The sequence below is a fragment of the Anoxybacillus suryakundensis genome, assembly GCF_001418025.1.
GTDB lineage: Bacteria > Bacillota > Bacilli > Bacillales > Anoxybacillaceae > Anoxybacillus > Anoxybacillus tengchongensis.
The window spans coordinates 171633-217518 of sequence record NZ_LIOK01000003.1 but is presented as its reverse complement, the minus strand read 5'-3'; the positions used below and the strand labels follow the sequence as shown (position 1 = coordinate 217518).

Here is a 45886-nt window from a genome sequence, read left to right as displayed (position 1 = left end):
CATGGGCTGCCTGGAAGCTGCTCCTTCCAGCATGGGAAACCAACGGGAACAGCCTGCGGGTTAGAAGTCCGAACAGGAGCCGGGGAGACAGACTTTTCAAGTAGTCAAGGCTACAGGAGAGAGAAGAGTGTCCCCGATGATCCTAAGACCATTATCCAAGAACATCGCGAAAAGTCCAACCCCGATGTTTGTGAAATAGGTTTGCGACCCACGAGGGAGGGGCGCCCCTCCCCCGTGGGCAAGTCACCCAAGAATATACGATTGTCAAGGAGCGTATCGAACTGGAAGTTCGATTTAAAAATCTTTCTAAACATACTATACGAGGAGAGGATGATATGAAATGACGAAAAAAATATGGGTCGTATTTTTCATTTGTTCGATGTTTATCGTTCCACCAAGTCATATGACTCCAAATGGTTGGCAAGGATGTCCAGAATGCTTATAGGGGGGAGGAGATGAACAACCAACATATTCAACTGCAACAAAAAATTATTCATTATCGCTCGGAAGTGGCAAAATATAAGCAACTATTACAACTGATGGAAACAGAACTGAAACGCGAGCAACTGCGCAACGAATACGTACAAAAACAGCTTGAACGAATGGACGAATACGAACGAACGATTGAGCATCTGAAACAACAACTTCTTTTTTACGAAGTGGCACTTGAAGAAGAAAAAAAACGAAAAAAAGAAATAAAAAAAGAAGACATCGTGCGCGCCAACGCCTATTTTGCATATGCGGTCATGATCCCAGAAGAAAAAGAAGAACATGTGACGATTATTGGCGATTTCGTCATTGACAATGCCGGCAATATGCCGCTCCATGACCCGATCATTTGCGTTCGTCTCCGCCCTGCCGATCACGCTCAATTCAGCGGAAAATTTTCATTTCGCCAACTGCAAGAAGAAGGTGGATGGACGTTTGCAGTCGAAGATTGGCGTCAAAAAATAAAAGACGGGGAATATTGGCTAAAACCGATCGATGAAACGACGCTTTTACCAAATGAACAACTGCGCTTTCCGTCATTTGAATTGCGCGTCATACAAACGGTTGTCGTAGAAGGGTTCGTTTATTTCCGCCAACTGAAACAAGGGGTATCATCTGTGAATCATATCGTTATGAATAAATAAGCAGGCATTCGCCCGCTTTTTTTATTGGCTCCATTTTTGAATCATAACTTCAATAAACGCCGCACACCCTGCAATGGCTAACACGGAAACAATCGGCATGACGATCGGCTTCATATATATCGCTCCGACATACAGTGCTGTTGCACACCATATGCCTGTGCACCAATGGCAGCTTAACAACTCCCCGATCCACTTTTTTAGCCCCGTCCCTTTCACGACAATATACGTCTCTCCATCTTGTTCGAACTCATCATGAAACGGCGCACGCAAAAACGATGTAATGCGGTCATATACGAGTAAGCGCGTCAAACGAAATGAAGCGATACATAAAAGAAAAAAGTGAAAAGCATCCATTCTCTCGCCTCCTCGCTTCACTTTATGTTGCTTATGCAAAAAACATGCAGTACTTTCGCCTATTCCGTTTTTTATTGTTTCACATATAATGCAATGAGTGATTTCACAAAAAAGGATGTGAAACTGTGTATAACATTTTTTTCAGCAAAGATTTTTTAGCTCGCCAACGTCACGTACAACATATATGCGCTACGCTTACGACATTAAGCGAAGGAACAGAGCTGCACGTGCATACGAACAAAGAAACATACTATAACGCTCAATTCGTTCAACTAGACACAACATCGAAAACATTAACCATTATCGTCGACCCATTTTATGAACACGGCGGAAAATCAATGATCATCAACTGCCGTGACATCGTCGCAGTGGAGTTTCCAACCGAAGCGCTCGTTGCCGCGGGAGAAGAACAAACAACAACAATTGGAACGAAAAAAACAGAAGACGAAGACGAATAAAGGAAGTGAACTTATGAACGTTTGTATGATTGGTGCCGGTTATGTCGGATTAACAACAGCAGCTGTTCTTGCTAAACTTGGGCATACTGTTCATTGCATCGATGAAAATGAACAAAAAATAGCCGCCTTGCAGCGTGGCGATATTCCGATTTACGAGCCAGGTTTAGCTGAACTGTTAACCGACTACAAAAGTCGGCTTTTTTTTCATCACAACGAACAACATATAAAAGAAGCAGATGTTATATTTATTTGCGTCGGCACACCGCCTGACTTAAAAGGAAAACCAGATGTCTCGTACGTCCATCGCGCCATGGATACGCTTATTCCATATATAGGCGATCATCAAACACTTGTCATGAAAAGTACCGTCCCGATCGGAACGAACGAACGCATATATAAACGCTTAAAAAATGAAGGAAAACATGTGCGCATCGTCTCGAACCCTGAATTTTTGCGCGAAGGCTCTGCCATTTACGATTCGTTACATCCCGACCGCATCGTCATCGGCTTACGTGACGATGATGATCGTTCTCTTTCCGTTATGCAAACATTATATGCTGGCATTCATGCGCCATATGTCGTTACTAGTTTAAACGGCGCGGAAATGATTAAATATGCTGCCAACGCCTTTCTAGCAACGAAAATTTCCTTTATTAACGAAATGGCACGTCTTTGTGACGCATATGACGTGGACGTCACCGATGTCGCCAAAGGCATCGGGCTTGACGAACGCATCGGGCGACATTTTTTACAAGCTGGCATTGGGTACGGTGGCTCTTGTTTTCCGAAAGATGTGACAGCGCTCATACAAATGGCATATGAACAAATGGTGCGCCCGTATATGTTAGAAGCGACAAAAACGATTAACGACACGCAAATCTATTGGTACATTCAAAAAATGAAACGAACGTTAGGAGCACTTGCCGGCAAACGCATTGCCGTCCTTGGCATCGCCTTTAAACCGAACACAGACGACATTCGTGAATCGCCTGCTTTGTCGTTTATAAAAAAATTACACGCCCTCGGTGCCGATGTCATCGCCCATGATCCGAAAGTTGTTGTTCCAAACGACGTCAATGTAAAGCAAGCGAAAACAATACATGAAGCGCTTCAAAAAGCGGATGCGCTCATTGTTGCGACCGATTGGGATGCGTACAAACAACTAAACTGGGAAGAAGTAAAAGGAATGATGAACGGAAACGTCGTGATCGACGGGCGAAATAGCTTGCCTCGTGAGGCGATCATGAACGCAGGACTAAACTATATAGGGGTGGGACGCGGATGAATATACTTGTTACCGGAGCAGCTGGCTTTATCGGCTCGCACGTATGCGAAGCGTTATTGCAGCACCATCATGTCATCGGCATCGATTGTTTCATCGGGCCTACGCCCAAAAAATGGAAAGAAAAAACGATAGACACGTTAAAAAAACATGACCGTTTTACATGGCTCGAAGGCGATCTTTTGTCGCTGCCGCTTGACGACATCATCAAACGAGTCGACGTCATTTATCATTTGGCTGGCATGCCGGGCGTGCGCACGAGCTGGGGAACGTCATTTGATTCATATACGACAAATAACATATTAGCAACGCAACGATTGCTTGAAGCGTGTAAACAACATCGCCCGAAACAGTTTATTTATACGTCAACGTCATCCGTTTATGGCGAAAAACATGGGCGCGTGCATGAAAACATGACTCCGACTCCGCTTTCACCGTACGGCATAACGAAGCTTGCTGGTGAACATTTATGCCACGTATATGGCTCGGAATTTGGCGTGCCGACGACCATTTTACGTTATTTTACCGTCTACGGTCCACGCCAGCGACCTGATATGGCGTTTCATCGCTTTATTCGCCAAATGCTGTTTGATGAGCCGATCACCATTTTTGGCGACGGCACACAAACGCGCGACTTTACGTACATTTCCGATTGCGTCAATGGTACGCTCGCTGTGCTTGGCAATGAACAAACAATTGGCGAAACGTTCAATATTGGCGGAAAAGAGCGCGCATCTGTTAACGACGTCATCGCTATACTTGAAGAAATGATCGGGAAACGAGCAAACAAACAATATATGAATCAAGCAATCGGTGAGCCGAAACATACGTGGGCAGACATTTCGAAAGCGGAACGCATCCTTTCGTACGCTCCAAACGTATCATTGCAAGAAGGATTGCGCCGTGAAGTCGAGTATATTCGCTCGCTTTATGGGAGGTAGTTATGCGCATCGCCTTTATTTGTACTGAAAAATTGCCGTCTCCAGCCATAAAAGGGGGCGCCATTCAACTCTTGATTGATGGCATCGCCCCGTTTTTTGCCGAAAAACGTTCGCTCACCATTTTTTCCATTACCGACCCTTCGCTTCCGATATACGAAATACGTGATGGCATCGAATACGTGCGCGTGCCAAAAGAACAGTACGAACAACATATTGCAAACGAATTAAATAAACGAACGTTCGACGTCATTCACGTGTTTAACCGTCCAGCAAACGTGTTACGCTACAAACAAGCTGCGCCAAACAGCCGTTTCGTTACAAGTTTGCATAACGATATGTTTTCGCCGATGAAAATGAAGCGTGACGTTGCCGAACGAGTCGTCGCTGAAGTGGATCTCATTACAACCGTCAGCGCGTATATGAAACGCACCGTCACAAAACGATACAATGTGCCAGACGATAACATTCAAGTCGTCTACTCCGGCGTCGACGCGACGCGCTACATGCCGCCATGGACAGACGAAGGAAAACAAATGCGCAACGATATGCGCCGACGTTTTCTTGCCGAAGACGATGACGTCATTTTATTTATCGGACGATTAAGTGAAACAAAAGGGGTACATGTGCTCATTGAAAGCATGAATCACGTGTTAGCCCACCATCCAAAAGCAAAACTGATCATCGTCGGCGGGAAATGGTTTAGCGACAACCGCCCGAACGAATACGTTCGCTTTCTTCATCGGCTCGCCAAACCTTACAAAGACCGCATTCAATTTACGAACTATATTCCGTCTGAACATATTCCACACGTATTCACAATCGGCGATGTGTTCGTTTGCAGTTCGCAATGGCACGAGCCACTCGCTCGCGTGCATTATGAAGCAATGGCCGCAGGCGTTCCGATCATTACGACAAACCGCGGCGGAAATAGCGAAGTGATCGAACATCACAAAAACGGGCTCGTCATTGACGACTATGCGTCGCCAAAAGCGTTCGCCTGCGCCATAAACGAACTGTTGCACGACAAAGAAAAAGCGCTCGCCCTTGCTTACGAAGGACGAAAACGGGCAGAAACGGCGTTTTCCTTCGCAAACACAGCCGAGCAGCTTGAACGTTTATATATTACGATTTGCCAATAAGCGATACCGATACGATATGTTCGAGCGGGATCGTGATCGTTTTTTCTTCATCGTTTAATGCAAAAACGACTTTTTTCTTATCGCACGTTTGAATAATGCCCTCATACGTGCGGTTTTTCGTTTTCAACTCACACGTCACCGGTCGAAGTTCATTCGGAAGCGTCGCCAAAAATTCAATACGCTCAGTCGTATCCATCTCGCGAAAATTCGCAAATGACGGCGGCGGATACGATGGTTTTTCTTTTTTCGTTCGAAACGTCTGTTGCATATAGCACGTTTTTGGACCTAAATTCGGCTGAACGATATACAACAACGGCGCATTTTCCACACGTTTTTTCATTCCCACACCCCTCCTTTTTACGACTACTATATGCGCAAAAAGAAACGGGCATGCTAAAAGCTTGATTCCGCCAGTCGAAAAAATGAAATTAACCATTCAAGTTGTCGCTATAGAAGCACAACGAGCTGTGATTAATCTTTCTTCCTCTGTTCTGTTAATAAGTGAATAATCTGTTCATTTTGTTTAATGCGTATATCGCTATTTTTCTTTAGATGGTACAAACATTTCAAAATAAAAAATAATGAAAATACAATAATGATAATAACTACAAGAGAAAAGTAACCCATTAGAAATCATCCTCAATCTATTCGTTTTAAGTAGTAAATTTCACATTCTTGTGCTTATAGTAAGCAAGTTCCCAGACAAAGTTGCCTTGACATAAACATTTGCACCACCAAGTCCACCCAACCATGATACATCAGCAGAAAACTTAGCTGTTTTTTCTGTATAGCTTAAAGAAATATTATTGAGAGTTCCACCGATAATCCAGTAATCATAAGAATACGCTTTAATAATTCTAGATTCTTCAATATTGTTAGGAACATTTACATCAATAAAATAACTAATTCCCATATATGGAGTCGCTGCTTTTACTTGATAAGTTGATTTCCCGTACGGAAAAAGATGCTGATATGAGGGTCGATTTATTCTTCCATAATCCTCTCTTTCGGATAACATAATCGGTTCAATAGTAATAGTCATTTCTTTTCCAGATTCATCGACAACTATGATTTCGTGTTTTTCTTGATCCTTCAAATCAAACTGAACTGTAATTTCTTTAGCATCTTCTGTTGCGTTTTTTTGGACAGGCAGTTCTGAAGCATGTGAGAAAGATTCATAAAATCCAAATACAAAAATGTTAGTGAATAATACTGTGAGAATCCAAATTTTTCTCAATTAACATTCCTCCCTTCTCCTCCATTCTAATAAATACTAATCGTATTATAATAAATAACAGTGTATAATTCTATAAATTTCATATAATTGTAAAAAAATTAAAAGCTGTTCGGCAAATGCCAAACAGCTTTCCAATTAGCGCGCTAAAATGTGGTAGCCAGAGTCGACGTGAATAATTTCGCCTGTGACGCCGCGCGATAAGTCGCTAAATAAAAATAGTGCCGTATCGCCAACTTCTTCTTGTGTCGTTGTGCGGCGCAGTGGTGCGCGTTCTTCAATTTCTTTTAAAATCGAATTAAAGTCGCCGACGCCTTTCGCAGATAATGTACGAATCGGACCGGCGGAAATGGCGTTGACGCGAATGCCGTATTTTCCTAAGTCGTTCGCTAAATATTTCACGCTCGCTTCTAACGACGCTTTTGCCACACCCATGACGTTATAGTTTTGCACGACGCGCTCGCCGCCTAAATACGTTAGTGTGACGATGCTGCCGCCTTCTGTCATTAACTCTTTTGCCGCTTTCGCCACCGCTGTTAACGAATAGGCGCTAATATTGTGCGCAAGTAAAAATCCTTCGCGATCGACGTTCATGTACTCGCCTTCTAAATGTTCTTTATTCGCAAATGCGATACAATGGGCAAGACCGTGAATGACGCCAACTTGCTCTTTGATTTGCGCAAAGCATGCCTCAATTTCGTCATCTTTCGTCACATCGCAAGGTAACACAAGCGCTCTGTCATCTTCTAACGTCGCAACTAATTTTTTTACCTCATTTTCAAAACGCTCGCCTGCATATGTAAAAATTAATCGCGCCCCGGCTGCATGAAGCGCACGCGCAATGCCCCAAGCGATGCTTCGTTTATTCGCCACACCCATCACGACGTACGTTTTCCCTTGTAATGATAATTGCATATTCGTTCATCCCCTTAATTTTATGATTTGTTATTAGAACCTAGTATTAATATGATTATAACAAAAAATTCCCTACTTTCAAATAGGGAATTTATAATAAATAGTCCATAAACATCGTCGCTAAACCGAAATAAATGAGAATGCTAATTAAGTCGTTAATCGTCGTAATAAACGGGCCAGAAGCAACAGCAGGGTCGATGCGCAGTTTATGCATAAAAAGCGGAATGAGCGCCCCCGCAACTGTCGCAACCGTCAACGTTGCAAATAACGCTAATCCAACGAGCACCCCTAAGAAAAACTGTTGTTTCCATACATACACGACAATCGTAATGACGACGCCACACGATAGCCCAATAAGCAATCCTGTCAACGCCTCGCGCGCAACCATACTCCACTTTCCTTCTTTTTCTAAATCGCCCATCGCAAGACGGCGTACAGCGACCGCTAACGACTGCGTACCTGTATTTCCTGACATGCCGGCAATGAGCGGAATAAACACGGCTAAAATCGCTACTTTTTGTAGTGTATCTTCAAAGCGGCTAATTAAATTCGCGGTCATCATGCCTAAAAACAATAAAATAATCAGCCATGGCAGCCGCTTTTTCGCCGCTTCCAACGGATTGTGCTGAATGTCGACATCAGGAACCCCCGCAAGCTTCGAATAGTCGTCTGTCGCTTCTTCCGAAATGACGTCAACGATGTCATCAACGGTAATAATACCGAGTAAATGATTGTTCGCATCGACGACAGGAAGGGCTAAAAAGTTGTAATTTTGCATTTTGCGGGCCACATCTTCTTGATCTTCATCAACAAATACGGACACGACACGGTCGTTCATAATGTCGACAATCATTTCATCATCATCCGATGTCAATAGTTCACGAAGCGACAATACGCCGACGAGCTGACGCTGTTCATTCACGACGTACAAATAATAAATCGTCTCCGCTTGCGCTGCTTCTTTTTTCAAAATTTGCATCGCCGAACGCACCGTTTGGTTGGCATGAATGGCGATATATTCCGTTGTCATAATGCTTCCGGCCGTATATTCTTTATAATGAAGCAGTCCTTGAATATCTTTCGCCGCTTCATCATCCATAATCGTTAAATAATTTGCCACTTCTTTTTTATCGAGCTCATTTAATACGTCCGCGGCATTGTCCGCATACATGTGAGCGAGCATTTGTGCGACAAATAACGGATCCATTTCCGATAAATAAATTTTATATTCATCTTCTTCAATGTCGAGATGGTCAAAAATTTCCGCCATTTCTGCTGGTGATAAATATTCATACATCCGCTTTCTTACTTCTGGGCTTTGTTCGACGTAAAACTTCGCCCGCTCGTACGGATGCAATTTTAAAAACTGTCGGCGAAACTCTTCCATCTTTTCATCATATAACGCCTGTAACATCATACCCCTCCTCTCGACAAAAATCGCTTTTTTTATTATGCGTGAATCTTTGCCAACTTGCAACTGACAATGTAAAATGATAATGCACGATGAAATGCAGGGGGAACAACAATGGAAAATGAAAAAACGTCTCAAACGAAAATAGATTATCATTTATTGTTTATTTTATTTTTAATCGCAGTCGTGAGCGCCATCGCCATCGAAAGTGCGCGCGAGACGCTTCCTGCTAAACTGCAACATATTAACTTTGCGCAAAAGCAGCTCATGTGGTACGTCATTGGTACCGTCGTCATTGCTGTAACGATGCTTTTCGATTACGATCGACTATTTAAAATCGCTTGGTATTTATATGGCTTCGGAATCATTCTTTTACTTGGATTAGAATTAAACGTCCCGGGTACAGTAACGATTAAAGGGGCAACGAGCTGGTACAGCCTGCCGGGCGGAAACTTTCAGCCGTCTGAGCTGATGAAAATTTTTATGATTATCGTCATTAGCCGTATGATCGTCAACCATCGCGAAAAGTACCATGATCCGACGTTACAAGACGATTTAAAATTGCTTGGTAAAATCGTATTATCGCTCATGCCGCCACTTTTTTTGCTTGCGCGTCAACCAGACATGGGGATGTCGATGGTGTTTATGGCGATTGCTGGTTCGCTCATTCTCGTGTCCGGCATTCGTTTGCGCATTATCGCCGCCATCGTCGGCCTCGCTGTACTCGGAGCGACAGCGTTTATCGTGGCGTTTTTATATTTCCCAGACGTATTAAAAATTCAACAATATCAATTAAACCGTTTTTACGGCTGGTTGAATCCGTACGAATATTCAAGCGATCAAGGGTTTCAGCTCATTAAATCGCTACTTGCGATCGGGTCAGGGGAGTTATATGGAAAAGGATATAAAAATTTAGACGTATATTTACCAGAATCGCATACCGACTTCATTTTTAGCATTATCGGGGAGCAATTCGGCTTTATTGGCGCAAGCATCGTCGTGTCGCTCTTTTTCTTGTTAATTTACCGCATGATTCAAATTGCGTTAGAATGCCACGATCCGTTCGGCAGTTATTTATGCGCCGGTGTTATCGGCATGATTACGTTCCAAGTGTTCCAAAACGTCGGCATGACGATCGGGTTACTGCCCATCACAGGCCTTCCGCTTCCGTTCGTCAGCTACGGCGGAAGCTCGCTTGCCACATATATGCTTGCGATCGGGCTTGTCTTAAACGTCCGTTCTCGCACACAAAAATTTATGTTTTCTGCTGAACAATGATAGCCGCTTGTATGCGGCTATTTTTGTAGAAAGGAGCAAAAAATGTACGATATGATTGGCGATATTCACGGTTGTTTTCATGAATTGATGTTATTAACAAAAAAGCTTGGCTACGTCTGGGAAAACGATGTGCCGATTCATCCGAATGGGCGAAAGCTCGCCTTCGTCGGCGATTTAGCTGATCGCGGTCCGCAGTCGTTACGAGTCATCGATACAGTCGTTTCACTCGTTAAACAGCATGGGGCGGTGTACGTCCCGGGCAATCATTGCGACAAATTGTATCGTTTTTTTCTCGGACGAAATGTACAAGTGACACATGGGCTTGAAACGACGGTTGCTGAATGGGAACGAGCCGATGAAAAAACGAAAGCACGCATTCGCACACAGTTTATGAACTTATACGAAAACGCACCGCTTTACGCCGTATTAGACGATCGCAAACTCGTCATCGCTCATGCGGGCATCCGGGAAGACTATATTGGCAAATCGAATCAAAAAGTAAAAACGTTCGTCTTATACGGCGATATTACAGGAGAAAAACATCCAGACGGCTCCCCCGTTCGTCGCGATTGGGCAAAACATTACCGAGGAGAAGCGCTCATCGTATATGGGCATACACCCGTTAAAGAACCGCGCTGGCTAAATAACACGGTCAACATCGACACCGGCTGCGTATTCGGCGGACAACTCACAGCCCTTCGCTATCCAGAAATGGAGACCGTTTCTGTTCCATCAACGATGCCATATGTTGCAGAAAAATTTCGCCCGTTTGACTAAAGCAAACGGGCCATGTCATGAGGGAGCGGCGCATGAAACGTCATCGTTTTTTCGAGAAACGGATGAAAAAACGCCAGCTCACAACTATGCAACGCTTGGCGGTCGATTTGCTCCCGAAAACCGCCATATAAATCATCGCCGACGAGCGGATGACCGAGATAAGAAAAATGGACGCGAATTTGATGCGTGCGCCCCGTTTCTAATTGAATCGACACGTGCGACATTCCGTTTTTATATTGTAATACGGCGTAGTGTGTCACGGCGCGCTGACCGTCTGGTCGCACTTCCCGCTCAATAATGCTTTCTCCTTTTCGCCCAATCGGCGCATCAATCGTCCCAACAAGCGGGGTCACATACCCATGACAAATCGCTTCGTAGCGCCGCTTCACTCCACCTTGTTTTTGTTGTTCGCTTAATATATGATGCACGTGGCGATGTTTTGCGACAAGCACAAGTCCAGATGTGTCGCGGTCAAGCCTTGTGACGACATGCACGGTCGCTTGTAAGTTTTGCTTTTCATAATGATACAATAATGCATTCGCAAGCGTCCCTTGCGGATGTTCACGCGACGGAATGGTTGCCATATGCGGCGGCTTATCGACGACGATAACATAATCATCCTCGTACACAATCGAAAGCGGAATCGGCTGAGCGACCATATGTACACTTTTTTGTTCAGGAGGAAACGAAACGCGCACTTCATCGCCTGCTTTTAGCACGTAACGAACCGTCACAGGCATATCGTTCACTTCTATTCTTCCCCCTTGAAATTTAATATCAGTGAGCGCTGTTTTTGAAATATGTTGTTGTTTTAAAAATTCACGAACGAGCATGCCGTCTTGTTGTTGTGTAACGATCCAACGAAGTTGAAACATACAAATCCCTTTCTACTGAATAAATGATTCGCGCACACGCTTCCAAAACGGGAACGGACGAAAACGGGCAAAGCGAATTTTTTCATCGGCGACGCGACATTGAATCGACTTTACATCTTTATGCAATAGCGATAAATGGTCGATCGTAATTTGAAAATCGACGTCATTGACCGGCTTTAACATACACGTATGATGCGCTGGCAAAATAAGCGGTGAACCGATCGTCCGGAAAATGCGGTTGTTTATGGACGCCATTTCCGCCACTTGAATCGCTTCCAGCGACGGATGTAAAATGGCACCGCCAAGCGCTTTATTGTATGCGGTACTTCCCGATGGCGTCGAAATGCATAACCCATCCCCGCGAAACGTTTCAAACAATTCTCCCCGAATTTCAACATCCATCACAAGCGTGCCGCCCACACTTTTTACTGTACATTCATTGAGCGCTAAATATTTTGCCTCACGTCCGCCATTCACATATCGAATCGTTACCTCAAGAAGCGGATATTCGACGACTTGATACGGCGTTTTCGCAATGGCGATGACGAGCTTTTCAATTTCATCAGGCACCCAATCCGCATAAAAACCTAAATGCCCCGTATGTACCCCGACAAACGCTGTTTGCTCCAACCGACTTCGATAACGATGAAACGCATACAATAACGTCCCATCCCCTCCGACCGAAATAACAATATCCGGTTCATCTTCATCATACGTTAAGCGAAAATCGGTTAAATATGTACGAATTTTATACATACATTCGTTTGATATCGCATCCCCTTTTGATATGACCGCAAACTTCACGCGCCTCACCCCTCATTTTCTTTCACTTCTTGCTTGCGCGAAAACGCCGCTTGTGCCTCTTGAATTTCAAAACGAATTTTCGACATTTCTTCGTCTAGCAAATATGCGGCTTCCGCAGCCCGCTGTAATCGTTGGCGAATATCTTCTGGAAACTTGCCGCTATACTTATAGTTTAACGAATGTTCGATCGTCGCCCAAAAGTTCATCGCCAGCGTGCGAATTTGGATTTCGACTAAAATGTTTTTTTCGCCATAAATCATTTGTACCGGGTAACGAATGACGACATGATACGAACGATACCCGCTCTCTTTTTTTTGCGTAATATAATCTCGTTCTTCGACAATTGTAAAATCGTTTCGCTTGCGCAACAGTTCGACAACCGTTTGAATGTCGTCAACAAATTGGCACATCATACGCAATCCCGCAATATCTTGCATTTGTTGTTCGAGTTGATCGAGCGGAATATTTTTCTTTTGTGCCTTATCTAAAATGCTCGCAATCGGCTTCACTCTTCCTGTCACAAATTCAATCGGTGAATGAATGCCTTGCATTTCAAATTGAGTACGCATCCCCTTGAGCTTTACTTTCAACTCTTCAACCGCTTGTTTGTACGGTGCTAAAAAAAACTCCCAATGTCTCTCCATTCAACCACCTACTTATGCAAAAAATGCCGTTACCGCCTGTTCCATTTCTTCACCGTAATTTGCATTTCCTTTAATATTTTCAATTAAGTACGTCACTTCTTCATGAATACCTTCTAGCTCGATCGTGGCATCACTTCCGACAAGAAACATCGGCTCGTTTGTACGAAGCGCTTCTTTCATCGCCCCCCATACGTCTTTAGACATGACGACATAAACGAACGCATCACTCGCTTCTAATATGTATACAAACGCACACTCATCAGAATCAACAAGCATATGTCGTTTTGGCTTTAAGCCTTGAAGCGACGCCTCACATGTGACGTACCATCCATGTTCTTTTTTTTCTGCTGTATGCACATATATTTTCATTTTCTGTCCTCCGTCCATCTATGATGTCCGCCTTTATTTTACCACATTTCGCCTAGCGATGTTCACTAGTTGCACTTTTTCGCGTACATGTTGATAATAGAAGTAGAATGACGTGAGGAGAAGAAAACATGAAACACGAACTTGAAATTGAATTCAAAAATATGTTAACGGCTGAAGAATTTTCTCGGTTTACCCATGCGTTTGCAGTGCGTGATGATGAATGGAACGTGCAACAAAATTATTATTTTGACACCCCCGACTTTCAATTGAAACAACAAAAAAGCGCATTACGCATTCGTTTAAAAAACGGCACATATACATTAACATTAAAACAACCATATGAAGACGGGCTGTTAGAAACGCACGAACCGTTAACAAATGAAACAGCGACAGCACTTATTTCGGGCGCAAAGTCACTTGAAGGCGACATCGCAAACATATTACAGTCGCTTCATATTGCCCCGACAGCGATCGTCTGTTTTGGTGCGCTAACGACTCGCCGCGTCGAACGACCGTATAAAAACGGCACGCTCGTCCTTGACTATAGCGAATATATGAACGTGGCTGACTACGAAATTGAATACGAAGCAAGCGAGCGAACAGAAGGAGAAAAGGTATTTTCAGCGCTGTTACAGTCATTTCATATTCCAAAGCGACAAACGAAAAATAAAATTGAACGATTTTACGAAGCGAAATACGAAACGGAGCGATCGTCATGAACGTGCAACAAATCAAATTGCTTTTAGAACTTCAAGCGTTGCAACATTTACAAGGAAAAAAAGAAGCGCCAACAACATCGTTTCACGACTTATTTCGCGAGTTGTTAACAGCCGAAACAGACGGAGAAACAGAAACGATACGTCCATCACTTCCAATGATGACAAGCGCTGAAACGAAAGCGCCGACATACGAAGAAAAGTCGCTTCAAAAACAGGCGATTCATCAATGGATTGACGAGGCGGCAACAAAATACGATGTCGATCCGAATCTCGTTTATGCGATCATTCGCCATGAATCAAACTTTCATCCACAAGCAAAAAGCCGGGCTGGTGCGATGGGGCTCATGCAGTTAATGCCGAGCACGGCGCGCATGTTAGGGGTAAAAGACGCCTTCGATCCACAACAAAACATTGAAGGTGGAACGAAATATTTACGTCAACTTCTCGATCGGTATGACGGCAACGTTGCGCTTGCCCTTGCAGCATATAACGCAGGGCCAGGCAATGTCGAAAAACATGGAGGCATTCCACCGTTTCGTGAAACGATGAACTATGTAAAAAAAGTGATGCAAACGTACTATTCCACAAGTCACATCGTTTGAGATGAAACAAAGTCATTGTTACAATATTGATATATTTCGGCAAAGGAGTTTTTCATATGTTTCAATCCCCTTATGAAGCGATTGGAGGCGAACAAGTTATCACCAAACTCGTCGATGCATTTTATGAACGGGTAGCGAAACATCCCGACTTGTCGCCTATTTTCCCAAAAGATTTAACAGAGACGGCGCGAAAACAAAAGCAATTTTTAACGCAATATTTAGGCGGACCACCGCTTTATACAGCTGAACACGGACATCCGATGTTGCGTGCGCGCCATTTGCCTTTTCCGATTACGCCAACGCGCGCAAAAGCATGGCTTGCCTGTATGCATGAGGCGATGGATGAAATCGGACTAAACGGGCCTGTTCGTGATGAATTGTATCAACGGCTCATTTTAACTGCTCAACATATGATTAATACACCGGAGGACGAGCGAAAGGAGCATGAAGGTGAATGGTAAGCAAGAAGGAACGACAAAACAACTAGAAATTTATTTATTTGTCGATCCTCTTTGCCCAGACTGCTGGGCGCTTGAGCCTGTGTTAAAAAAGTTATGGATCGAATACGGACAATATTTTACGTTACGTCACGTCTTAACCGGCCAACTCGATCGACTCAATGGCGTAAATTACAAACGAATTGATCGACATGCATCGCGCATCGGCATTGCTTGTGAAGACCGGGTGTTTCTTGAAACACCGCTACCGATTCCATATATTGCGTCGCTCGCTGTGAAAGCAGCGGAATTGCAAGGGCGACAAGCAAGCATTCGCTTTTTACGTCAACTACAAGAAATTGTATTTATTCAAGGCAAAACGATTACAGAGACAGACACGCTCATTCAATGCGCCATTGCTGCTGGTTTAGATGTGCAAGAATTTATGAATGACTTATCTTTACCAAGTGCAGTCAAAGCGCTTCAATGCGATTTAAAAATTCGTGCGGAAATGGACGTTCGGGAAGTTCCGACGCTCGTCTTTTTCAACGAAAATATTGAAGATGAAGGCATTAAAATTTCAGGCTGTTATCCGTACGACGTGTATGTCGACTTAATCCATGAAATGCTCGGTTTTCATCCTCAACCATCTCCGCTTCCACCAATTGAACAGTTTTTACATCACGCTCAATTCGTTACAACCGATGATATTGCGATGGTGTACAACATCCCGCACAGCAAAGCTGAATGTGAATTAAAAAAATTGCGTTTAAAACAAAAAGTGGAGAAAATCGGCTCATTTTGGCGCTGGATCGGATAAAGAAAAAGGACTCGGGGGATGCCGAGTCCTTTTTCTTTGTCATAAAGACAACAAAGGGGATGGGAGAAATTTTTCACGGTCAAACAAAGGGGTATAAGTTTGTTTGATTGTGATTCACTTCACGTTTATATATTAACAAATCCCTTCATGTCTTGACAAGTGTTTTGTTTACTTGTTCACACATTTGTCATAATTATTTTCTTTCTTGCTTACTATGAATAAATAAGGGGGGATTCGATGTTTGTCGCACATATCATTTGGATTATTGTCGCACTTATCATTCACTTTTTCGCATTAATGCGCTTATTTCCGTTATTCATATCTATTCCGTTTTTATTTCTTTCTTTCTTTTCCTTTTTCACTTATTTGAACAATCGCCATCGCTTTCGCGGATTTCATTAAAAAAAGGCGACGCACGGTCGCCTTTTACAATAGTTGCTCGAGTTGTTGTAATTTTTGTTCAAACACTTGACACGCCTGTTCAATCGGCTTTGGAGATGTCATGTCAACCCCTGCTTTTTTCAACACTTCAATCGGATAATCGGAGCTTCCTGCCTTTAAAAACTCAATGTAACGCTCGACCGCTGGTGTACCTTCTTCTAAAATTTGTTTGCTTAATGCGGTCGCTGCGCTAAATCCTGTCGCATATTGATACACATAATAGTTGTAATAAAAATGCGGAATGCGCGCCCATTCTAAACCGATTTCCTCATCGATGACAATGCCATCGCCGAAATATGTTTTATTTAGCTCATAATATTTTTCCGTCAATACTTGCGCCGTCAGCGCCTCACCGCGTTGCACCATCTCATGAATCATATGTTCAAACTCCGCAAACATCGTTTGACGAAACACAGTGCCACGGAACGTTTCTAAATAATGGTTTAATAAATATAACCGTTTTTTCTCATCATCGATCGTTTGTAATAAATAATCGTTCAATAGCGCCTCGTTGCACGTGGATGCGACTTCAGCAACGAAAATCGAGTAGTTTCCGTACGGATATGGTTGATATTTGCGCGTATAATAACTATGCACCGAATGACCAAACTCATGCGCAAGCGTAAATAAGTTGTTCACATTATCTTGCCAGTTCATTAAAATATATGGATTCGTTCCATACGAACCAGACGAATACGCTCCGCTCCGTTTGCCGCGCGTTTCTTGCACATCGACCCAACGATGATCAAACCCTTCTTTGACAATCGAAATATATTCATCACCTAGTGGCGCGAGCCCCTTTAACAATATGTTTTTCGCTTCTTCATACGTCACTTTCATATCGGCTTGTTTCACAAGCGGCGTATATAAATCGTACATATGTAGCTCATCTAATCCAAGCACCCGCTTGCGTAATTGAACGTAACGATGCAAAAGCGGCAAATAGCGATGAATCGTTTCAATTAAATTGTCGTACACCGCTTCAGGAATTTGATTTTTACTTAATGCAGCTTCACGCGCTGAGCGATAATTGCGAACGCGCGCAAAAAAAGTATTGCGCTTCACCGCTCCACTTAACGTGCTTGCGAACGTGTTTTCATATTTGCGATATGTATCGTATACCGCTTTAAACGCATCGCGACGAACACGACGATCTTCGCTTTCAAGAAAACGAATGTAACGACCGTGCGTCACTTCCACTTCTTCTCCGTTTTCATCTGTAATCGTCGGAAAACGTAAATCGGCATTATTTAACGCCCCAAACGTATTGCTTGATGCATTCATCACTTCCGCCGCTTGCGCAAGCAATGCTTCTTCTTTTTCCGATAATACGTGCGGGCGTTGGCGATTCATTTCATCTAATTCGTGCTCATACAGACGAAGCGGTTCGTATTGTTGTAAGAAGGAGCGCAACACTTGTTCATCAAGCGCTAAAATTTCTGGCACGATAAACGCCATCATTTGACCAGCTTCAGCATATAAACTTTCCGCTCTCGTTTCAAGCGCTTGATAAAATGCATTCGCTGTGTCTTCATCATGGCGCATATGCGCATACGCATATAATTTCCCTAGTCGCATCAACACATGGTCGCGATATTGCAACGCTTCGTATAACGTTTGTGCGCTTTCCCCCAATCTTCCTTTATACTCCGAAAATTTCGGAAGAAGTGCGTGAATTGCTTGAAATTCTTGTTCCCAATGTTCATCTGTCGCAAAAATATCTTCAAGACGCCACGTATACTCTACCGGAACGTCTTTACGTGTCGGCAACGTTTTTGCCATGTTCATCACCTCTTACATAAAAATGTTTACTTATATATTATTCTCGTTTTGTGAAAAAATCCTCTTTTTTGCTTACAATTCGCTCAAGTACTTGTTGATCTCCTTTCATCGCCTCCTCTATCGTACGTGGGAGCGACCATGACCGAATGCGCTGAAACGTACTTTTTCCGACTTTTTTCAACAATTGAAGCGACACGAGCGCATGTAAATAGTCCATGAACGCATACGAATAATGGCTTTTTGTCATAAGTGGCAAACAGCGAATATGAATAAGGTTTTGACGAATGAAATGTTGCATTCGCTCATATAATTGATGAAACGAAAACGTCATATGAGGCGGAATACGCATCATCTCAAGCAACATATACGTTTGCCAAATAAACGGAGGCGTCTTTAACCAATACGAATGGCGAAGCGGAATACCTGCTTCATGCGGAAATAACGATGGGGTCATATGCTCGTTATAAACGATGCGACAAAAAGAGCGATTCGTTCGATAATACGACGGAGATTGCCGCCATTGTTTCTTTTTCATTTGCCATGCATGAAACAAACCATCGTGTTGTCGTTGAGGCGTCTGTTGGAAAGAAGAAAATGACATCGTATCGAGCGGAATCGTCGTCCATTCTCCGTATGCCATCGTTGCGGATAGCGGGATGAGATGATGAAGAAACCATACTTCGCGACGTTCAGGACAATAAAGCGGAATCATCTCGTAACTATTGAAAAAAAGCCAAGAAAATGAAGATAGTTGAAAAAACAAACCGCGGCGCTGCACATGTGATGAATGAAGCAACCAAATCGGGACAATATGTGCGTTTATGTACGCGTTCGTTCGTTTCACAAATAAAGAAGATGGAATGATAGAACATTGATATTCGACTGCGTACATCTTTTTTTCACGCATGACAAATACATCCGGACGTTGACGAATATGCGGTAAATACTTCTCGACTTCCGCTTCGATCTTCTCGTTGATGAGCCATTCATATAGCTGTTGTTTCCCTTGTAAATGGGCGATTGTTTCGCGCTCTGTTTCGATCGTACATGTCGTTTCGTGCGCAAAATGCGACATTCGTTTTTTTCCAATTTTCAATTGCACTCGCTTCAAACAAACAGGGCAAAAAAACGACTGCGTCGCTCGCAATACATGTAGCTGTTCAACCGTCCAATCGTCTAATAACGAACATGTTTCTCCATTTTTCAATAATGCAACAAACATGCAACCTCCCCTTTCTCCACATATTTTTTTCACCAACATCGCCTTTTTTCCTGCAACAAATACAAAAAATAGGGGAACAACTAAATTTATTGAATTAGGCGTTTTTTATTTCCCTTCTTTCACATTTTGTCATACAATAGAAGTACAAGATGTGGAATGATGGGCGAACGCTCAGGGGTAAATTCCCTTCCTGAATGGATAATCGTAGAAGGGAGATGAAGAACATGGAAATCGAACGCATCAATGAATATACGTTGAAGCTATATATATCGTACGGAGATATTGAAGAACGTGGCTTTGATCGTGAAGAAATTTGGTACAATCGCGAACGAAGCGAAGAATTGTTTTGGGAAATGATGGACGAAATTCATCAAGAAGTGGAAATTTATTTAGAAGGACCACTTTGGATTCAAGTGCATGCGCTTGAAAAAGGATTGGAAGTGTTCGTCACAAAAGCCCAAATTTCAAAAGACGGAAGCAAACTGGAGTTGCCTATTCTCGACGAGCGATTCAAAGACTTACCGGTCGATGAAAAAATTGAACATATATTAGATCAACATTTTAACATTATTAAATCGTCGTCGACACAAGCACCTGATAATCCGCTCCAGTTCGTCATCCGCTTTAAAAACATTGAAGACGTCATCGCTCTTGCTCATCGTCGCGATTTTTCAACATTATACAACAAGTTATTCGCATTGGAGAATAACTATTACTTGTACGTCGAATTTACAGAAGAAGATAACGATCGCGACATTGATAATATGTTAAGCATATTACTTGAGTACGGGCAAGATTCTCAAATGACGATTCATCGCCTTGAGGAATATGGGAAAATCGTCATCGCAGAACAAGCACTCACGATGATCGCAAAACACTTTCCAAACTCATAACGCCGATTTCAACCCATTGAAATCGGCTTTTTTCTCGCAAGGTCAGGTGAACAACAAATGAGAAATGCGTTAAAAGTTGTACTGTTTATACTTGCTTTCATCGGCTTTTTAGCAGTGACAAAAGATTATTGGGAAGGCTGGCTACTTGGAACGTTCAGCTTATTTGTCACATTGTCAGTTATTTTTATTTCGTTTGTCATCTTTTTAGAAAATCGACATCCGACAAAAACGCTCACATGGCTCGTTTTATTCAGTAGTTTTCCGCTCATCGGCTTTATTTTTTATTTTCTACTTGGTCAAAACTATCGTAAAAAACGATTATTTCGAAAAAAAGCGCTACTCGATGAACAAACGTTTCGCAAACTAGAACGGGATGACACGAATCATGAACGAAAATTATATATGAAACCGCATCAACAGCCACTGTTACAACTAGCTAGACGAATGACGAAAGAATCGATTTCAACCGCGACAAAAACGCGCGTGTTAACAAACGGAGAAGAAACGTTCGCTGCCATTTTTGAGGAATTAGAAAAAGCAGAGCATCACATTCATCTTGAATATTACATCGTGCGTGATGACGATATCGGGCAACGGCTAAAACAACTATTAATCGCTAAAGCAAAAAAAGGGGTACACGTCCGCTTTTTATATGATGCAGTCGGAAGTTGGAAACTGTCGAAAACGTACATACAAGATATGCGTGAAGCAGGCGTAGACATCATCCCGTTCTCCCCTGTTCGCCTGCCGTTTTTAAACAATACAATCAACTTCCGCAACCATCGTAAAATTATCGTCATTGACGGAAAAGTCGGTTTTGTTGGTGGCTTAAATATTGGCGATGAATATTTAGGGAAAAATGAATATTTCGGATTTTGGCGCGATACGCATTTACTTGTGTATGGCGAAGCGGTGCGCACGCTGCAACTAATTTTTTTACAAGACTGGTATTACATGACTGGTCAACAATGGTTGACCATGAACTATTTACATGCGCCGACCGTTGAGGATGAGACGCTCGGAGGGGTCCAACTTGTCGCTGGTGGACCAGATACGAAATGGGAAGTCATTAAACATTTATTTTTTGCGATGATTACATCAGCCCAGCAATCGATTTGGATCGCCTCACCGTATTTCATCCCAGATGAAGATATTTTAACGGCATTGAAAGTAGCAGCATTAAGTGGTATTGATGTACGGCTTCTCGTGCCGAAGCGGCCGGATAAAAAAATTGTGTTTTATGCTTCCCGCTCTTATTTTCCTGAACTACTCGAAGCAGGAGCGACCATTTACGAATACGAAAAAGGGTTTATGCACAGCAAAATTATCGTTGTAGATGGCGAACTTGCCTCGATTGGCACGGCGAACATGGACATGCGCAGCTTTCATTTGAATTTTGAAGTGAATGCGTTTTTATATCAAACGCCAAGCGTACAAACGCTAGTCGATGACTTTATAAACGACTTCGAGCATTCATCAAAAATTGATATGCATCAATTCAAACGCCGGCCACTTTGGATGCGCATCGCTGAATCGACAGCGCGCCTTCTTTCACCACTACTATAAAAGGCTTAGCATTTACGCTAAGCCTTTATTGTTGACGAGCTGTTGTGCTTGACGCAATTGATACGTTCGCACTTTTCTCGGTAAAAAGCGACGAATTTCATCTTCGTTGTAACCAACTTGCAGGCGTTTTTCGTCCATAATAATCGGACGGCGCAACAAGCCTGGATGTTGGCAAATAATTTCATATAAATCTTGCAATGGCAATGAATCGACTTGAATATTTAACTTTTGAAAAATTTTCGAACGAGTTGAAATAATTTCGTCCGTTCCGTTTTCCGTCATACGCAAAATGCTTTTAATTTCTTCAATCGTTAACGGCTCGGCAAAAATATTGCGCTCTTTATACGGAATGTTATGCTCTTCTAACCACGCTTTTGCTTTTCGACAAGACGTACAACTTGGCGATGAATATACGATCACCATATGTGAATCACTCCCTTATGGGTTGCTTTATTCGCTTTCTGTATTAAAACACATCTTATTTTAAAATGACTTTAAAAAACTCTACAACGTACATTATACAACAAAAAAGTTTAGAAAGATACACCTTTTTTCAATTTTACCCAACATATTATACGGTTGTCCGATCAAAATGGTTTCATTTTTCGTTGCTTTCGTTTCAAATTTTCTCTACAATAAAAAGAGAAATGGCAAACAAAGGGGGAGACGTATGGTTCAATTTTTTATCGACTTTACGATCGTCGCCGTTTTCGTGATTGGCATCACAGCGCTTATGGGCGTCATTTTAAACGGTATTGGTGAAAACATATTTGGCGGACGAAAAAAGCGATTACATACTGCAATGAGCGAACAGGTGCAAACGGGCTGGAAAGCGGTTGGTGGAAAAAAAGCTTCGAGATAATCTCGAGGCTTTTTTTAAAAACGAAATAGTCAAACGAATCAAAATATTTTATAATACTTTAGTACATCAAACGAAAAAAGCTAATCTCTCGAAACTCGAGAGATTAGCTGTACATCGCCTTGTATTTTTCGTACTCTGCTTCCGAGCAGTAAACGAAATGACCCGGCGTAATTTCGCGCATGCGCACATCTTCGCCTTCTTTATAGTTGTGCTGTGACGGATCGTAAATGATACGTTTGCGCGTCCGTTCTGTTTCTGGGTCTGGATGTGGAATCGCTGAAAGAAGCGATTTCGTGTACGGATGAATCGGATTGCGGTACAACTCTTCTGCATCCGCAAGTTCAACCATTTTTCCGAAATACATGACTCCGATGCGGTCGCTAATGTATTTGACCATTGACAAATCGTGGGCGATAAATAAATACGTCAAGCCTTTTTCACGTTGCAACTTTTTCATTAAGTTGACAACTTGCGCTTGGATCGATACGTCAAGTGCCGAAATGGGCTCGTCCGCAATAATAAACTCCGGCTCAACCGCAAGCGCGCGTGCAATGCCGATCCGTTGACGCTGTCCACCAGAAAACTCATGCGGATAACGGTTCGCATGTTCGCGGTTTAAACCAACCGTCTCAAGCAATTCATACACGCGATTCATGCGCTCTTCTCTCGACGATGCTAATCCATGAATATCAATGCCTTCCGCAATAATATCCGCAACCGTCATACGCGGGTTTAACGACGCATACGGGTCTTGGAAAATCATCTGCATTTTCCGTTTTAATTCTTTCGCTTCTTTCGCAGACTTTTTCCGATGCACACTTAAACCGTTAAACAACACTTCGCCGCCTGTTGCTTCATATAATCCAATAATCGTACGGCCTGTCGTTGACTTTCCGCATCCTGACTCACCAACGAGACCGAGCGTTTCACCTTTATAAATGTCGAACGTCACACCGTCAACCGCTTTGACAACTTGTCCTTTCCCAACTTTAAAATATTGTTTTAAGTTTTTCACTTCGACAAGTTTTTGTTTTTCACTCATCGTTTATCCCCTCCTTTATTGTTCGTTAGTGTAACGAATTTTTTCATCCGTTCACGAACGACTTTCGGAGGTTCGACTTTCGGTGCATTCGGATGAAGTAACCACGTTGCCGCATAGTGCGTATCTGATACTTGGAACATTGGTGGTTCCATTTCATAGTCAATCTTTAACGCATACGCATTACGAGGTGCAAACGCATCTCCTTTTGGTGGATTTAACAAATCCGGAGGCGTTCCTGGAATCGAGTACAATTCTTCATCACCATGTTCTAAGCTCGGCATCGATGCAAGTAAGCCCCACGTATACGGATGTTTCGGATTATAGAAAATTTCATCGACCGTTCCTTTTTCAACAATTTTCCCCGCATACATGACCGCAACGCGATCCGCCACATTTGCAACGACGCCGAGGTCGTGGGTAATGAAAATAATGGATGTTCCCGTCTTTTTCTGAATATCTTTAATTAATTCTAAAATTTGCGCTTGAATTGTCACGTCTAACGCCGTCGTCGGCTCATCGGCAATTAGCACTTTCGGATTGCATGCAAGCGCAATCGCAATAACGATACGTTGACGCATTCCGCCTGATAGTTGATGCGGATATTGTTTAAAACGAAGCGCTGGCTCCTTAATGCCGACGAGATCAAGTAGCTCAATGGCGCGCGCTTTTGCCTCTTCTTTTGTCATTTGTTGATGCTTTAACAACACTTCTGTAATTTGCTTTCCGATTGTCATCGTTGGATTTAACGCTGTCATCGGGTCTTGGAAAATCATCGAAATTTCCGCACCGCGTACACGCTGCATTTCTTTTTCCGAAAGCTTTGTGAGATCGCGACCTTCTAGTAAAATTTTCCCTTTCTTAATTTTTGCAGGTGGCATCGGTAGTAAACGCATAAGCGCTTTAGACGTGACCGATTTTCCTGAACCAGACTCCCCAACGATCGCCAGCGTCTCCCCTTTATATAAATCAAACGATACACCACGTACAGCTTGTACTTCACCGCCGTATACGTCAAACGAAATATGCAAATCTTTTACTTCTAGTACCTTTTCCATCATTCCACCCCTTTCACCCGTTATTTACGCATTTTTGGATCGAGTGCATCGCGCAATCCGTCCGCTAATAAGTTAAAGCTTAAAATAAGCAAGCTGATCACAAACGCAGGAATCATCATTAAATGAGGGAACGTTTGGATCGATTTGTAACCGTCGTTGACGAGTGAACCGAGCGATGCTTGAGGTGGACGAATACCGAGTCCGATAAAGCTTAAAAATGCCTCTGTAAAAATCGCACTTGGAATCGTAAACATCGTCGTAATAATAATTGGACCAACGACGTTTGGTAATAAGTGTTTAGCAATAATACGATAGTCAGACGCTCCGAGCGTACGTGCGGCTAAAACGTATTCCATATTTTTTAATTTTAAAATTTGTCCGCGCACAATGCGTGCCATCGTGACCCAACCGGTAATGACCATCGCCGTCGTAATCGAAATAATTCCCGGTTCAAACACGAGAATAAACAAAATAACAACGATTAAATTCGGAATTCCGACTAACACTTCAATAATCCGTTGCATGACGTTATCGACACGACCGCCGTAAAATCCGGAAATCCCACCATATGCAATCCCGATTAACAAATCAATCGCTGCCGCCAATACACCGATATATAAAGAGATGCGTGCCCCATACCATGTACGCGTCCATAAATCACGACCGAGGTCATCTGTTCCAAACCAATAGTATTCTTTCACTCCACGTTTTTCATACACATTAATTCCATTCATATCTTTTCCGTTAAACGGAAGCCAATCTATATTTTCCAACACCGGAATACGCGGTGGTAATTTCGCATGTTGTAAGTTTTGATCTTTATACGTATGCTTACTAAATATTGGCGCAAAAATGGCCATAAGCGTAATGATGATGATCATGGCGAGACCGAAAATGGCGCCTTTATTTTTTTTCAATCGAATCCAAGCATCTTGGAAAAACGTTAAGCTCGGTCGATTAATTTTTTCCATATCGCCTTGACGTTCGGTCGCCAGCTCAAACAATTCAGGAGATAATTGCTTTTCTGTCATTATTTTTTCCCTCCCGCTAAACGAATTCGCGGATCAATTAAACCGTAAAGCAAGTCTACAATAAAAATAACGAGAATAAATAACGCACTATAAAAAATCGTCGTCCCCATAATGACTGGGTAGTCGTTTAAGTTAATGGAGCGAACGAACTGTTCCCCTAAGCCCGGAACGGCGAAAATTTGTTCAATAACTAACGTTCCTGTCATTAAGTTAACGGCCATCGGACCAAGAATTGTAATAATTGGAATCATTGCGTTTCTTAATCCGTGTTTAAAAATAACGCCAAAGCCACTAATTCCTTTCGCACGCGCGGTTAAAATGTAATCTGAACCGAGCACTTCTAACATTTCTGTACGCATAAAGCGCGCAATGCTTGCAATAACAAATACCGATAATGCCAACGTTGGCATAATGGTATACTCAAATCCTTCCCAAAACGCAACAGGGAGTAGTTTCAATTTTACGCCGATGTAATATTGTAACAATCCACCAAATACAAATGATGGAATAGAAATACCTAAAACAGCTAATATCGTCGCCGTATAGTCAATTGCTGTATTGTGACGAACAGCAGCAATAACACCGAGAAAAATACCGACAATGGTTCCGAATACAAGCGCTTGAAAACCAAGTTGTGCAGATGGACCGATGCGATCGCCAATAAGTTGTGTGACCGGGCGATTATCGTATTGGAAAGAAACCCCTAAATCTCCTTTCGCCAAGTTGCCTAAATAGCGAATGTATTGAACTGGCACCGGATCATTCAATCCGTATTTTTCTAAAATGATTTTTTGTTGTTCTGGCGATAACTTCTCTTGATTTTGGAGAGGGGAACCTGGGAGAAGCTTCATTAAAAAGAACGTTGCCGTTGCGATAATAAACAACGTAATCAACATGTAAACAAAACGTTGTAACGTATATCGTGCCATATTGCACACCTCCTTACAAAATTAAAAACTTTTTGAAATTTTTCGGATTAGCAGGCAAAAGGAGAGTATATGCTTGTCGCACATATACTCTCCTTTCTTTTCGATTACTCGATATATGCCCACTTGTAGCTGTTGTCTGGACCGAATGGATGATCAACAATACCTTTGACGTATTCACGCTCAAGGTATGCTGCACCACGTTGATACATTGGAGCGATAACTGCTTCATCTAACAAGATTTTCTCAGCTTTTACCATCGCATCCCAACGAGCTTGCAAGTCAGAAAGAAGCGTTGTTTTCGCATCTTTTACAAGCTTGTCGTACTCCGCATTTGACCAACCTGTTTGGTTGTGAGCACCGTTTGTCACAAACATATCGATGAATGTCATTGGGTCTTGATAGTCTGGACCCCAACCAGCAAATGATAACTCATATTGCATTTTGCTTTCAAGATCAAGTTTTTGTTTAAATGGTTGTTGTTTAATATTTACTGTTAATCCTGGTAAGTTTGTCTCAAGTTGCTCTTTTAAGAACTCACCAATTTTCTTCGCACTTTCAGAATCGTAGTTTAACAATTCAAGCGTAATTTTGTCTTTGCCAAGCTCTTTTTTCGCTTGTTCCCAATATTTTTTCGCTTCTTCTGCGTTAAATTTCACTAAATCGCCATTTTCTTCACGGAAGTCTTTTCCGTTCGGACCAGTAACGAACCCTTCTGGAACAAGGTAGTTCGCCGCTTTTGAACCGTTATTTAAAATTGTTGCAACCATTGCTTCTTTATCGAAGCCCATCGCAATCGCTTTACGAGCGTTGACGTTTTTCAACACTTCGTTCTTTTGATTCATACGAATGAAGAACAATACAGGCTCTGATTTTGTTTTAAAGTTTTTGTCGCTGCTATACTTGTCAACAAACTCTGCACTTAAACCAACACGGTCTGCCTTGTTTGTTTCATATAAGTTTACACCAGTCGCAACGTCTTTAACGATGTTAAAGTTAATTGTTTCAAGTTTGACTGTTTGTGCATCCCAATATTGCTCGTTTTTCTTTAACTGGAAGCTTTGTTCATGTTTCCACTCGCTTAATACGAACGGACCGTTGTAAATTGTTGTGTTTGCTTCAAGACCGTACTTGTCCCCTTGCTCTTTAACGAATTTCTCGTTTTGTGGATAGAATGTAGGGAACGCCAATAAGCTTAAGAAATAAGGAATTGGGTTTTTCAATTCAACTTGTAATGTTTTTTCGTCAACCGCTTTTACACCTAGTTGGTCAACAGGTACTTTTCCTGTGTTTACTTCTTCAGCGTTTTTAATGTCGTACATAATGTATGCATACTCAGCACCTGTGTTTGGATCAAGCGCTTTTCTCCATGCATATACGAAATCGTTTGCCGTCACAGGCTCACCGTTTGACCATTTCGCATCGCGAAGTTTGAATGTGTATACTTTTCCATCTTCGCTTACTTCATAGCTTTCAGCCATTCCAGGTGTTGGCTCATTGTTTTGGTCTAAGCGGAATAGACCTTCAAATACGTTGTTCATGACGCGGAATGATACGCTGTCAGTTGCTAATGTAGAGTCCAACGAAGGAATTTCTGAAGTTTCAAGCAAGTTTAACACTTGCTCTTTTGCTGGCGCTTCTTGAGCCGGCTTTTCGCCCTCATTGGCAGTCTTGTCTTCTTCTTTTTTGCCGCCACACGCTGCTAGCACCGTGGAAGCGACGAGAAGAAGCATGAAAAAGATGGACAACTTTTTCTTCATGCGAGTTTCCCCCTCATCTTTCTTAATTGTATTTATTTCCATCTTCTGATTTATCAGAAGATTTGAAACACAAGGACATTATATAATGAATTAGTATACTTGAAAAGATTTTTTTGAAACTTTTTTTAAATTTTCTAACATCTTAAATAAGTGTAAGGTTTTTTTACATTTTCGATAAAATCAGCTTGTTGACTATTTTATTTGTTTTTTATTCGTTTGTAAATAGAAAATTTACACTTTTTTTAGTATAATACTTTACAGCGATTAAGCGCGAAAGGTGGATGAATGGTGAAAAATACAGTCATGACAAGTGTTTTCGTATTTTTAGTTGCGCTAACGGTTGCACTTTTTTCTCAAAACAAATGGTTAACATTTATTAATACTTCTTTTTTACTCGCACAACCACTCGTTATTATTGGTGGATTTCGATTCATATATGAAAAAGGATTTTTCGATGTGACCATTTCTAGCTTCAAACGATTGTTTCGTTCTCCAGTTGAACGGTATTATGCCGATGAACAGACAGATGATGGACAAAAAAAACAATGGGGAGCTTCATTTTTTTTTGCTGGGCTGTTCGTCACATTAGCCACGCTCATTTTTTCATACATGAATTGACAATAAAAAAACTACACCATATAATGTTTTAAAAAAACCGATGCGATGACAAAGAATAGTACATATAACGAGGCGTTCAGAGAGCTTGTGGACGGTGCGAACAAGCCGCTAGTTATATGGAATGGGCTTTCGAGCATCCAAGCTGAAATGAAAGTAAGCTTGGACGGTTGCCTTCCGTTACAAAGGCGCCGTGCATACGCATGGGCAAAGTGATTGTCTCAAGACAATAACTAGGGTGGCACCACGGTTCTATCGTCCCTACAGATGATAGAGCCTTTTTTATTTGGAAAATAGAAAAGGAGTGATTTCATGAAGACGATTTTTTCTGGCATTCAACCAAGCGGTGTCATTACGCTCGGCAACTATATTGGAGCGATGAAACAATTTGTTGAACTGCAACACGATTATAATTGCTACTTTTGTATCGTCGATCAACATGCGATTACCGTCCCGCAAGATCGGCTGGCGCTTCGGAAAAACATTCGCAGTTTAGCGGCGTTTTATTTAGCCGTTGGCATCGATCCGAACAAATCGACGTTATTTATCCAGTCAGAAGTACCGGCGCATGCGCAAGCGGGTTGGATTTTACAATGTATCGCCTACATCGGCGAGTTAGAGCGGATGACGCAATTTAAAGATAAATCGGCTGGAAAAGAAGCGGTCAGCGCTGGGTTATTGACGTATCCGCCGCTTATGGCAGCCGACATTTTACTTTATTCGACAGACATCGTCCCTGTCGGTGAAGACCAAAAGCAACATATTGAGCTGACGCGCGATTTAGCGGAGCGGTTTAATAAACGATACGGGGACATTTTCACGATCCCGGAAGCGCGCATTCCAAAAATCGGTGCACGCATTATGTCGTTAACCGATCCGACGAAAAAAATGAGCAAATCGGATCCAAACCAAAAATCGTACATTACGCTACTTGATGATGCAAAAACGATCGAGAAAAAAGTAAAAAGCGCGGTAACAGACTCCGAAGGCATCATTCGTTACGATAAAGAAAATAAACCGGGCGTATCCAACTTATTAACGATTTACTCCATTTTAGCGAACGAACCGATTGAACAGTTAGAAGAACGTTACGCTGGAAAAGGATATGGAGAATTTAAAGCAGACGTTGCTCAAGTCATTATCGACACATTAGCGCCTATTCAACAAAAATATTATGACCTCATGGAAAGCTCCAAACTAGACGACATTTTAGACGAAGGGGCCGAAAAAGCGAACCGTGTCGCAAGTAAAATGTTAAAGAAAATGGAAAATGCCATCGGTTTAGGAAGAAAAAGAAGATAAAAAACTCAGCTCCGTGTGGGGCTGAGTTTTTTTAATTCACTTTCGGCTCTTGTTCCATTTCCCATAGTTTTTCAAAAAACGGTTGTCCTTTCACGAGCCGTTCGCACAAATGTGCATGGCGCTCCGACCATCCGTATTTCGCTTCTTCGTACAAGCCGTTCCACGCTTCTTCAAACGACATTTGTTGAATGTATGCATACTTTTCTGGCGCCCACTCCGTATACCAATAGCGCACTTCAGCGACATTTTTCGTTCCGTACAATTGATCAAGCGCCATAAATAACAGCTGCTTCAATTGTCGCTCTTTGCGCGTCAATCCGCTCATGAGCGCAGGATGGGGCGATAAAATATGATATTCTTTTTCACTTTGTTGAAACGGATATATGCGCACATCTTGCTCTTTCATCATCTCATAAACGAGCTGTTCTTGACGTGGAATGAGTCGGCTTTTCCGAATCGGAATGTGATAGCCAATCGTATCAATCGCAACGATGCCATAGCCATCTGTGGCAATAAAACAATAATCAAGCTGAATGCGTTCATGATTTTTGCGCACATACGCTTTTTGATGCACATCTTCAAGCAACGGTTTTGGAATTTCCGACAAACTGTTTTCTAAGTAATGAAACAGTTGTGGGCTCACTTTCAATACTGGGACTTGGTCTAACAGCTCAATGGCATCATCTTTTCTCCACTCATAAAAGTGACAAACGTTATATCCGTTTTCTTCTCCTTCAAACCAATTCACCCAAACATCGTGAAGATATAACATGCATAACCCCTCACTTCAAACGATTTGTTCACAGTATGGTCAGAGGTTGTTCATTTTATTCCATTTCACCCTAAATTTAACCATCATCACGAAATGGGAAAAAAATACTTAGCCACGTCATGAATAAGCCAACAGGTAAAAAATAACACTCCACTTTTGTGCTAATAAATAACAAATATTCTTTCCAATCTGCACGCGATGCCATAATGTTTAAATACGCAATCATCGTCGTTCCACCAATGACCGACATCCCAAACCCAAGCAAATAAAAAAAGAAACGCATACATAAGTCCCCCTTGTCCACTACTATATGTATGAACAAGCCGGGAAACGATGCGTTACATAAAAAAAATTTGTTCTGATTCCATTGTCAATAATTCCATTATCCTGTTTTTTTCCAACGCTCGCTTCACGATGCCATATCCGACCGCATAGCCAAGCATGCGCGGATAAAAAGTTGAACCGTATAAAAGCGGACGGTAACGCGCATCGTCTGGACGAAGTGATATGTTTGGCACGATCCATTTTTTCGTAAACTGCTTTAGTTGTTCCTCTGTGTAATATGTCGTCCATTTCGCAACATATTTGTTCCCAAGTCGCTCATACACCGCGTTTTCGGCTAATCCTTCCATGACGATGCGGTCAAGGAGCGTATAGTCGCGCTCATCTTTCGGATCCACATGTAAACGGCAAACGTGATTGTATTCGTGAATGAGGAGGGCGTAAATATGTTCATTCGGAACATGAGGAAGCAAAAATAAAAATAGTTGATCGCGAAAAGCGACGCCTGACTTTCCGCCAAATTCATGTTGGAGCGAACGATTGGTAGCATCGGCAGGAAAAATATAAATCGGCACATCTGGTCCATTCCACTCTTTTTTTAGCTCGGCAAACTTGTTGGCGACAAATGCCCATACGTTTTTTTGTTCAAGTTGTTTCATCATGTCATGTTGATTGCGCCGCGCCATCCCATGTGCAAATAAATGGTGCTGCACGTCTTCGTTTATTTTTTCTCGCCATTTATCATGTTCAAACCAATTTTTTGTGTTAATCACTCCCATGACTCTCTCCCCTTTCGTTATCGCATTGTACGACAAACGAAAGGAAAATGTGAAAAGGATGAGGAGAGCCTCATCCTTCATATTTTTTGAAAATAATTGTCGCATTATGTCCACCAAAACCGAGCGAGTTGCTTAATACGGCACGCACGTCTTGTTTGCGGGCAACGTTTGGCACGTAATCTAAGTCGCATTCTGGATCTGGCGTTTCATAATTAATCGTCGGCGGAATGACGCCATCGTAAATCGATAAAACGGAGAAAATCGCTTCGATCGCACCAGCTGCGCCAAGCAAATGACCAGTCATTGATTTTGTCGAGCTGACCGCTAATTTGTACGCATGTTCACCAAATACTTCTTTAATCGCCATCGTTTCATATTTATCGTTATACTCTGTGCTCGTTCCGTGTGCATTAATGTAATCGATGTCTTCTGGTTGCATATTCGCATCACGAAGCGCTTGGCGCATCGCGCGTACGCCGCCTTCTCCGCCAGGTGCTGGCGCCGTAATATGATACGCATCGCCTGTCGCACCGTAGCCGACAATTTCTGCATAAATGCGCGCACCGCGTTTTAGCGCATGTTCAAGTTCTTCTAAAATGATAATGCCAGCCCCTTCCCCCATAATAAATCCGTCGCGATGTTGATCGAACGGACGGCACGCTGTTTTTGGGTCTGGATTAAACGAGAGCGCTTTTGCGGCGCTAAATCCTGCAAACGCCATATGTGTAATCGGCGCCTCTGTTCCGCCTGTAATCATGACGTCCGCATCACCGCGTTCAATAACTTTAAACGCATCGCCAATCGAGTTCGTTCCTGTTGCGCAAGCGGTCACCGTACATGAGTTCATTCCTTTTGCGCCAAGCATAATCGACACTTGCCCTGCCGCCATATCTGGAATCATCATCGGAACGAAAAATGGGCTCACGCGGCGATACCCTTTTTCTAAAAACGTCTTCAGCTGTTCCTCGTACGTTTCCATTCCGCCGATGCCTGAACCGATCCATACGCCAACGCGCGCTGCGTTATCTTCTGTAATTTGTAAATTCGCATCTCTTACTGCCATCATCGAAGCCGCGACTGCGTATTGTGTGAAGCGATCCATTTTACGCGCTTCTTTTTTATCCATAAACTGTTCAACTTGAAAATCTTTCACTTCCGCTGCCACTTTCGCAGGAAAATCGTCTGCGTTTAATCGTGTGAGCGGACCGATGCCCGATTGTCCAGCAACGATGTTTTTCCACGTCGTTTCAACGTCATTTCCTAACGGCGTCACGGCTCCTAACCCCGTGACAACAACTCGTCTTTTTGCCACCACTCATCACTCCTTTGTTTCATCATACATCGTTATTTACCCCAGCGCAACGCAATAGCGCCCCACGTTAATCCACCGCCGAAGCCGACCATAATAATTAAATCGTCATCTTGAATGCGCCCAGCTTCCACTTCTTCGACAAGTGAAATAGGAATCGATGCGGCAGATGTATTTCCGTATTTGTTCACGGTAATCGACATGCGGTCAACAGGTAGTTCTAACCGTTCGCGCGCCGCTTCCATAATGCGAATGTTCGCTTGATGTGGAATTAAAAAGTCAACGTCCGCCTTCGTCAACCCTGCTTTTTCTAGCACACGAATGCACGACTCTCCCATTTGACGCACAGCAAATTTAAATACTTCTCGTCCGTTCATCACGACATAATCGTCTTCGTATAAATATTTTCCGCCTGTTCCGTCCGCACCGAGCTCAAACGACACGATGCCGCGGCCTTTTGAAACTTTTCCCATCAAAACAGCGCCTGCACCGTCCCCAAACAACACCGCTGTGTTCCGATCCGTCCAATCGACGATTTTCGATAATTTTTCTACCCCGACAACGAGCACATATTTGTACGTGTCCGTTTCAATAAATTGTTTCGCCGTCACCATGGCATACATAAATCCTGCGCATGCTGCGCTCACATCAAGCGCCGCCGCGCGCACCGCACCAAGCTTTTCTTGCAGCATACATGCAACAGACGGAAACGCGCGATCTGGTGTCACCGTTGCCACTAAAATCAAATCAATTTGTTCGGGAGAAATGCCCGCATCGTCAAGCGCGCGCTTCGCTGCGATATATCCCATATCAGACGTATCCATATCTTCTGAAGCGATGCGCCGCTCTTCAATGCCTGTGCGCGTCCGAATCCATTCATCAGACGTATCCATTCGTTGTTCTAATTCTTTATTCGTCACAATACGCTCTGGCAAATATCGTCCAATTCCAATAATTCCTGCACTCACGGAAATATCGTCTCCTTTTATTATCAAACTTTATTACTTGGTACTAATTTTACTTTCTTTTCTCGTTTCGTGCAATAAAAAAATGAGGAGGGATTCCCCACCTCACTCATTTGGCAATTTCCCCGTTTTTTTATATCGTTCAATGGCTTCTGTTATTTTTTGTTGGAACGATTCATCGACAAGCGGGCTAAACGTGCCGAGTTCAACGACACCGTCTTGAAAATCAACATATGTCGTTCCTGACGTTAACTCTTTGTCGATAAACTTTTGCGCAACGAGCTCATATAGTGCATCGACATGTTGGACGGTGCTCGTCAGCACAGTACGTTCCCCTAAATCTGCTTGGTCTGTCACATAGCCAATCGCATATAGCCCATGTTCTTTCATTTTTTCAATGATCGGTACGCTAAATTTATCGCCAGCAGGATATACGATATCGACCCCATCAGCGATCATTCGCTCAACAATTGCCATCGCTGTATCAATGTCATCCCAACTTTGCACATATTCTACATCAACGTGAACGTTTTCGTTTTCATATAACGCTCCTTCAAAAAAGCCGTCCACTTCCGGTTGCCATTCAAACGCAGCAATAACACCGATTTTATTCGTTTTCGTCATATGCCCTGCGACCATACCGCCAAAAAAGCCCATCGCATGCCCTTTAAACTGAAAGCTCGTTACATTTTTCTTTTTCGCTTCTCCGTTAAAAAACACAAAATGGACGTTCGGGTATTTTTCTGCGATGTCATCAAAATATTCCCCATATTCGTTCCCATGCCCGAAAATTAAATTGACGCCTTTTCGATGAAATTCTTTTACCGCTTGTTTAGTGGCGGCTTTTGAGTTTACCCCTTCACGATAAAACACATCGACACCAAATTTCGCTTGAACGCGAAGCAACCCTTTATATCCTTTCGTTCCCCACACTTGATCATCAATCGTATCAGAAACAAGCAGCCCAACTTTTTGTACATTCCCCGACGATAATTGAGCAGGGGTGCAAGAAGTTAAAATAACAAGTAGTGCAAAAATCAAATATGTATATCGCCACATCAACATGCAACACTCCTTTTCCCGTCTCATTTTTTATTTTACTTGTTTCCTTTCTTATCGGTAAAGAAAAAATCCCCACGGGTATGGGGACTATACGTCACTATATTGCTCATAAAAGTCATGAATCGCCTGCGCAAACATATATGTTTTTTCTGGTAAATGATACGATACAGGAACGTGAAACGTTTGAGCATATGCTCGTGCGTGAATCGTTGACGGATATCGGTTCACCCCTGATACTTGCCAAATTTTCATCGGCACAACGGGCGGACAGAGTGGAGGGATGCATCGTTCAACTTCTTCTTGCCCATATGCTTGTTTTAGTTGGCGCAACAGTCGCTTATAAAAAAATTTATGCTCTTTTTCATATTGCAATTGTGCTTGTAAAGATAAACAAGGGTTTAATAGCGCAATCGCGCGTATTTGGTCGCCCAATTCGTTCATTAATTGTACGCCGACAAGTGCCCCCATTCCTTCTGCCAACACGTAAATGCGTTCATTTAAAATTTCTGTTTTTAATACGTAATGAATAAGCTGTTTCGCTAGTTTGACGGCTTTAGGACTTCCCCAATTGGCGCCGTACAAATGCGAATAAAAAATCGTATACCCATGTTGTAATAAATCGTGTAACAACTTGTTTTTTCCAACATGTTGTATCCATAAGCTCGTCTTGTCATCGACAAAATGAGATACATCTCCTAAAATAAGTAATGCAAATCCGTTCGGCCGCTCTGGAACATGAATCGCACACCATTGCTCGCTAAATTGGAAAAATCGTTGCTTCTCTGTCATAACCGTCCACCTTAAGCACATCATTGTACAATATATCGTATGCCATTTTCTTTTTCGTGTACTAGGCTTTATAATTTTTCGTTTTCGCTTATCCATCATTTATGATAAGATGAAAAAAGAGCGTAAAGGAGGGAGTTATATGCGTATTTTTTGGACGTTTTTTTGGACGTTTTTATTAGTAAACATGGTGACATACGTCGTTAGCTCGATGATCGGTGCGGCGTACCATTTCTCAACAGGTACAACGTTGGCTGTCGTTGCAACCGTTCTCATTATCGCAATCGCTCAACTCATTCCAAACGACCCTGTGCATCATTAAAAAGGATAAACGGCGTTCGCCCGTTTATCCTTTTTTTACGACTAATTCATTTTCTTCCACATCAATTGTAATCGTGCTGTAATCGGCGATATGCCCAGCGATCATTTCGCGTGCTAGCTTCGTTTCAATATGTTTTTGAATGAATCGTTTTAATGGACGCGCACCGTATACAGGATCAAACCCGTGTGTCGCAATGTACGTTTTCGCTTCGTCCGTTAATGTGACTGTCATATGACGTTCCGCTAACCGTTCTTCTAATTGTTTCATAAACTTCTCAACAATGCCTTTTACTTCACGTACTGTTAATGGCTTAAATAATACAATATCGTCAATGCGGTTTAAAAACTCTGGACGGAAATGCATACGCAATTGTTTCAACACTTGTTCACGCGCTTCTTCGTTTACCTCGCCATGCGCATCGACCGCTTCTAACAACGTATGTGATCCAATATTGGACGTCATAATGACGACTGTATTTTTAAAGTCGACCGTTCTCCCTTGCGAGTCCGTCATGCGACCGTCATCTAACATTTGCAGTAAAATGTTAAACACTTCTGGATGCGCTTTTTCCACTTCATCAAGCAAAATGACCGCATATGGTTTTCTGCGCACCGCTTCGGTGAGTTGACCGCCTTCTTCATAGCCGACATATCCCGGAGGCGCGCCAATTAAACGCGACACCGCATGTTTTTCCATATATTCGGACATATCGATACGAATGATTTGTTGTTCACTATCAAAAAGCGCTTCCGCTAACGCTTTCGCCAGTTCTGTTTTTCCGACACCTGTCGGACCGAGGAAAAGAAATGAACCGATCGGACGATTCGGATCTTTCATGCCTGCACGCGCACGCAATACTGCATCACTCACTAGCTCGACCGCTTCATCTTGCCCGATGACGCGCTCGTGTAAAATGTCGGAAAGCCGCAACAATTTTTCCCGTTCACCTTCGACAAGCTTTGTCACCGGAATGCCCGTCCATTTCGACACAATCGTTGCAATTTCTTCTTCCGTCACTTCTTCTCGTAGCAGTCGTCGCTCTTTTTCGCTCTGTTCGAGCTGCTTCAATTCCTTTTCAAGCTGTGGAATGCGTCCGTGGCGGAGTTCCGCCGCTTTATTTAAATCGTAATTGTTTTCTGCTTCTTCTAACTCGCGCTTTGCTTTTTCTAACTGTTCACGCAACGCGCGTACGTGTTGAATCGCTTCTTTTTCTTTTTCCCATTGCGCTTTCATCGCATTTGCTTTTTCGCGCAAATTCGCCAGCTCTTGCGATAACGCTTGCAGGCGCTGTTTGCTCGCTTCATCTTGTTCTTTTTTGAGCGCTGCTTCTTCAATTTCAAGCTGCATCATTTTGCGCATCACTTCGTCCAATTCTGTCGGCATCGAATCGATTTCTGTGCGAATCATCGCGCACGCTTCATCAACTAAGTCGATCGCTTTGTCAGGTAAAAACCGATCGGAAATGTAACGGTCGGATAATGTCGCCGCCGCCACGAGCGCGCCGTCGTGAATGTTGACACCGTGATGAATTTCGAAACGCTCTTTCAATCCGCGCAAAATCGAAATCGTATCTTCAACCGTCGGCTCTTCGACGAGCACTTGTTGGAAACGACGTTCAAGCGCCGGGTCTTTTTCAATATATTGCCGGTATTCATCAAGCGTCGTCGCTCCGATACAATGCAATTCCCCACGAGCAAGCATCGGCTTTAACATGTTGCCGGCATCCAATGCACCGTCTGTTCGTCCTGCCCCGACGATCGTATGCAGTTCGTCAATAAATAAAATAATGCGTCCTTCACTTTTTTTGACTTCATTTAGTACTGCTTTTAACCGTTCTTCAAATTCGCCGCGAAACTTCGCACCGGCAATAAGAGCACTCATATCGAGTGCAAAAATCATTTTATCTTTTAACCCTTCTGGCACATCTTTTCGCACGATGCGTTGCGCTAATCCTTCGACAATCGCCGTTTTTCCGACGCCCGGTTCACCGATTAAAACGGGATTGTTTTTCGTCTTACGTGACAAAATGCGAATGACGCGCCGAATTTCACTATCGCGACCGATGACCGGATCAATTTTTCCTGCTTTCACTTCTGCCACTAAATCGCGACCGTATTTTTGCAGTGCTTCATATGTAGCTTCTGGATTTGGACTAACCACGCGTTGATCCCCCCTTATTCCCATAATCGTTTCTCGTAACTTCCTCGGGTCAATTCCATAGCGCGACAAAATCGGTTTCGCTTCCTTGTCGTCCACGAGCGAAAGTAACAAGTGTTCAACGGATATATATTCATCTTTCATTTGTTTCGCTTCTTGTTCGGCGCGCACAAGCCATTGTTGCAAACGACTTGTTACATATATTTTCCCTGCCTCCGAGCTCGAAATAACTTGTGGTTTTTTGTTAAGTTGCTTGTTCCATTCCTCCATCAATTGAGAAACGGCAACGCCCATTTTTTCATAAATACGCCGAGCAAGCCCATCTTCTTGCTCGAAAAGCGCGATGCATACATGTTCGACGTCCACTTCTTGATGTTGTTTTTCGACCGCTAACGATTGAGCGCGCATAAGTGCTTCTTGCACTTTTTCCGTCATTTGTTGCATATTCATCACATTCACCCCTTTGACTTTGACTTTATTTGACCTTTATCTATTACGTATTATAACGAGAAAGCCACCCTTATGCAAGGATGGCTTACGGCTTCGGAAAGTATGTCCAAATGCGGTTATGATTTGACGTTTCAGGGAAACGGTCACCTGCTTTTAGTTTTAATTTTTTCGGATTTTTTACTTGATCCCCTGTCTCACCAATTTCGATATATATACCGTTGTTTGGCGCTTTTTGACCCGGGCGGAAATGTCTACTTTGTCCCATCCGTATCCCTCCTCATCGTCTCATCATTTTATAATATGTCCGTTTTGTTTCGTAAACATGATGAGAAATAACGGATGGACATCCAACTGTTACAGTAATGAAACGAGCAACGCTTTTTGTGCATGAAGGCGATTGCCTGCTTGTTGGAAAATGTACGACTGTTTCCCATCGATCACATCTTCCGTCACTTCTTCTCCGCGATGTGCTGGCAAGCAATGTAGAAACATAAAATCTTGTTTCGCTTGTTGAACGAGCGCTTCATTCACTTGAAATGGGGCAAAAATGTGCATGCGCTCGTTCGCCTCCGCTTCTTGCCCCATGCTTGCCCAAACGTCTGTGTACACCACATCCGCATCAGCAATCGCTTCGTACGGATCGTTTGTCACAACGATCGTCGCTCCGCTTTCGCTCGCCATTTGTTTCGCTTCATTGACGATCGCTTGTTTCGGCTCATATCCTTTCGGTGAAGCAACAGCACAATCCATTCCAACTTTTGCCGCAGCTAACATTAACGCATGCGCCATATTGTTGCCGTCACCGATGTAGGAAAGCTTTAACCCTTGCAGTTTTCCTTTCACTTCGTAAATCGTTAATAAATCCGCAAGCGCTTGGCACGGATGGTCGTCATCGGTTAAGCCGTTAATGACTGGAATCGTTGCATAATGGGCGAGCTCTTCTACTTTTTCATGCTCAAATGTGCGAATCATAATCCCATCCACATATTGCGACAGCACGCGCGCCGTATCGGCAATCGTCTCGCCGCGTCCAATTTGCAAATCGCGGCTGCTTAAATGGAGCGCATGCCCGCCGAGTTGCACCATCCCCACTTCAAATGAGACGCGCGTTCTCGTGGACGGCTTTTCAAAAATCATCGCCAACGTTTTGCCGCTTAACGGCGTATACCGCTCACCACTTTGTTGCTTTTCTTTTAATTCAAGCGCTAAATGAAGCAAATACTCGATTTCTTCTTTTGAATAGTCCGCTAATGTTAAAAAATCTTTCCCTTTTAATTGAATCGTTGCTGTCATATTCATTTTCTCACCACTTCACGTAAATTTTTTAACCAATCTTGAATCGAACAAACAGAAAAATGTTGCACAGACAACGCTTGTAAAAATAAATGTGCTGTTTCTTCTTCCGTCACCACGAGCATATGACGGGCAAGCGCCTGTTTACGTCGCAACTCGCTCCGTTCATCACGCAATAAACTAACAAATATAAGTCCTTCTTTTTTCTCTATCCATTGTTCAAACGGCTCGTCTGTCACAATTTTTAGACCGTGGCGTTGTGCTCGTTCAAGGAGCGATGTCACATGCTCTGGCGCATCGATGTATATTTCGTACGCCTCTTTTTTCTTTACGAGATATGGATAAAACGCTTTTAATGCAGCTTCTTCTACCGTTTTTGCGATGCTAATGCCTTCGCCTGTCGATTTCATTTCCGGCCCAACGAGCGGATCGACACCAGGCAATTTATATGTCGAAAATACCGGATATTTTAAGACAACATACGGGAGTAAAACGGTTTGTTTGACTTCTTCCGACAAATATTTCCCAAGCAATACGTTTGTCGCTAGTTGAACCATTGGCACGCCTGTTACTTTGCTCACAATCGGAACGGTCCGACTTGCGCGTGGATTCACTTCTAATACGTACACTTCCCCGTCTCGTACGATAAACTGAACGTTCATTAACCCTTTAAAATGAAGCTTTTTTGTGATGCGTTTCGCATAATCGATCATTTTTTTCTTTTCCTCTTCCGTAAACGATTGGGCAGGTAGAAACGCATAGCTATCGCCAGAGTGAACGCCCGTTTTTTCGACATGTTCAATGATCGTGGGCACGAACACGTCATATCCGTCACAAATAGCGTCAAGCTCGCCTTCTTTTGCACGCATATATTCGTCAATTAATACAGGATATACAAGACCTTGCTCGACAAGTTCAGAAAGCTGTTGTTTATCATCAACAATATGCATTCCTCGTCCGCCAATGACATACGATGGACGAAGTAACAGTGGGTATCCAATTTCTTCTACTTTTATTCGTAGTTCTTCCTCATTGTTTGCCATCGTCCCTTTTACGTGTGGAATGTCAAGCGACTGAAGGAGCGCATAAAAACGTTCCCGATCTTCTAACTGATCGATCGTATCGCTATTCATGCCGATGATCGAAACGCCGTACGCTTCAAGCTTATTTGCTAAATTGATGGCCGTTTGACCGCCAAATTGCACGATAACCGCTTCAACGTTTTCGGCTTCTGCGACATTCAATACATCTTCAACGGTAAGCGGTTCAAAATATAAACGATCCGCAACGGTAAAATCGGTGCTTACCGTTTCTGGATTGTTGTTCATTAAAATGGCTTCATAGCCTGCTCGCTGCAGAGCGTACACACAATGAACGGAACTGTAATCAAATTCAACACCTTGCCCAATGCGAATCGGACCTGAGCCGAGAATAAGCATTTTCGGCTTATCGCTCGTTTGTACTTCGCTTTCACCGAAATATGTCGAGTAGTAATACGATGTTTCTGCTGAAAATTCCGCTGCACACGTATCGACCATTTTATAAGCTGGTACAATGCCGTATGCTTTTCTTTTTTCGCGCACATCTTTTTCATCAACGTTCCATATATAAGCTAAATACGCATCAGAAAAACCTTTTTCTTTTAGCATTCGAAATGTTTGTTCATCAATCGAATGAAGCGTCGTTTCTTTCGCCTGTTGTTCAAGCGCAATAAGCTGGGCAAAACGCGTTAAAAAATATAAGTCGATTTTCGTCCATTCGTGTATTTGTTCTGTCGCTATACCGCGGCGAAGCAGCTCGAGTATAGCGAAAAAGCGTCGATCATCTCCCATTTTCACGATATCCATTAACGACTTTGTCGGCTGTTTCGCAATTGTTGGTGAATATAAACCGATATGGTCTAACTCAAGTGAATGAAGCGCCTTTTGCAATGCACGTTCGAAATTGCGGTCAATCGCCATCACTTCTCCTGTCGCTTTCATTTGTGTGCCGAGACGACGATCAGCAAACGAAAATTTATCAAACGGAAAACGCGGAAATTTCACGACGACGTAATCAAGCGCAGGTTCAAAGCTCGCATACGTATGTCCTGTCACTGGATTCACTAGTTCCGCAAGCGTATAACCGACCGCTAATTTTGCCGCCATTCTTGCGATCGGGTAACCTGTCGCTTTCGATGCGAGCGCAGATGATCGGCTCACACGCGGATTTACTTCAATTAAATAATACTTTTTACTTTTTGGATCGAGCGCAAATTGAATGTTGCATCCTCCGACAACACCAAGCGCCGAAATAATTTTAATGGCAGCTGAGCGCAACATATGATATTCGACATCCGTCAACGTTTGCGACGGAGCAACGACGATCGAATCGCCCGTATGAATGCCAACTGGATCAATATTTTCCATATTACAAATCGTAATGCACGTATTTGTATAATCGCGCATCACTTCATATTCAATTTCTTTAAAACCAGCGACGCTTCGTTCCACTAAACATTGCGTAATCGGGCTTTCTTGCAATCCTTTTGTAACGATGTCGACAAGCTCCTCCATCGTCTGTGCGATGCCACCACCTGTTCCACCAAGCGTATACGCTGGGCGAACGATGATTGGAAACCCGATTCGTTTCGCAAATTGCACGGCTTCTTCAACTGTCGTCACAATTTCGCTTTCTGGCACCGGCTCGCTTAATTCATACATTAAGGCACGAAACGCTTCACGGTCTTCGCCACGTTTAATCGATTCAATCGGTGTGCCGAGCAAGCGAACGTTATATTTTTGTAAAATACCACGTTCATGGAGCGCAAAAGCCAAATTCAGTCCGGTTTGCCCGCCAAGCGTAGCCAACAGCCCATCGGGTCGCTCTTTTGCGATAATTTTTTCCATACTTTCAACGGTGAGCGGTTCAAAATATACAGCATCCGCATGCACCTCATCCGTCATAATTGTCGCAGGATTGTTGTTTGCTAAAATGACGCGATATCCTTCTTCTTTTAACGCTAAACAACCTTGCGTTCCTGAATAGTCAAACTCCGCTGCTTGCCCGATGACGATCGGGCCAGAACCGATGACAAGTATCGAACGTAACGTTGTATCTTTAGGCATACACTTTCTCCTTCCTTGCTGCTTTCATCATGTCGACAAATTCGGCAAAAATAAACTGCGTATCGTTTGGTCCAGGGTGCGCTTCCGGATGATATTGCACGCATAAAATCGGCTTTGTTTCATGACGGACGCCTTCCACCGAACCGTCATTGACGTTAATAAAGCGAATGGAAAGCGGCGTATCGGCTAAACTTTCCGCTTTAACGACATAGCCGTGATTTTGTGACGTCATGAACACTTTTTTCGTTTTCGCATCATATACCGGCTGATTCGCTCCGCGATGCCCAAACGGCAATTTTTCCGTATCTCCACCGTAAGCAAGCGACACGAGCTGATGTCCAAGACAAATCGCAAGCGTTGGGTAGCGTTCAATGACCGATAAAATGTTCGGCAAATGATGTGACAACTGTTTCGGATCCCCTGGTCCATTTGATAACAACACCCCATCTGGATCAAGTTGTTCTACCGTTTGTAACGTCGTATTGTACGGAACGACGGTCACGCGACAGCCATGCTTGATTAGCGATTGAACGATTGATTTTTTGTAGCCAAAATCAAATAAAACAACGTGCATATGACCGTCTCCATATGTTTTTATTTCCGATGTGCTAACGAGCGGAACAGGTGCTTGTTCCTCCATATGCACGATCGCTTGTTGACTCGTTGAAATGACGGCAGGCATCGCTCCATGCTCACGAATTTGTTTCACAACCGCTCGCGTATCCACATGAGTGAGAAGCGGAACGTTCCATTTTTGCAAATATTGTTTGAAACTATATGTCGCTTCGTAATGATAGCCCGTTTCTTCTACTTCATAAACGATGACTGCTTTGACATGTGGCTGTTTGCTTTCAAAATCAACTTCGTTAACGCCATAATTTCCAATAAGCGGATACGTAAAAACGATGATTTGATTTTTATACGATGGATCAGTTAACACTTCTTGATATCCTGTCATCCCTGTAAAAAAAACGACTTCTCCCGTAACATCTCCCGTCCATGTTGTTTCCAATTTTCCGAAAAAAATTTTGCCGTTTTGTAAATGTAAATACGCCTCCATGTTCACACCCCAAACGAATGTTTATTAAACAAAAAGAATTTTTATTCATTTATACGTATAAAAAATCGCGTTCATACGACGTTAACGCTTCTTGTAATATATTTATCGCTTCATCAAGTTCCTCTTTCGTCACGATGAGCGGTGGCAATAAACGAATGACGTTCGGTCCCGCTGCTAAGGCAAGCAACCCTTTTTCATGAATATGAGGCAAAATGTTTGCCACTGGTTCGCTACATACGATGCCGATCATGAACCCTAAACCACGCACATCTTGAACGATATGAACGTCTTTTAATTGCCCAGCTAATTTATTTTTGAAATACATTCCTTTTTCCTGTACTTCTTGTAAAAACGAAGGCTGAGTGACGATCCCAAGCGTTGCTTTCGCCGCTGCCATCGCTAAAGCATTTCCGCCAAACGTCGAACCGTGCACCCCTGCGCTAAACGTTGCGACCACATGTTTTTTTCCGATCATCGCTCCAACAGGAAATCCGCTTCCTAACCCTTTCGCAACGGTAATGACATCTGGTGAAATGTCAAATTGTTCATAAGCAAACAACGTTCCTGTTCGACCGATCCCTGTTTGCACTTCATCAACAATAAGCAATGCGCCATACGTTTGGCAAAGCTGTTCTGCCGCCTGCAAGAACGACTTTTCTCCGACGACAACACCGCCTTCACCTTGCACCACTTCGACCATCACAGCTGCAACTGTTTCATCCATTTCTCTCTCAAGCGCATCTATATCATTAAACGGCACATACACAAACGTCGGTAACAACGGGCCGAATCCGTCGTGAATTTTCGCCTGCCCTGTTGCTGACATCGTCGCAAATGTGCGTCCGTGAAACGA

General features: G+C 42.9%; 48 protein-coding genes and 1 other annotated feature (1 of these 49 running past the window's edge). Of the genes, 18 read left to right on the top strand and 30 right to left on the bottom strand.

Annotated features, from left to right (window positions below; translation table 11 throughout):
* The first annotated feature begins 455 nt into the window (after positions 1-455).
* Entirely contained in the window at positions 456-1133 is a 678-nt protein-coding gene (locus ASC42_RS03485; RefSeq protein WP_055440573.1) for a hypothetical protein, read from the top strand.
* A gap of 21 nt (positions 1134-1154) precedes the next feature.
* Here ASC42_RS03485 and ASC42_RS03480 read toward each other — a convergent pair whose 3' ends face one another.
* A complete protein-coding gene (locus ASC42_RS03480) occupies positions 1155-1487 on the bottom strand; it encodes a DUF1360 domain-containing protein (RefSeq protein ID WP_055440572.1) in 333 nt (110 codons plus the stop codon).
* A 125-nt stretch (positions 1488-1612) separates the two neighbouring features.
* Between ASC42_RS03480 and ASC42_RS03475 the strand changes: the two genes are divergently transcribed.
* The 4 genes from ASC42_RS03475 to ASC42_RS03460 are packed head-to-tail and all read left to right on the top strand — an operon-like array spanning position 1613 to position 5307.
* Positions 1613-1945, top strand: coding sequence for a hypothetical protein (locus ASC42_RS03475; protein ID WP_055440571.1), 333 nt, complete (start codon positions 1613-1615; stop codon positions 1943-1945).
* A gap of 13 nt (positions 1946-1958) precedes the next feature.
* Positions 1959-3230 (top strand): UDP-glucose dehydrogenase family protein, encoded by a 1272-nt coding sequence (locus ASC42_RS03470; protein WP_055440570.1) that lies wholly within the window; start codon positions 1959-1961, stop codon positions 3228-3230.
* Complete coding sequence (locus ASC42_RS03465) at positions 3227-4168, top strand: NAD-dependent epimerase/dehydratase family protein (protein ID WP_055440569.1); 942 nt, start codon at positions 3227-3229, stop codon at positions 4166-4168. The genes ASC42_RS03470 and ASC42_RS03465 overlap by 4 nt, the downstream gene beginning before the upstream one ends.
* Positions 4169-4170: 2 nt before the next feature.
* Positions 4171-5307, top strand: a complete 1137-nt coding sequence (locus tag ASC42_RS03460; protein WP_055440568.1) for a glycosyltransferase family 4 protein — start codon at positions 4171-4173, stop codon at positions 5305-5307.
* On the opposite strand, the gene ASC42_RS03455 is transcribed toward ASC42_RS03460, so the two are convergent.
* From ASC42_RS03455 to mgtE, 4 genes are all read right to left on the bottom strand, one after another.
* Positions 5291-5647 (bottom strand): CotO family spore coat protein, encoded by a 357-nt coding sequence (locus ASC42_RS03455; RefSeq protein ID WP_055440567.1) that lies wholly within the window; start codon positions 5645-5647, stop codon positions 5291-5293. The two genes, ASC42_RS03460 and ASC42_RS03455, sit on opposite strands and share 17 nt — an antisense overlap.
* 327 nt (positions 5648-5974) lie before the next feature.
* The gene (locus tag ASC42_RS03450; protein ID WP_055440566.1) at positions 5975-6544 is read right to left on the bottom strand and encodes a DUF5626 family protein; all 570 of its coding nucleotides are present in this window, start codon (positions 6542-6544) and stop codon (positions 5975-5977) included.
* 135 nt (positions 6545-6679) lie between these two features.
* Positions 6680-7456: an enoyl-ACP reductase FabI gene (gene fabI / locus ASC42_RS03445; RefSeq protein WP_032100729.1), complete on the bottom strand. Its 777-nt coding sequence runs from the start codon at positions 7454-7456 to the stop codon at positions 6680-6682.
* Between the two features lie 91 nt (positions 7457-7547).
* Entirely contained in the window at positions 7548-8873 is a 1326-nt protein-coding gene (mgtE, locus tag ASC42_RS03440; RefSeq protein WP_055440565.1) for a magnesium transporter, read from the bottom strand.
* A gap of 108 nt (positions 8874-8981) precedes the next feature.
* Between mgtE and ASC42_RS03435 the strand changes: the two genes are divergently transcribed.
* Positions 8982-10145 (top strand): FtsW/RodA/SpoVE family cell cycle protein, encoded by a 1164-nt coding sequence (locus ASC42_RS03435; protein ID WP_055440564.1) that lies wholly within the window; start codon positions 8982-8984, stop codon positions 10143-10145.
* Positions 10146-10187: 42 nt separating this feature from the next.
* Positions 10188-10922, top strand: coding sequence for a bis(5'-nucleosyl)-tetraphosphatase PrpE (gene prpE / locus ASC42_RS03430; RefSeq protein WP_055440563.1), 735 nt, complete (start codon positions 10188-10190; stop codon positions 10920-10922).
* On the opposite strand, the gene ASC42_RS03425 is transcribed toward prpE, so the two are convergent.
* Genes ASC42_RS03425 through ASC42_RS03410 form a run of 4 tightly spaced genes read right to left on the bottom strand, consistent with a single transcriptional unit; the run spans position 10919 to position 13632 of the window.
* Entirely contained in the window at positions 10919-11797 is an 879-nt protein-coding gene (locus ASC42_RS03425) for an RluA family pseudouridine synthase (protein ID WP_055440562.1), read from the bottom strand. The two genes, prpE and ASC42_RS03425, sit on opposite strands and share 4 nt — an antisense overlap.
* A gap of 12 nt (positions 11798-11809) precedes the next feature.
* Positions 11810-12601 (bottom strand): NAD kinase, encoded by a 792-nt coding sequence (locus tag ASC42_RS03420; protein ID WP_082435678.1) that lies wholly within the window; start codon positions 12599-12601, stop codon positions 11810-11812.
* A gap of 5 nt (positions 12602-12606) precedes the next feature.
* On the bottom strand, positions 12607-13245 hold the full coding sequence (yjbM, locus tag ASC42_RS03415; protein ID WP_055440560.1) for a GTP diphosphokinase: 639 nt from the start codon (positions 13243-13245) through the stop codon (positions 12607-12609).
* Positions 13246-13257: 12 nt separating this feature from the next.
* Positions 13258-13632, bottom strand: a complete 375-nt coding sequence (locus ASC42_RS03410) for a UPF0738 family protein (RefSeq protein ID WP_055440559.1) — start codon at positions 13630-13632, stop codon at positions 13258-13260.
* A gap of 110 nt (positions 13633-13742) precedes the next feature.
* On the opposite strand from ASC42_RS03410, the gene ASC42_RS03405 reads away from it, so the two are divergent.
* The 5 genes from ASC42_RS03405 (at position 13743) to ASC42_RS14005 (ending at position 16594) form a co-directional block, all read left to right on the top strand.
* On the top strand, positions 13743-14333 hold the full coding sequence (locus tag ASC42_RS03405) for a CYTH domain-containing protein (RefSeq protein WP_055440558.1): 591 nt from the start codon (positions 13743-13745) through the stop codon (positions 14331-14333).
* Positions 14330-14935 carry a lytic transglycosylase domain-containing protein gene (locus ASC42_RS03400; RefSeq protein ID WP_055440557.1) on the top strand — a complete coding sequence of 202 codons (606 nt, stop codon included), beginning with the start codon at positions 14330-14332 and terminating at the stop codon, positions 14933-14935. Before ASC42_RS03405 ends, ASC42_RS03400 begins: the two co-directional genes overlap by 4 nt.
* A 56-nt stretch (positions 14936-14991) precedes the next feature.
* Positions 14992-15396, top strand: a complete 405-nt coding sequence (locus ASC42_RS03395) for a globin domain-containing protein (RefSeq protein ID WP_055440556.1) — start codon at positions 14992-14994, stop codon at positions 15394-15396.
* Complete coding sequence (locus ASC42_RS03390) at positions 15380-16192, top strand: ClpXP adapter SpxH family protein (protein ID WP_055440555.1); 813 nt, start codon at positions 15380-15382, stop codon at positions 16190-16192. Before ASC42_RS03395 ends, ASC42_RS03390 begins: the two co-directional genes overlap by 17 nt.
* A 237-nt stretch (positions 16193-16429) precedes the next feature.
* Entirely contained in the window at positions 16430-16594 is a 165-nt protein-coding gene (locus ASC42_RS14005; RefSeq protein ID WP_032100740.1) for a hypothetical protein, read from the top strand.
* A gap of 24 nt (positions 16595-16618) precedes the next feature.
* On the opposite strand, the gene pepF is transcribed toward ASC42_RS14005, so the two are convergent.
* Together pepF and ASC42_RS03380 are read right to left on the bottom strand one after the other, a co-directional pair.
* Entirely contained in the window at positions 16619-18415 is a 1797-nt protein-coding gene (gene pepF / locus ASC42_RS03385; protein WP_082435677.1) for an oligoendopeptidase F, read from the bottom strand.
* A gap of 37 nt (positions 18416-18452) precedes the next feature.
* Positions 18453-19637 (bottom strand): competence protein CoiA, encoded by a 1185-nt coding sequence (locus ASC42_RS03380; RefSeq protein WP_209424218.1) that lies wholly within the window; start codon positions 19635-19637, stop codon positions 18453-18455.
* A gap of 224 nt (positions 19638-19861) precedes the next feature.
* Here ASC42_RS03380 and mecA point away from each other — a divergent pair, with 224 nt between their 5' ends.
* A complete protein-coding gene (gene mecA, locus ASC42_RS03375) occupies positions 19862-20530 on the top strand; it encodes an adaptor protein MecA (RefSeq protein WP_055440552.1) in 669 nt (222 codons plus the stop codon).
* A 57-nt stretch (positions 20531-20587) separates the two neighbouring features.
* The gene (gene cls, locus ASC42_RS03370) at positions 20588-22096 is read left to right on the top strand and encodes a cardiolipin synthase (RefSeq protein WP_055440551.1); all 1509 of its coding nucleotides are present in this window, start codon (positions 20588-20590) and stop codon (positions 22094-22096) included.
* A 12-nt stretch (positions 22097-22108) separates the two neighbouring features.
* Here the strand turns inward: cls and spxA are convergent, their stop codons facing one another.
* A complete protein-coding gene (spxA, locus tag ASC42_RS03365; protein WP_032100744.1) occupies positions 22109-22519 on the bottom strand; it encodes a transcriptional regulator SpxA in 411 nt (136 codons plus the stop codon).
* A gap of 247 nt (positions 22520-22766) precedes the next feature.
* On the opposite strand from spxA, the gene ASC42_RS03360 reads away from it, so the two are divergent.
* Positions 22767-22958, top strand: coding sequence for a hypothetical protein (locus tag ASC42_RS03360; RefSeq protein WP_055440550.1), 192 nt, complete (start codon positions 22767-22769; stop codon positions 22956-22958).
* A 103-nt stretch (positions 22959-23061) separates the two neighbouring features.
* Here the strand turns inward: ASC42_RS03360 and ASC42_RS03355 are convergent, their stop codons facing one another.
* The 5 genes from ASC42_RS03355 to ASC42_RS03335 all read right to left on the bottom strand — a co-directional run bounded on the left by ASC42_RS03355 (position 23062) and on the right by ASC42_RS03335 (position 28772).
* The gene (locus ASC42_RS03355; RefSeq protein ID WP_055440549.1) at positions 23062-24000 is read right to left on the bottom strand and encodes an ABC transporter ATP-binding protein; all 939 of its coding nucleotides are present in this window, start codon (positions 23998-24000) and stop codon (positions 23062-23064) included.
* Positions 23997-25055, bottom strand: coding sequence for an ABC transporter ATP-binding protein (locus ASC42_RS03350; protein ID WP_055440548.1), 1059 nt, complete (start codon positions 25053-25055; stop codon positions 23997-23999). The genes ASC42_RS03355 and ASC42_RS03350 overlap by 4 nt, the downstream gene beginning before the upstream one ends.
* Before the next feature lie 20 nt (positions 25056-25075).
* The gene (opp3C, locus tag ASC42_RS03345; RefSeq protein ID WP_082435676.1) at positions 25076-26086 is read right to left on the bottom strand and encodes an oligopeptide ABC transporter permease; all 1011 of its coding nucleotides are present in this window, start codon (positions 26084-26086) and stop codon (positions 25076-25078) included.
* Positions 26086-27015: an oligopeptide ABC transporter permease gene (gene opp3b / locus ASC42_RS03340; RefSeq protein ID WP_055440546.1), complete on the bottom strand. Its 930-nt coding sequence runs from the start codon at positions 27013-27015 to the stop codon at positions 26086-26088. The genes opp3C and opp3b overlap by 1 nt, the downstream gene beginning before the upstream one ends.
* A gap of 104 nt (positions 27016-27119) precedes the next feature.
* On the bottom strand, positions 27120-28772 hold the full coding sequence (locus ASC42_RS03335) for a peptide ABC transporter substrate-binding protein (RefSeq protein ID WP_055440545.1): 1653 nt from the start codon (positions 28770-28772) through the stop codon (positions 27120-27122).
* A gap of 285 nt (positions 28773-29057) precedes the next feature.
* Here ASC42_RS03335 and ASC42_RS03330 point away from each other — a divergent pair, with 285 nt between their 5' ends.
* Together ASC42_RS03330 and trpS are read left to right on the top strand one after the other, a co-directional pair.
* Positions 29058-29390 carry a DUF3899 domain-containing protein gene (locus ASC42_RS03330; protein WP_344853099.1) on the top strand — a complete coding sequence of 111 codons (333 nt, stop codon included), beginning with the start codon at positions 29058-29060 and terminating at the stop codon, positions 29388-29390.
* Between the two features lie 36 nt (positions 29391-29426).
* Positions 29427-29653 (top strand) — a binding site (T-box leader).
* A gap of 46 nt (positions 29654-29699) precedes the next feature.
* Positions 29700-30689 carry a tryptophan--tRNA ligase gene (gene trpS / locus ASC42_RS03325; RefSeq protein WP_055440544.1) on the top strand — a complete coding sequence of 330 codons (990 nt, stop codon included), beginning with the start codon at positions 29700-29702 and terminating at the stop codon, positions 30687-30689.
* Between the two features lie 31 nt (positions 30690-30720).
* On the opposite strand, the gene ASC42_RS03320 is transcribed toward trpS, so the two are convergent.
* From ASC42_RS03320 to ASC42_RS03290, 7 genes are all read right to left on the bottom strand, one after another.
* Positions 30721-31461, bottom strand: coding sequence for a YjbA family protein (locus ASC42_RS03320; protein WP_055440543.1), 741 nt, complete (start codon positions 31459-31461; stop codon positions 30721-30723).
* Between the two features lie 76 nt (positions 31462-31537).
* The gene (locus tag ASC42_RS03315; RefSeq protein ID WP_055440542.1) at positions 31538-31744 is read right to left on the bottom strand and encodes a YuzI family membrane protein; all 207 of its coding nucleotides are present in this window, start codon (positions 31742-31744) and stop codon (positions 31538-31540) included.
* A gap of 55 nt (positions 31745-31799) precedes the next feature.
* On the bottom strand, positions 31800-32522 hold the full coding sequence (locus ASC42_RS03310) for a DUF2268 domain-containing putative Zn-dependent protease (protein ID WP_055440541.1): 723 nt from the start codon (positions 32520-32522) through the stop codon (positions 31800-31802).
* A 70-nt stretch (positions 32523-32592) separates the two neighbouring features.
* A complete protein-coding gene (fabF, locus tag ASC42_RS03305) occupies positions 32593-33834 on the bottom strand; it encodes a beta-ketoacyl-ACP synthase II (protein WP_055440585.1) in 1242 nt (413 codons plus the stop codon).
* Positions 33835-33866: 32 nt separating this feature from the next.
* Entirely contained in the window at positions 33867-34799 is a 933-nt protein-coding gene (locus tag ASC42_RS03300; RefSeq protein ID WP_055440540.1) for a beta-ketoacyl-ACP synthase III, read from the bottom strand.
* Between the two features lie 102 nt (positions 34800-34901).
* Entirely contained in the window at positions 34902-35855 is a 954-nt protein-coding gene (locus ASC42_RS03295) for a BMP family ABC transporter substrate-binding protein (protein ID WP_167338089.1), read from the bottom strand.
* Between the two features lie 90 nt (positions 35856-35945).
* Complete coding sequence (locus ASC42_RS03290; protein ID WP_055440538.1) at positions 35946-36647, bottom strand: alpha/beta hydrolase; 702 nt, start codon at positions 36645-36647, stop codon at positions 35946-35948.
* Between the two features lie 139 nt (positions 36648-36786).
* Between ASC42_RS03290 and ASC42_RS03285 the strand changes: the two genes are divergently transcribed.
* A complete protein-coding gene (locus tag ASC42_RS03285) occupies positions 36787-36966 on the top strand; it encodes a YjzD family protein (RefSeq protein WP_055440537.1) in 180 nt (59 codons plus the stop codon).
* A gap of 24 nt (positions 36967-36990) precedes the next feature.
* On the opposite strand, the gene clpB is transcribed toward ASC42_RS03285, so the two are convergent.
* From clpB to ASC42_RS03255, 6 genes are all read right to left on the bottom strand, one after another.
* Positions 36991-39573, bottom strand: a complete 2583-nt coding sequence (gene clpB / locus ASC42_RS03280) for an ATP-dependent chaperone ClpB (protein WP_055440536.1) — start codon at positions 39571-39573, stop codon at positions 36991-36993.
* Between the two features lie 85 nt (positions 39574-39658).
* Positions 39659-39838, bottom strand: coding sequence for a YjzC family protein (locus ASC42_RS03275; RefSeq protein ID WP_003395421.1), 180 nt, complete (start codon positions 39836-39838; stop codon positions 39659-39661).
* A gap of 89 nt (positions 39839-39927) precedes the next feature.
* A complete protein-coding gene (argF, locus tag ASC42_RS03270; protein WP_209424217.1) occupies positions 39928-40872 on the bottom strand; it encodes an ornithine carbamoyltransferase in 945 nt (314 codons plus the stop codon).
* A complete protein-coding gene (locus ASC42_RS03265; protein WP_055440535.1) occupies positions 40869-43973 on the bottom strand; it encodes a carbamoyl-phosphate synthase (glutamine-hydrolyzing) large subunit in 3105 nt (1034 codons plus the stop codon). Before ASC42_RS03265 ends, argF begins: the two co-directional genes overlap by 4 nt.
* On the bottom strand, positions 43966-45033 hold the full coding sequence (locus ASC42_RS03260) for a carbamoyl phosphate synthase small subunit (RefSeq protein WP_055440534.1): 1068 nt from the start codon (positions 45031-45033) through the stop codon (positions 43966-43968). The genes ASC42_RS03265 and ASC42_RS03260 overlap by 8 nt, the downstream gene beginning before the upstream one ends.
* 49 nt (positions 45034-45082) lie before the next feature.
* Positions 45083-45886, bottom strand: the 3' portion of a protein-coding gene (locus ASC42_RS03255) for an acetylornithine transaminase (protein ID WP_055440533.1). Its footprint extends 354 nt past the window's final position; 804 of the gene's 1158 nt are visible here — the last part of the coding sequence; its start codon lies off the right edge, out of view — the gene reads right to left on this strand; the stop codon is at positions 45083-45085.

What these genes read in the sequence shown, in the direction of transcription:
- ASC42_RS03485 (WP_055440573.1), top strand. Translation starts at nt 456, where the DNA reads ATGAACAACCAACATATTCAACTGCAACAAAAAATTATTCATTATCGC.
- ASC42_RS03480 (WP_055440572.1), bottom strand. Translation starts at nt 1,487, where the DNA reads ATGGATGCTTTTCACTTTTTTCTTTTATGTATCGCTTCATTTCGTTTG.
- ASC42_RS03470 (WP_055440570.1), top strand. Translation starts at nt 1,959, where the DNA reads ATGAACGTTTGTATGATTGGTGCCGGTTATGTCGGATTAACAACAGCA.
- ASC42_RS03465 (WP_055440569.1), top strand. Translation starts at nt 3,227, where the DNA reads ATGAATATACTTGTTACCGGAGCAGCTGGCTTTATCGGCTCGCACGTA.
- ASC42_RS03460 (WP_055440568.1), top strand. Translation starts at nt 4,171, where the DNA reads ATGCGCATCGCCTTTATTTGTACTGAAAAATTGCCGTCTCCAGCCATA.
- ASC42_RS03455 (WP_055440567.1), bottom strand. Translation starts at nt 5,647, where the DNA reads ATGAAAAAACGTGTGGAAAATGCGCCGTTGTTGTATATCGTTCAGCCG.
- fabI (WP_032100729.1), bottom strand. Translation starts at nt 7,456, where the DNA reads ATGCAATTATCATTACAAGGGAAAACGTACGTCGTGATGGGTGTGGCG.
- mgtE (WP_055440565.1), bottom strand. Translation starts at nt 8,873, where the DNA reads ATGATGTTACAGGCGTTATATGATGAAAAGATGGAAGAGTTTCGCCGA.
- ASC42_RS03435 (WP_055440564.1), top strand. Translation starts at nt 8,982, where the DNA reads ATGGAAAATGAAAAAACGTCTCAAACGAAAATAGATTATCATTTATTG.
- prpE (WP_055440563.1), top strand. Translation starts at nt 10,188, where the DNA reads ATGTACGATATGATTGGCGATATTCACGGTTGTTTTCATGAATTGATG.
- ASC42_RS03425 (WP_055440562.1), bottom strand. Translation starts at nt 11,797, where the DNA reads ATGTTTCAACTTCGTTGGATCGTTACACAACAACAAGACGGCATGCTC.
- yjbM (WP_055440560.1), bottom strand. Translation starts at nt 13,245, where the DNA reads ATGGAGAGACATTGGGAGTTTTTTTTAGCACCGTACAAACAAGCGGTT.
- ASC42_RS03410 (WP_055440559.1), bottom strand. Translation starts at nt 13,632, where the DNA reads ATGGACGGAGGACAGAAAATGAAAATATATGTGCATACAGCAGAAAAA.
- ASC42_RS03405 (WP_055440558.1), top strand. Translation starts at nt 13,743, where the DNA reads ATGAAACACGAACTTGAAATTGAATTCAAAAATATGTTAACGGCTGAA.
- ASC42_RS03400 (WP_055440557.1), top strand. Translation starts at nt 14,330, where the DNA reads ATGAACGTGCAACAAATCAAATTGCTTTTAGAACTTCAAGCGTTGCAA.
- ASC42_RS03395 (WP_055440556.1), top strand. Translation starts at nt 14,992, where the DNA reads ATGTTTCAATCCCCTTATGAAGCGATTGGAGGCGAACAAGTTATCACC.
- ASC42_RS03390 (WP_055440555.1), top strand. Translation starts at nt 15,380, where the DNA reads ATGAAGGTGAATGGTAAGCAAGAAGGAACGACAAAACAACTAGAAATT.
- ASC42_RS14005 (WP_032100740.1), top strand. Translation starts at nt 16,430, where the DNA reads ATGTTTGTCGCACATATCATTTGGATTATTGTCGCACTTATCATTCAC.
- pepF (WP_082435677.1), bottom strand. Translation starts at nt 18,415, where the DNA reads ATGGCAAAAACGTTGCCGACACGTAAAGACGTTCCGGTAGAGTATACG.
- ASC42_RS03380 (WP_209424218.1), bottom strand. Translation starts at nt 19,637, where the DNA reads ATGTTTGTTGCATTATTGAAAAATGGAGAAACATGTTCGTTATTAGAC.
- mecA (WP_055440552.1), top strand. Translation starts at nt 19,862, where the DNA reads ATGGAAATCGAACGCATCAATGAATATACGTTGAAGCTATATATATCG.
- cls (WP_055440551.1), top strand. Translation starts at nt 20,588, where the DNA reads ATGAGAAATGCGTTAAAAGTTGTACTGTTTATACTTGCTTTCATCGGC.
- spxA (WP_032100744.1), bottom strand. Translation starts at nt 22,519, where the DNA reads ATGGTGATCGTATATTCATCGCCAAGTTGTACGTCTTGTCGAAAAGCA.
- ASC42_RS03360 (WP_055440550.1), top strand. Translation starts at nt 22,767, where the DNA reads ATGGTTCAATTTTTTATCGACTTTACGATCGTCGCCGTTTTCGTGATT.
- ASC42_RS03355 (WP_055440549.1), bottom strand. Translation starts at nt 24,000, where the DNA reads ATGAGTGAAAAACAAAAACTTGTCGAAGTGAAAAACTTAAAACAATAT.
- ASC42_RS03350 (WP_055440548.1), bottom strand. Translation starts at nt 25,055, where the DNA reads ATGGAAAAGGTACTAGAAGTAAAAGATTTGCATATTTCGTTTGACGTA.
- opp3C (WP_082435676.1), bottom strand. Translation starts at nt 26,086, where the DNA reads ATGACAGAAAAGCAATTATCTCCTGAATTGTTTGAGCTGGCGACCGAA.
- opp3b (WP_055440546.1), bottom strand. Translation starts at nt 27,015, where the DNA reads ATGGCACGATATACGTTACAACGTTTTGTTTACATGTTGATTACGTTG.
- ASC42_RS03335 (WP_055440545.1), bottom strand. Translation starts at nt 28,772, where the DNA reads ATGAAGAAAAAGTTGTCCATCTTTTTCATGCTTCTTCTCGTCGCTTCC.
- ASC42_RS03330 (WP_344853099.1), top strand. Translation starts at nt 29,058, where the DNA reads ATGGTGAAAAATACAGTCATGACAAGTGTTTTCGTATTTTTAGTTGCG.
- trpS (WP_055440544.1), top strand. Translation starts at nt 29,700, where the DNA reads ATGAAGACGATTTTTTCTGGCATTCAACCAAGCGGTGTCATTACGCTC.
- ASC42_RS03320 (WP_055440543.1), bottom strand. Translation starts at nt 31,461, where the DNA reads ATGTTATATCTTCACGATGTTTGGGTGAATTGGTTTGAAGGAGAAGAA.
- ASC42_RS03315 (WP_055440542.1), bottom strand. Translation starts at nt 31,744, where the DNA reads ATGCGTTTCTTTTTTTATTTGCTTGGGTTTGGGATGTCGGTCATTGGT.
- ASC42_RS03310 (WP_055440541.1), bottom strand. Translation starts at nt 32,522, where the DNA reads ATGGGAGTGATTAACACAAAAAATTGGTTTGAACATGATAAATGGCGA.
- ASC42_RS03295 (WP_167338089.1), bottom strand. Translation starts at nt 35,855, where the DNA reads ATGTGGCGATATACATATTTGATTTTTGCACTACTTGTTATTTTAACT.
- ASC42_RS03290 (WP_055440538.1), bottom strand. Translation starts at nt 36,647, where the DNA reads ATGACAGAGAAGCAACGATTTTTCCAATTTAGCGAGCAATGGTGTGCG.
- ASC42_RS03285 (WP_055440537.1), top strand. Translation starts at nt 36,787, where the DNA reads ATGCGTATTTTTTGGACGTTTTTTTGGACGTTTTTATTAGTAAACATG.
- clpB (WP_055440536.1), bottom strand. Translation starts at nt 39,573, where the DNA reads ATGAATATGCAACAAATGACGGAAAAAGTGCAAGAAGCACTTATGCGC.
- ASC42_RS03275 (WP_003395421.1), bottom strand. Translation starts at nt 39,838, where the DNA reads ATGGGACAAAGTAGACATTTCCGCCCGGGTCAAAAAGCGCCAAACAAC.
- argF (WP_209424217.1), bottom strand. Translation starts at nt 40,872, where the DNA reads ATGAATATGACAGCAACGATTCAATTAAAAGGGAAAGATTTTTTAACA.
- ASC42_RS03265 (WP_055440535.1), bottom strand. Translation starts at nt 43,973, where the DNA reads ATGCCTAAAGATACAACGTTACGTTCGATACTTGTCATCGGTTCTGGC.
- ASC42_RS03260 (WP_055440534.1), bottom strand. Translation starts at nt 45,033, where the DNA reads ATGGAGGCGTATTTACATTTACAAAACGGCAAAATTTTTTTCGGAAAA.